This window comes from Streptomyces sp. NPDC053750 (assembly GCF_044544295.1).
Taxonomy (GTDB): Bacteria; Actinomycetota; Actinomycetes; order Streptomycetales; family Streptomycetaceae; genus Streptomyces.
On sequence record NZ_JBITXB010000009.1, the window covers coordinates 115343 to 173013 of the forward strand.

43 protein-coding genes and 1 tRNA gene (2 of these 44 running past the window's edge) are annotated in these 57671 nt (G+C 71.6%); 14 read left to right on the plus strand and 30 right to left on the minus strand.

Annotation, left to right across the window (positions count from 1 at the left end; genetic code table 11):
- The 3 genes from ACIGO6_RS25000 to ACIGO6_RS25010 all read right to left on the minus strand — a co-directional run.
- A protein-coding gene (locus ACIGO6_RS25000) for an amidohydrolase family protein (protein ID WP_399879674.1) crosses the window boundary here: on the minus strand, nt 1–487 show its start. 932 nt of this gene lie to the left of the window's left edge; only the first 487 of its 1419 coding nucleotides appear in the window; it begins with the start codon at nt 485–487; its stop codon lies beyond the left edge, outside the window.
- The gene (locus ACIGO6_RS25005; RefSeq protein WP_399880083.1) at nt 484–1743 is read right to left on the minus strand and encodes a uracil-xanthine permease family protein; all 1260 of its coding nucleotides are present in this window, start codon (nt 1741–1743) and stop codon (nt 484–486) included. Before ACIGO6_RS25005 ends, ACIGO6_RS25000 begins: the two co-directional genes overlap by 4 nt.
- Nucleotides 1744–2217: 474 nt before the next feature.
- Nucleotides 2218–3771, minus strand: coding sequence for a glycoside hydrolase family 32 protein (locus tag ACIGO6_RS25010; RefSeq protein WP_399879676.1), 1554 nt, complete (start codon nt 3769–3771; stop codon nt 2218–2220).
- A 159-nt stretch (nt 3772–3930) separates the two neighbouring features.
- Between ACIGO6_RS25010 and ACIGO6_RS25015 the strand changes: the two genes are divergently transcribed.
- From ACIGO6_RS25015 to ACIGO6_RS25030, 4 genes are read left to right on the plus strand one after another with little or no spacing between them, the layout of a single operon-like run.
- On the plus strand, nt 3931–5334 hold the full coding sequence (locus ACIGO6_RS25015) for an extracellular solute-binding protein (RefSeq protein ID WP_399879678.1): 1404 nt from the start codon (nt 3931–3933) through the stop codon (nt 5332–5334).
- Nucleotides 5331–6281 (plus strand): carbohydrate ABC transporter permease, encoded by a 951-nt coding sequence (locus ACIGO6_RS25020; RefSeq protein WP_399879680.1) that lies wholly within the window; start codon nt 5331–5333, stop codon nt 6279–6281. The genes ACIGO6_RS25015 and ACIGO6_RS25020 overlap by 4 nt, the downstream gene beginning before the upstream one ends.
- 16 nt (nt 6282–6297) lie before the next feature.
- Nucleotides 6298–7152, plus strand: a complete 855-nt coding sequence (locus tag ACIGO6_RS25025; protein WP_399879681.1) for a carbohydrate ABC transporter permease — start codon at nt 6298–6300, stop codon at nt 7150–7152.
- On the plus strand, nt 7149–8558 hold the full coding sequence (locus ACIGO6_RS25030; RefSeq protein ID WP_399879683.1) for a glycoside hydrolase family 32 protein: 1410 nt from the start codon (nt 7149–7151) through the stop codon (nt 8556–8558). Before ACIGO6_RS25025 ends, ACIGO6_RS25030 begins: the two co-directional genes overlap by 4 nt.
- Here the strand turns inward: ACIGO6_RS25030 and ACIGO6_RS25035 are convergent.
- Nucleotides 8518–9582: a LacI family DNA-binding transcriptional regulator gene (locus tag ACIGO6_RS25035; RefSeq protein ID WP_399879684.1), complete on the minus strand. Its 1065-nt coding sequence runs from the start codon at nt 9580–9582 to the stop codon at nt 8518–8520. The genes ACIGO6_RS25030 and ACIGO6_RS25035 overlap by 41 nt on opposite strands.
- A 282-nt stretch (nt 9583–9864) precedes the next feature.
- Here ACIGO6_RS25035 and rhaS point away from each other — a divergent pair, with 282 nt between their 5' ends.
- Nucleotides 9865–10944: a rhamnose ABC transporter substrate-binding protein gene (gene rhaS, locus ACIGO6_RS25040; protein ID WP_399879686.1), complete on the plus strand. Its 1080-nt coding sequence runs from the start codon at nt 9865–9867 to the stop codon at nt 10942–10944.
- A gap of 88 nt (nt 10945–11032) precedes the next feature.
- On the opposite strand, the gene ACIGO6_RS25045 is transcribed toward rhaS, so the two are convergent.
- The 7 genes from ACIGO6_RS25045 to ACIGO6_RS25075 form a co-directional block, all read right to left on the minus strand.
- Entirely contained in the window at nt 11033–12748 is a 1716-nt protein-coding gene (locus ACIGO6_RS25045) for a CocE/NonD family hydrolase (RefSeq protein WP_399879688.1), read from the minus strand.
- A gap of 18 nt (nt 12749–12766) precedes the next feature.
- Nucleotides 12767–13708, minus strand: coding sequence for an MBL fold metallo-hydrolase (locus tag ACIGO6_RS25050; protein WP_399879689.1), 942 nt, complete (start codon nt 13706–13708; stop codon nt 12767–12769).
- A gap of 36 nt (nt 13709–13744) precedes the next feature.
- On the minus strand, nt 13745–14668 hold the full coding sequence (locus ACIGO6_RS25055; protein ID WP_399879691.1) for an alpha/beta hydrolase: 924 nt from the start codon (nt 14666–14668) through the stop codon (nt 13745–13747).
- Nucleotides 14669–14672: 4 nt separating this feature from the next.
- On the minus strand, nt 14673–15788 hold the full coding sequence (locus ACIGO6_RS25060; RefSeq protein WP_399879693.1) for an FAD-dependent oxidoreductase: 1116 nt from the start codon (nt 15786–15788) through the stop codon (nt 14673–14675).
- 12 nt (nt 15789–15800) lie between these two features.
- On the minus strand, nt 15801–16754 hold the full coding sequence (locus ACIGO6_RS25065) for a phosphotriesterase (protein ID WP_399879695.1): 954 nt from the start codon (nt 16752–16754) through the stop codon (nt 15801–15803).
- Between the two features lie 50 nt (nt 16755–16804).
- Nucleotides 16805–17779 (minus strand): phosphotriesterase, encoded by a 975-nt coding sequence (locus ACIGO6_RS25070; RefSeq protein ID WP_399879697.1) that lies wholly within the window; start codon nt 17777–17779, stop codon nt 16805–16807.
- Nucleotides 17780–17937: 158 nt separating this feature from the next.
- Nucleotides 17938–18546 (minus strand): TetR/AcrR family transcriptional regulator, encoded by a 609-nt coding sequence (locus ACIGO6_RS25075; protein ID WP_399879699.1) that lies wholly within the window; start codon nt 18544–18546, stop codon nt 17938–17940.
- Between the two features lie 173 nt (nt 18547–18719).
- Here ACIGO6_RS25075 and ACIGO6_RS25080 point away from each other — a divergent pair, with 173 nt between their 5' ends.
- Complete coding sequence (locus tag ACIGO6_RS25080; protein WP_399879701.1) at nt 18720–19112, plus strand: PGPGW domain-containing protein; 393 nt, start codon at nt 18720–18722, stop codon at nt 19110–19112.
- A 67-nt stretch (nt 19113–19179) separates the two neighbouring features.
- On the opposite strand, the gene ACIGO6_RS25085 is transcribed toward ACIGO6_RS25080, so the two are convergent.
- Both ACIGO6_RS25085 and ACIGO6_RS25090 read right to left on the minus strand, forming a co-directional pair.
- Nucleotides 19180–19257, minus strand: coding sequence for a 50S ribosomal protein bL37 (locus tag ACIGO6_RS25085; RefSeq protein WP_372486533.1), 78 nt, complete (start codon nt 19255–19257; stop codon nt 19180–19182).
- 139 nt (nt 19258–19396) lie between these two features.
- Entirely contained in the window at nt 19397–19618 is a 222-nt protein-coding gene (locus tag ACIGO6_RS25090) for an MbtH family protein (protein WP_399879703.1), read from the minus strand.
- Between the two features lie 102 nt (nt 19619–19720).
- Here ACIGO6_RS25090 and ACIGO6_RS25095 point away from each other — a divergent pair, with 102 nt between their 5' ends.
- Nucleotides 19721–20824, plus strand: a complete 1104-nt coding sequence (locus ACIGO6_RS25095) for an alpha/beta hydrolase-fold protein (RefSeq protein ID WP_399879705.1) — start codon at nt 19721–19723, stop codon at nt 20822–20824.
- Between the two features lie 32 nt (nt 20825–20856).
- Here the strand turns inward: ACIGO6_RS25095 and ACIGO6_RS25100 are convergent, their stop codons facing one another.
- From ACIGO6_RS25100 to ACIGO6_RS25135, 8 genes are all read right to left on the minus strand, one after another.
- A complete protein-coding gene (locus ACIGO6_RS25100) occupies nt 20857–22557 on the minus strand; it encodes an ABC transporter transmembrane domain-containing protein (protein WP_399879706.1) in 1701 nt (566 codons plus the stop codon).
- The gene (locus ACIGO6_RS25105; RefSeq protein ID WP_399879707.1) at nt 22544–33475 is read right to left on the minus strand and encodes an amino acid adenylation domain-containing protein; all 10932 of its coding nucleotides are present in this window, start codon (nt 33473–33475) and stop codon (nt 22544–22546) included. The genes ACIGO6_RS25100 and ACIGO6_RS25105 overlap by 14 nt, the downstream gene beginning before the upstream one ends.
- Nucleotides 33476–33530: 55 nt before the next feature.
- A complete protein-coding gene (locus tag ACIGO6_RS25110) occupies nt 33531–35318 on the minus strand; it encodes an ABC transporter ATP-binding protein (RefSeq protein WP_399879709.1) in 1788 nt (595 codons plus the stop codon).
- Complete coding sequence (locus ACIGO6_RS25115) at nt 35315–36382, minus strand: iron-siderophore ABC transporter substrate-binding protein (protein ID WP_399879711.1); 1068 nt, start codon at nt 36380–36382, stop codon at nt 35315–35317. Before ACIGO6_RS25115 ends, ACIGO6_RS25110 begins: the two co-directional genes overlap by 4 nt.
- 111 nt (nt 36383–36493) lie before the next feature.
- Entirely contained in the window at nt 36494–37333 is an 840-nt protein-coding gene (locus ACIGO6_RS25120) for an ABC transporter ATP-binding protein (protein ID WP_399879713.1), read from the minus strand.
- A 40-nt stretch (nt 37334–37373) separates the two neighbouring features.
- Entirely contained in the window at nt 37374–38498 is a 1125-nt protein-coding gene (locus tag ACIGO6_RS25125; protein ID WP_399879715.1) for a FecCD family ABC transporter permease, read from the minus strand.
- Nucleotides 38495–39553, minus strand: a complete 1059-nt coding sequence (locus ACIGO6_RS25130) for a FecCD family ABC transporter permease (RefSeq protein WP_399879717.1) — start codon at nt 39551–39553, stop codon at nt 38495–38497. The genes ACIGO6_RS25125 and ACIGO6_RS25130 overlap by 4 nt, the downstream gene beginning before the upstream one ends.
- Before the next feature lie 11 nt (nt 39554–39564).
- On the minus strand, nt 39565–40944 hold the full coding sequence (locus tag ACIGO6_RS25135; RefSeq protein WP_399879719.1) for a lysine N(6)-hydroxylase/L-ornithine N(5)-oxygenase family protein: 1380 nt from the start codon (nt 40942–40944) through the stop codon (nt 39565–39567).
- Nucleotides 40945–41093: 149 nt separating this feature from the next.
- On the opposite strand from ACIGO6_RS25135, the gene ACIGO6_RS25140 reads away from it, so the two are divergent.
- On the plus strand, nt 41094–42041 hold the full coding sequence (locus ACIGO6_RS25140) for a methionyl-tRNA formyltransferase (protein ID WP_399879721.1): 948 nt from the start codon (nt 41094–41096) through the stop codon (nt 42039–42041).
- Between the two features lie 16 nt (nt 42042–42057).
- On the opposite strand, the gene ACIGO6_RS25145 is transcribed toward ACIGO6_RS25140, so the two are convergent.
- Both ACIGO6_RS25145 and ACIGO6_RS25150 read right to left on the minus strand, forming a co-directional pair.
- Nucleotides 42058–43086 (minus strand): S66 peptidase family protein, encoded by a 1029-nt coding sequence (locus ACIGO6_RS25145; RefSeq protein WP_399879723.1) that lies wholly within the window; start codon nt 43084–43086, stop codon nt 42058–42060.
- 44 nt (nt 43087–43130) lie between these two features.
- A complete protein-coding gene (locus ACIGO6_RS25150; RefSeq protein ID WP_399879725.1) occupies nt 43131–43619 on the minus strand; it encodes a DUF6083 domain-containing protein in 489 nt (162 codons plus the stop codon).
- Nucleotides 43620–43794: 175 nt separating this feature from the next.
- Between ACIGO6_RS25150 and ACIGO6_RS25155 the strand changes: the two genes are divergently transcribed.
- Entirely contained in the window at nt 43795–44643 is an 849-nt protein-coding gene (locus tag ACIGO6_RS25155) for a class I SAM-dependent methyltransferase (protein WP_399879727.1), read from the plus strand.
- On the opposite strand, the gene ACIGO6_RS25160 is transcribed toward ACIGO6_RS25155, so the two are convergent.
- Nucleotides 44644–45468 carry an SDR family NAD(P)-dependent oxidoreductase gene (locus ACIGO6_RS25160; RefSeq protein ID WP_399879728.1) on the minus strand — a complete coding sequence of 275 codons (825 nt, stop codon included), beginning with the start codon at nt 45466–45468 and terminating at the stop codon, nt 44644–44646. It abuts the gene before it with no gap.
- A gap of 206 nt (nt 45469–45674) precedes the next feature.
- Here ACIGO6_RS25160 and ACIGO6_RS25165 point away from each other — a divergent pair, with 206 nt between their 5' ends.
- Both ACIGO6_RS25165 and ACIGO6_RS25170 read left to right on the plus strand, forming a co-directional pair.
- A complete protein-coding gene (locus ACIGO6_RS25165) occupies nt 45675–47738 on the plus strand; it encodes a SpoIIE family protein phosphatase (protein WP_399879729.1) in 2064 nt (687 codons plus the stop codon).
- A gap of 107 nt (nt 47739–47845) precedes the next feature.
- Complete coding sequence (locus ACIGO6_RS25170; protein WP_399879731.1) at nt 47846–48517, plus strand: CBS domain-containing protein; 672 nt, start codon at nt 47846–47848, stop codon at nt 48515–48517.
- Nucleotides 48518–48596: 79 nt separating this feature from the next.
- Here ACIGO6_RS25170 and ACIGO6_RS25175 read toward each other — a convergent pair whose 3' ends face one another.
- The 3 genes from ACIGO6_RS25175 to ACIGO6_RS25185 form a co-directional block, all read right to left on the minus strand.
- The gene (locus tag ACIGO6_RS25175) at nt 48597–50816 is read right to left on the minus strand and encodes an MMPL family transporter (RefSeq protein ID WP_399879733.1); all 2220 of its coding nucleotides are present in this window, start codon (nt 50814–50816) and stop codon (nt 48597–48599) included.
- 237 nt (nt 50817–51053) lie between these two features.
- Complete coding sequence (locus tag ACIGO6_RS25180) at nt 51054–52154, minus strand: winged helix DNA-binding domain-containing protein (RefSeq protein ID WP_399879735.1); 1101 nt, start codon at nt 52152–52154, stop codon at nt 51054–51056.
- Between the two features lie 99 nt (nt 52155–52253).
- On the minus strand, nt 52254–52679 hold the full coding sequence (locus ACIGO6_RS25185) for a VOC family protein (RefSeq protein WP_399879737.1): 426 nt from the start codon (nt 52677–52679) through the stop codon (nt 52254–52256).
- A gap of 140 nt (nt 52680–52819) precedes the next feature.
- Between ACIGO6_RS25185 and ACIGO6_RS25190 the strand changes: the two genes are divergently transcribed.
- The gene (locus tag ACIGO6_RS25190) at nt 52820–53842 is read left to right on the plus strand and encodes a helix-turn-helix transcriptional regulator (RefSeq protein ID WP_399879739.1); all 1023 of its coding nucleotides are present in this window, start codon (nt 52820–52822) and stop codon (nt 53840–53842) included.
- 13 nt (nt 53843–53855) lie between these two features.
- On the opposite strand, the gene ACIGO6_RS25195 is transcribed toward ACIGO6_RS25190, so the two are convergent.
- A tRNA-Leu gene (locus ACIGO6_RS25195) sits at nt 53856–53930 on the minus strand.
- A gap of 43 nt (nt 53931–53973) precedes the next feature.
- The gene (locus ACIGO6_RS25200; RefSeq protein ID WP_399880087.1) at nt 53974–55182 is read right to left on the minus strand and encodes a Cmx/CmrA family chloramphenicol efflux MFS transporter; all 1209 of its coding nucleotides are present in this window, start codon (nt 55180–55182) and stop codon (nt 53974–53976) included.
- Between the two features lie 250 nt (nt 55183–55432).
- On the opposite strand from ACIGO6_RS25200, the gene ACIGO6_RS25205 reads away from it, so the two are divergent.
- The gene (locus ACIGO6_RS25205) at nt 55433–56770 is read left to right on the plus strand and encodes an enolase C-terminal domain-like protein (RefSeq protein WP_399879741.1); all 1338 of its coding nucleotides are present in this window, start codon (nt 55433–55435) and stop codon (nt 56768–56770) included.
- Entirely contained in the window at nt 56767–57522 is a 756-nt protein-coding gene (locus tag ACIGO6_RS25210) for an SDR family NAD(P)-dependent oxidoreductase (RefSeq protein ID WP_399879743.1), read from the plus strand. The genes ACIGO6_RS25205 and ACIGO6_RS25210 overlap by 4 nt, the downstream gene beginning before the upstream one ends.
- A gap of 42 nt (nt 57523–57564) precedes the next feature.
- Here the strand turns inward: ACIGO6_RS25210 and ACIGO6_RS25215 are convergent, their stop codons facing one another.
- Nucleotides 57565–57671: the final stretch of a GntR family transcriptional regulator gene (locus ACIGO6_RS25215; RefSeq protein WP_399879744.1), read on the minus strand. Its footprint extends 616 nt past the window's final position; the window shows 107 of its 723 coding nt (coding positions 617–723); its start codon lies beyond the right edge, outside the window — the gene reads right to left on this strand; it ends in the stop codon at nt 57565–57567.

The window sequence follows — 57671 nt, forward strand, 5'->3', positions numbered from 1 at the left end:
CGTTGCAGACGAGCCCGAGGACGCAGCGGATGCCCGCGTCGCGCGCCGCCGACGCGATCACGTCCACGTCGACGTCGGCGCGCGTGCCGGCGTCGGCGACGGTGGTGAACCCTCCTCGCAGGGCTTCGAGCGCTGCCAGCTTGGCCGCCGTGTACGCCGACTCCTCGTCCAGTGCCCCCTCCAGCGGCACCCAGACCCGGCGGAAGATCTCCGAGGGCTCCCCGAAGGCGAGGGCCGCGCCGAAGCTCTGGGTGAGATGGTGGTGGGCGTCGACGAAGCCGGGCATCAGCAGGTGCCCGGGCAGCCGCACGGGCCGTAGCTCCGGGTACCTGCCCCTCAGTTCGTCCGCAGGTCCTACGGCCTGGAAGCGGCCGTCTTCGATCATCACGGCCCACCCGTCGGCAGGGCCTTCGGGCAGCAGGACGGCGTCCGGGGCGAGGAGGAGCGGGCCGGGGGCGGCGAGTACGTCGCGGTCGGATGGGTTCATCGGTCGCTTTCTGTGCGGGCGAAGGTCAGACGCGCGGCGATGCCCGGCCTGACGTGGTGGAACAGGACGTTGAGGACGGCGGCGACGAACGCGCCGACGGCGACGCCGCTTTCGAGGAGGATCCGGACGTTCGGTGGGAAGGAGCCGTAGACGCCGGGCACCAGGATGGGCAGCAGCCCCAGGGCGAGGGCGACGGCGCAGACGAACGTGCTGGTGTGCCGGTCGAGGTCGGACCGGCCGAGCATCTGGATGCCGAGCACGGTGATGACGGCGAACACGACCATGGCGGTGCCCCCGACGACCGCGGACGGGATCACGCTGATCGCGCGGGTGACGGGCGCCAGCAGTCCGATGGCGATGAGCACGATGCCGGCCATGGCGGTGACGAACCGGCTGCGGACGCCGGTGACGCGGACGATGCCGATGTTCTCGCCGCTGGTGACCATGAGCGGCAGACCGAAGAAGCCGCCGAAGAGCGAGGTGAGAGCGTCGCCCCGGACGGTCTTCGGGACGTCGGTGCGCTTGTCGATCTTCTTGCCGACGGCCTCCGCGTTGATCACGGTCTGTCCCGTGGCCTCGGCCATCGAGGCCAGGCTGTAGAGCATCAGGGGCAGCGCGGCGACCAGGTTGAACTGGGGCGTGCCGAAGGGCATCAACTGCGGCAGGTTCACCAGTGGTCCGTCGGTGACTCCTCCCGCTTCGATCGCGCCGGTCACTGCGGCGAGCGCGGTGCCGGCGAGCAGGCCCAGCATGACGGCGAGTTGGCGCAGCACACCGGTGAAGAGCAGGTAGAAGACGACGGTGAACCCGATCGTCGCCATGCCGAGACCGAGGTTGCCCGGATCGGCGAAGCCGGGCGAGCCGGGGGTCCCGGTGACGAGGACCGCACCGACCTTCACCAGGTTGACGCCCACGATGACGATCATCGTGCCGATGACGAGGGCGGGGAAGAAGGCGAGCAGCCGGGAGAACACCGGCAGGACGACGAAGCAGAACACCGCCGTCAGGATCACCGCTCCGCCGGCCGTGCGCAGGCCGTGCTGTTCGGCGATCGCGAGGAAGAGGATCAGCGGGGCCCCGCCCGGCAGCATCACGAACGGCAGTCGCGGCCCGAACTTCCAGGGGCCGAGCGACTGGATCAGCGACCCGATGCCGGACAGCACGAAGGCCGCGGAGAGCAGGTCGACGGTGAGGTCGGTGCCGAGCCCGAGGGTGGCGCTCATCAGGAAGATCGCCGAGATCGGCGTGGCGGCCATCACGAGGACGTGCTGCACGCCGAAGAGCGTGATCCGGGCGAGGGGACGCGACTCGTCCACGGGGTGGGTCCGCGGCGGGCTTCCGTCGGCCGAGGCTTCGGCGGACGGAAGCGGGCTGTCGCCCTTCGCCGGGGTTTCGGTCGACGGCAGCGGGCTGTCGTCCTCGGCCTTCGTCCCGGTCGGCGCTGGGCGACCGGGCAGCGGGGATGGTGGGTCGGTGCGGCCGGTCCGGGGCGACCGGCTCTCGCGGGGACTGAACACGTTGGGGCTCCGTTCGGGCATGCAGCATGTTCGGATTCAAGCCGCGATCCGGCCCTGGACGGAGAGCCAAATCGATTTGGCCAAATCGATTTGGCCGTCAGTATGGGAGGCCATCGATCCCAGCGTCAAGAGCGGCGCCGCGACGCCACCGCGGCAGCCGGGGACTCCCGGCCACCGCGCGGCGCCGCGACGCACGCGCTCACCCCGCCCCTGTCACACTGCGAACTCCCGGATCACCACGTCACGGAAGACCGCCGGGCCCCCGATCGTGAACAGGGCGAGACCCGTGTCGATCAGATACGGGAAGGCCTGCGAGGAGTGCACGTACCTTCCGTCGTCGACGAACATCTCCACCGACGTCCGGTCCACCAGGATCCGCAGCCGCACGCGCCGCGCGGCCGGGTCGAAGGGGCTGTGACTCTCCTGCCACTTGCCGGAGGTGTCCGGGTTCGGCGCGCTGCGGCGGTTGAGGAAGGCGTAGTCCTGGTACACGCCCGCGTCGATGTGGCGGCCACCGTCACCCGAGCGTCGCAACTGCAGCCCCGCGCCGGTCAGTTCGTTCCAGGTGATCTCACAGGTCACCTCGTACGCCGTGCCCGCGTAGTCCAGCACCCGGCTCCCGTCGACCTCCAGGTCACCGAGCCGCACCGTGCGGGAGACGTACGAGTCCAGCGCGGGTACCGGTCGTGACGCCAAGTAGTACGCGCCGGTCGAGGTGCGCCTGAGGATGACCTCGCGGACGATCGAGTCGGTGCCGTTGAAGCCGTCGCTGTCGATCGTGGTCGTGTTGTTCGCGTAGTCCCAGTTGTTCAGCCAGCCGATCGCGTGGCGGACGCGCTCGTCGACCCGGCCGGCCGCGTCCCGCTTCTCGAAGGTGACGGCGCCGTACCAGTCCCAGCCGTGGTCCAGCCACTGCGGGTCGGCGGCGTCCGGCGCGAACGTGGTGCCGTCGAAGCCGCCGGTCCAGTAGGCGTACGTGTTGGGCCGCCCGGACGCCTTGCCGTTGGCGCTCACGGCCAGCACCCACTTCGTCGTGCCGTCCTCGGCGGTGATCCGGAAGAGGTCGGGGCACTCCAGCACACCGATGCCCTCGTGGGTGAAGCCGCCGGCGTACGTCCAGGACCTCAGGTTCGGCGAGTGGTAGATGCCGACCTTGGTGTGCTCGGCCAGGACCATCACCCAGCGGCCGCGTTCCTCGTCGCGGATCACCTTGGGGTCCCGGAAGTCGCGCACGCCCGGGTTGGGCAGCACCGGGGTGGTGCCGTGGTGAGTGAACGTGCGGCCGCCGTCGGTGGAGTAGTACAGGTACTGGGCCTGACTGTCGGCGCCCTCGACGGGCTCCATGGTGGCCAGCACCACGACCGCGCCCGCGCCGAACCCGGCCGTGTTCCGGGTGTCCACGACCGCCGAGCCGGACCACACGTCACCGTTGGGAGTGGTGTCCTTGGGCACCGCCACGCCCCGGTCCTCGAACGTGACGAGGTCGGTGCTGGTGGCCAGGCGCCAGGCGGTGCCGGCCGTGGTGCCGCCGGTGAAGTAGTCCGGGTTGTACAGGTAGTAGTAGTGGTACTCGCCGTCGATCCAGACCGGGCGCTGCGGGTCGTTCTTCCACTGGTCGGGGACCGTGAAGTGGTACCGGGCGCGATGGCTCGGGCAGCCACTGCTCCCGGTCCCGGGCTTCGCCGAGGCAGGTTCGGCGGGCAGCAGCGCGGCGGTCGCGCCCACTGCGGTTCCGGTGAGCAGCACTCTCCTGGAGATTCCACGCATCACACATCAATCCCTTCGTCGGGACGGGCGGCTCATGTGGACCAGGACTGTAGACCTAACTCGTTAAAGGTCAAGTCGTGCCGGGCTCTTGACAGTGGCCTGGCGCGGTTCTCATCATCTGGGTCATCAGTTCTCGTCTAACACGAGTTAGGTCCGTCGATGAACCCTCTCACCCGCCGCACGCTGATGCGGTACGGCGCCTACGGAGCCGGGGCCGCCGCGCTGGCCGGCACTGCCGCCGGCTGGGAACGGCTCACCGGAGCCGACATCCCCGGCCGCGACGACGGCTCACTCGTCGTCGCCACCCTCGGCTCCGCCTTCGACCAGGCCGCCGTCCGCTTCCTCGGCGAGGGGTTCCGCGCGCTCCACCCCGACATCGAACTGCGGGTGAACGCGGTGCAGGCGGTCGACTGGTCAGACTTCTTCGCGAAGATCCTCACCCAGATCGCCGCGGGTACCGCCCCCGACCTGGTCTACGTCGCCACCGAGGGCGTGCAGTTGTTCGCCCGGCGCCTCGGCGTGGCACTGGACCACTGGGTCAAGCGGGACGCGGCCGAGCTGCGCGAGTACTTCGCCGACGTCCACCCCTCGCTGGTGGAGTCGATGATGTACGAGGGCAGCCTCTACCAGCTGCCCGTGGAGTTCAACGCCGCCGACATCTACCTCAACCGGCAGGTGCTACGCCGGGCCGACGCGGACTTCCCGCCGCCGGACTGGACCCGCGACGACTTCACCGACCTGCTGCGCCGGATGAAGCGGACCAGCGACTCCCACTTCACCCCGTACTTCTGGACCAACCGCCTGTGGGGCGGCGTGGTGCCGTGGCTGTTCGCGAACGGCACCAACCTCCTCAGCGAGTCCAAGGCGCCCGGCGGCGACTGGCTGTGGAACACCTTCTACCCGGCCGACCGGCGACAGGGCCGCGGGGGCGGCTACCGCTGGACCGACCCACAGGCCACCGACGACCGGGTGGAGGAGACGTACGAGTACCTCGCCTCCCTGATCAGGGACGGCCTGTGCACCCGGCCCGAGGGTGGCAACGGCAGCAACCTGGTCGGCGTGTTCTCCACCGGCCGGGTCGGCGTCACCCCGGCGGGCGGCTTCTGGGCCGGCGGCCTGAGCCTGGCCGGGATGAAGCCGGCCGGCTACGACGTGCAGTACTTCCCGCGATGGCGCACCCAACGCCACCAGTTCGGCGCCGCCGGTTACGCCATGCTGCGCACCTCGAAGCGACAGGACGAGGCATGGGAGTTCATCAAGTACGCCGCCCGCACGGACACCCTGACCCGGCTGTTCCAGGCCAACCAGACCACCCCGGCGCGCCGTTCGATGCTCACCGCCGAGCGCTACCGGGAGACGGGACCACAGGGCTGGAAGGCCTTCTACGGCACCCTCGACCAGTTTCCCGAGACCGGGCCGATCCCTGCGCCGCCGCAGGTCGCCGAGGTCGAACAGGTGCTGCTCAAGCACACCGGGTCCGCACTGGCCTCCCCGCGTTCGGTGCGTCCCGCCCTGCGCCGGCTGCAGGCGGACCTGGAGAAGGCCATGGAGCGTGACGCATGACGAACACCCCGATTCCGGCCGCACGGCCCGAGCGGGCCGCCGCATCTGCGGTCGCCGCCCGGCCCTCGGCGCGCGAGCGCGGTACCCGCCTGCTGGCGGCGCTGTTCCTGGCGCCCACCCTCGTCGGCATCGTGGTCTTCACGGTGGTGCCGATCGCCGGTTCGGTGGTGCTCAGCCTCTTCCACTGGAATGTGATCGACTCCCCGCGCTTCGCCGGCACCGCGAACTACCGGGAGGCGTTCACCGACTCCACCGTGCTGGTCTCCTTCGGCAACACGCTGCTGTTCATGGTGCTGGCGGTGGCGCTGCAACTGCTGATCGCGCTGGCGCTGGCGCTCGCCGTGAACGGGCGGATGCCGGTGTGGCTGCGTTCGGCCTTCCGATCGGCGTTCTTCTTCCCGCTGGTGCTGTCCGCCGCCTCCATCTCGGTGGTGATGAAGTACCTGTTCAACCAGGACTTCGGGGTCGTGAACTGGCTGCTCGGCCTGGTGGGTGTCGCCCCGGTGCCGTGGCTGACGTCGGAGAACGGCGCGATGGCCGCGGTGGTCCTGGTCTATGTCTGGCAGCAGTTCGGCTTCTCGTTCCTGCTCTTCGTCGGCGGCCTGAACAACATCCCCAAGGAGATCCACGAGGCCGCCTCCCTCGACGGCGCGACCGGCCCGCGCAAGCACCTGCACGTCACGCTGCCGCTGCTGTCGCCCACCCTGCTGGTGGCGTCCGTGGTCGGCATCATCAACGCCCTCCAGGTCTTCGAGCAACCGTACGTACTGACCAACGGCGGTCCCGGCGACTCCACCCGCACCGTCGTGATGGTCATCTACGAGACCGCCTTCGAGCAGCTGCGCTTCGGTACGGCGTCCGCGGTGGGTGTGCTGCTGTTCGTGCTGATCATGGCGGTCACCGCCCTCCAGTTCCGGCTCAGCCGGCGCTTCGTCCACTACCAGTGAGCCGGGTGTGAGTCCCATGAGCCAAGCAACCCTGATCGCCGGCCGCGTGCGGCACTCCCTCGCGCCGTGGGCGCGGATCGCCGGACTGACCGTGTGCGCCCTGCTCACCCTGGGCCCGGTCGTCTGGACCGTGTCCACCTCGCTGCGCGCCCCCGCCGAGTCCTTCGACCTGCCCCCGAGGATCATCCCGAGCAGTCCGACGGCAGAGGCCTACGGCGGGGTCTTCGACCAGATCGACGTGTGGCTGCTCGCCCTGAACTCCACACTGGTGACCGCGCTGATCGCGGTGGGCCAGATGATCACCGCGGGACTGGCCGGATACGCCTTCGCGCGCCTGGAGTTCCGTTTCAAGAAGGCACTGTTCGCCCTGGTGCTGGCCACGATGATGGTGCCGCTGCAGGTCACGATCGTGCCGGTGTTCCTGGTGCTGAAGTCGATGAGCCTCACCGACACCCTGCTCGGCCTGATCGTGCCGGCCTTCCCGACGGCGTTCGGCACCTTCCTGATGCGTCAGTACTTCCTCGGTATGCCCAAGGACCTCGGCGAGGCGGCGATGCTGGACGGGGCGGGCCCCTGGAGGGTGTTCCGGTCCGTGTACGCCCCGCTGGCCGCGCCGGGCCTCGCCATCGTCGGCGTCCTCGCCTTCAACTACCACTGGAACGAGTTCTTCCGCCCGCTGATCCTCGAGACCTCCGCCCAGAACTACACGCTGCCGCTGGGCCTCGTCTCGCTCCAGGGCAACCTCGGCACCGGCTCCGTCTCGGTGGTGCTCGCCGGTGTCGTGCTGTCCATGATCCCCGCCGTCGCCGTGTTCGTCGTCGGTCAGCGCCCTCTTCGCGAGGGCATCACCTCCGCAGGAGTCAACCGTTGAGCCCCGCCGCTGCCTCCCCCGACCCCGACGCCCCGCGCTTCCGGGTCCGTCCGCCCGCCAACTGGATCAACGATCCCAACGGCCCGTTCCGTTGGCGAGGGCGCTACCACCTCTTCTACCAGCACAACCCGGACGCGCCGGTGCACACCAACGTCCACTGGGGCCATGTCTCCAGCCCCGACCTCGCCCGCTGGCAGCACCATCCCCTCGCGCTCACACCGAGCCCCGGCGGTCCCGACGAGGCGGGCTGCTGGTCCGGCTGTGTGGTGGACGACGACGGTGTGCCGACGGCCGTCTACACGGGCGTCGACCGTGACCACGCCGGTCTCGGCACCATCTGTCTGGCGCCGGCGGCGGACCCGGACGACGAGGCTCTGGCCGAATGGAAGCCGCTGCCGACCCCGGTGGTGGCGGGCCCGCCGGACGGACTGGACGTGGTCATGTTCCGCGATCCGTTCGTCTTCCGGCACGACGGCCGGCGCTGGGCGCTGGTCGGCGCTGGTCACGCCGACGGCACGCCCTCGGTGCTGCTGTACGACTGCGACGACCTGTCCGACTGGCGTTTCGCCGGAGTCCTGATCGACGGCGGCGACCCCGTCGCGACGGCCGTGTTCGGGGACACGGCGGTCGGCTGGGAGTGTCCGCAGTTGTGCGAGACGCCGGGCGGCGAGTGGGTGCTCGTGGTGTCATTGTGGGACAACGAGCCCCGCAACACGGGATTTCTGACGGGGCGTCTCGAGGCCGGCGCCGACGGCGGGCCGCGCTTCACGGCCCGCGCCGGGGGCCGCCTGGACCACGGCCGCGACTTCTACGCACCCGCCGTGCTCCAGGAGGCCGACCGCGCCCTGATGTGGGGCTGGTCCTGGGAGGCTCGTGCGCAGGCGGAGATCGACCGTGCCGGCTGGGCGGGTGTCCTGACCGTTCCCCGGGTCGTCGACGTCCACCCGGACGGGACCCTGCGGGTCACCCCGGCTCCCGAACTCCGCCTGCTGCGCGCCCGCGAGCCCTTCGCCACGGGCCCGGGTCCGACACCCCTGCCGCGGGCCTACGACCTGACCGTCACCGCCCGCGAGCAGACCACCGTACGTCTGCTGCGCTCCGCGTCGGGCGCGGATCTGACCCTCCACGTCGACCCCGCCCGGGGCACGCTGACCCTCGACCGCAGTGGCCGGCCCCGCACCGCGCGCCAGGACGACGCACCGGTCGTCGTCCCGGTACCGCGCGGGGAGCAGCTCGCGGTACGCGTCCTCGTCGACGGGTCGCTGTACGAGGTGTTCGCCGGCGACCGTGCCACGGTCACCGAGCGGGTGTACCGCCGCCCGGACGACGTACCGGAGCTCCTCGTGACCGGGGATGGGGCGTCGGTCACCGGATGGGAGCAGGTCCCACCGACTCCCGGTCGATGACGGGACAGGCCAGGCGCCGCACGGCGGGGCTCGGGGTGCGGCCCGCACCGATGGCGTCCAGCACCAGCCGGACCGCTGCCTCGCCCATCGCCCGGTGCGGCAGCGCGACCGTGGTGAGGGGCGGGGACAGGAACGCCGCCATGTGCTCCTGGTCGTCGTAGCCGATCACGGACAGGTCGGCGGGCACGGTGAGCCCGAGCCGGGCGGCAGCGTGCAGGACGCCCGCCGCGACCCGGTCGTTGTAGCAGAAGAGACCGGTGGGGTACCGCCCTGCGGCAGCGCCGTCGAGCAGCCGCAGGGCGCCCTCGTATCCGCCGGAGATCTCGCCGCCGGTCCGTACGACCCACTCCCTGGGCACGGTGACCCCCTCGGCGCGCAGGGCGTCGCGGAAACCCCGCAGCCGCTCGACGGACGCGATGTCGGACTCGCCACCGACGACGGCGACCCTGCGGTGGCCCTGTGCGAGCAGCAGCCGTGCCGCCGCCCGGCCACCCGCGCGTTCGGCGGGGATGACGGCGGGCAACGAACCGTCCTCGGGAACGCAGTTGGCGAGGACGGAGTGCGTGCGGTGCAGCCCTTCAGGGACCCGCACCCGGCGCAGCGACATGGCGGCGTAGATGATGCCGTCGACCCGCCGGTCGAGGAGCTCGGCCACCGCCGCGTCCTCCTTCGCCGGATCGCCGCCGGAGTCGACGGTGAGGACCAGGTGCTCGCTGTCCCAGGCGGTCTCCATGGCACCGCGCAGCAACCGCCCCGCGAACGGTGTGGAGGCGATCTCGTCGGTGACCAGGCCGATCACGGCCGTACGACGGCTGCGCAGGCCGCGGGCCACGGGATCGGGCCGGTAGCCGAGCTGGGTGGCGGCGTGCCGGATGCGCTCCTGGGTCTTGAGGGAGAGATTGCCCTCGGCCCTGCCGTTGAACACGAACGAGACGGCCGTGTGCGACACACCGGCGAGCCTGGCCACGTCCCGGGACGTGGGACGCCCCGACCCCGACGTGTGCTTGTCCTCCGCGCCTGCCATGCCGCTCGCCGGCCTCCTCCCGCCCGTCTGCCGACCTGTGCTCACCCTATCCGCCTCCGGGCGGTGCTTCGGTCCGCACCGGGGGCGGTCCCCGATCGTCGCACCCCGGCCGACGGGAGTACTGGGCAACCGGCACCTCCGCCCCGAAATCCCCAACGACTGGATCCTGCAAGGCCATTGACCACAGCACCGTCACATGCCTAACGTCCCGGGCACGTCTCATTGAATCCTTTCAGAGACAGCTGTGCCGGCTCGCGCCGATCCACTCACTGAAAGAAGCACATGCACAGAACCCCCACGCGCCGCGCCTCCGCCCTGGTCGCCGCCGTCTCCTCCCTCAGCCTCCTCACCACCGCGTGCGGTGACACCGGTGACTCCGCGGACGGCGACAGCGTCACGAGCGCCAAGAACGGCGAGGCCTCCCCCAACGCCCCCACCAGGAAGGGACTGACCGTCGGCTTCGTGCCCAAGCAGCTCGACACCCCCTACTTCGCGGTGGCCGACCAGGGCGGTGAGCGGGCCGTCAAGGGGCTCGGCTCGTCCTTCAAGGAAGTGGGCACGGAACAGGGCGCCGACACGGACGGCCAGGTGTCCCACATCAACGACCTCACTCAGGAGAAGGTCGACGCGATCGCCATCTCCGCGCTGGACCCGAGCGCGTTGTGCGACGCCCTCAAGGAGGCCATGGACGCGGGCATCAAGGTCGTCACCTACGACTCCGACACCAAGCCTGAGTGCCGTTACGCCTTCGTCTCCCCGGCGAGTGCCGAGGACATCGCCGTAAGGCAGCTCGAGCTGCTCGGCGAACAGCTGGACTACAAGGGGGACATCGCCGTCCTGTCCGCCGCGCAGACGGCCACGAACCAGAACTCCTGGATCAGCAGCATCAAGGAGGAGCTGGAGGATCCGCGGTACAAGGACATGCGGCTCGTCGACGTCGTCTACGGCGACGACGAGGCGCAGAAGTCGTACGACAAGGCCGAGGAGCTGCTGCAGGAGCACGCGAACCTGAAGGGCATCATCTCCCCCACCACCAACGGGATCAAGGCCGCCGCCAAGTACCTCTCGCAGTCGGAGTACAAGGGCGAGGTGAAACTGACCGGTCTCGGCGCCCCCAACGACATGCGTCCGTACGTCGAGGACGGCACGGTGGAGGCGTTCGTGCTGTGGGACCCGGCCAGGCTCGGCGAGCTCGCCGGGCACGCCGCGGTGGCGCTCGCCTCCGGGCAGATCACCGGCAGGGAGGGGCAGATGTTCCTGGCCGGTGACATGGGCTGGTTCGAGCTCGGCACGGACGGTGTCATCACCCTCGGCGATCCGACGGTCTTCGACGCCGAGAACATCGACGACTACGACTTCTGACGTCCCGGGAAGTCGTCGGCGCCCGAACCGCGGGGCCCGGTGCCCGGCGGTTCAGGTCGCGGCGGGTAAGGCAGCGTTCACGTCGGGACTACTGGACCGTGAACGGCAGCACGAGCCGGGAGGGGTGCTCGGAGTCCCGGTAGATCTTGTGGGTGACCGGGCGGCCCACCGGCAGGTGGAAGGCGTCCGGCGGCAGCAGCGCGTTGTGCGCGTCGGCGAGCGGCTCGTTGTTCGACAGCTCCACCACCATGCGGTGACCGGGCCTGAAGGTGGCCGCGAACGGGTACAGCCGCAGCACGTACTCCTCGATCTTCCCGGGCTCCACCGGCACCGTGCGGGTGTGCGGGTGGTAGGGGTTGCCCTCGGTGGTGCGCTCCTCGTCGAGTTCGCGGTGGGAGGCCTTGAGGTAGCCGGTGGTGATCAGCTGCCGGCCGCCGCCGGGGGCCTCGTCCCACAGGCGCAGGATGAGGTTGGTGTCGTCCTGGTCGATCTGGACGAACAGGTGCGCCGCGCCGGTGCCGATCAGCTCGGTGGGCTCCTCGAACGGCTCGGTGCTCCAGTCCAGCACCTCGACCTTGTCGGTGACGGTGAGCGGTGCCTGGTAGAAGCCGTCGGGCGCGGCGTGTTCGGCGCCCATGCGCTCGGGTTCGAAGGAGAGCCTGCGGCGCGGGCGCAGATGGAGCGCCTTGTACGCGATCTCCTTCGGCGGCCACTGCTCCGCGGTGACGACCTCGCGCGAGCCTTCCACGAAGGTGGTCACGGCCGGTTCGTCCATGATCCCGTTGTCGATGCCCTTGAGCCAGTACTCGTACCAGCGGAACATCTGGTCGTGCTCCTCGATCCAGGGGCGCGACTGCATCGGCGGGTACGAGCCGATGTCCAGCTTCTTGGGGCCCTTCAGGACGTCGAACAGCTCGATGTGGCCGTCCACGGTCCAGCCGCGTCCCTGGTCGATCTGCAGGTAGACGGGGATGTCGATGTTCTCGGCCAGCATGATCGGGTTGCGCTCCTCGTACCAGTCGCCGTCGAGGTGGTTCATCACGATGTCGAACCAGAGTTCGCGGTTCTTCGGGTACTTGAGGACATGCACGAGGTTCGGCCAGGCCGCCACGTCCGGGTCCCGCAGCCGCTCGTCGACGAGTTTCCGCAGTTCCTCGGGCGAGTGGACCTCCTGCATGCGGGACCTGACGTCGGTGTGCGCGATGCCGGAGTCGCCGCCGCGCCCCTCACGGGCGGCGCGCGGCATGAACCACATGATGCCGCCGTGGTAGGTGGTCTCGTAGAAGTCGTAGTGGCCTCCGCTGACGAAGATCGCCTTGAGGTGCGGCGGGCGCTCGGCGGCGGCGAGGACCTGCATCGAGCCGAAGTAGGAGATGCCGATCATGCCGACGTTGCCGTCGCACCACGGCTGGGCGGCGACCCACTCGATCAGGTCGTACAGGTCCTGTCCCTGGGAGACGCCGCCGAAGTTGTAGTTGCCGATCATGACGCCGCCGGAGTCACCGGTCCCGCGCATGTCGCCGATGACGTGGACGTAGCCCTCGTCGACGACGCGCGCGATGTCACCGGCCTCGATGCAGCCGTCCCACATGGGGCTGGGGCGGCGCTGCGGCGGGGTGGTGAGGGCGAGGGCCTGCAGTTCCTTGCCGTAGGCGCTCATCGCGATCAGGGCCGGCCGCGGCTTGTCGTCCTCGCCCTGATAGGCGTCGACGGCGAGTTCGACGCCGTCCCGCATCGGCACCCGGAGGTCCTTGCGGACGGCGATCGTCCGGTCGCCGGTCCGGATCGTCTGGAAGTCAGTCATGCGTGCGAAGCTCCTGTGTCACGAGTTCTGATCGAGGTACGCGCGATAGCCGTGCATCGAGGTGAAGAACGGCGAGGGCTCGAGCGTGGGGTCGCCGGTGTAACCGAGCTCTTCGGCGACGCGGGCGAACGGGGAGTACGGCGACTCGGTCTCCTGCGGGCCGATCTCCAGGCAGCGGCGGGCGGCCGCGGTGACGCGTCCCTCGACGGCGAGGCTCTGGGCGAGGGCCTCCTGGGCCTGCTCGGCGTCGAGTTCGACGCCGTAGGGTGTGCCGTCCGCGCGGCGGTACGGGTGTCCGAGGTACAGGTGCCGCGGACGGATCTCGTCGCGCAGGTACTCCAGGCCGGCGCGGTAGGCGACCGGGTCCGTGTAGCCGGGGAAGCCGTTCGCGGCCCCGTGGGCCTGCACGGCGTCACCGACGAACACCGAGCGTTGGCCGTCGACGACGTAGGCGACCGAGCCGGGCGTGTGGCCCGGGATCGCGTGCACCGAGACGGTGACGTCGCCGCCGAGGGAAAGGGTCTCGCCGCCCCTGACCGTCAGGGTGGGTTCCATCTCGCCGGAGATGACGGCCTGTGCGGCGGCCGTCACCTTCGCCTCGCCCTCGGGATCGCCCAGGTACCGGCCCCGTCCCGCGCGGTACTCCTCGACATGGGCCCGCCGGGAGCGGAGCATCGGTGCGTCGGCCTCGTGGATCACCACCTGGGCGCGCCGGCCGGTGAGCTCCCACAGGGCGTGCGCCCCGCCGACGTGGTCGATGTGGCCGTGGGTCAGCAGGATCCAGCGCACGTCCTCGACGCGGCGCCCGATCGCCGCCAGGGCGGGAGCCATCCCTTCGGCGGGCGAGGAGGCGATCCCGGTGTCGACGATCGCCGGCTCGGGTGCGTCGATGAAGAAGCTGTAGAGACCGAACCGGCCCCACGGCGAGACCAAGGGGTGAATGCTGACTGCGTGCGTCATGGCCTTCTTTCCGAACTCGTACGCGGGTCGGCCCGGTCAGCGCCGGCTGAGGAAGTCGCGCGTCTGCGCGAAGACCCTGTGGTACTCCGGGATCCAGGAGAAGTGCTGGACGAATCCGTGGCCCGCGCCCTCGTACCGGCTCACCGTCACCGCCACGCCGGCCTCCCTCAACCGCCGTCCGTAGAGCTCGCCCTCGTCGCGCATCGGGTCGTACTCCGCGGTGACGACGAGGGCCGGCGGCAGCCCGGTGAGGTCCGCCCGCTTGACCGGCGAGACGAGCGGGTCCGCGGGATCGGCACCGCTGTCGAGGTAGAAGGCGTTGAACGGTTTCAGGCCCGCCGTCTCCAGGCCGTAGCCCACGGCGTTCTCCCGCAGCGAGGGATAGCGGTCGACGTCGAAGTCCAGGTCGAGCGAGGGATAGTAGAGGATCTGGTGGGTGATCCGGCGGAAGCCGTCGTCGTACGCCCTGGCCGCGACGGCGGCCGCGAAGGTGCCGCCGGAGCTGTCACCGGCGACGGCGAGGGTCGTGCCGTCCCAGCCCAGGCTCTCGCCCTCCTCGGCGGCCCACCGCACCACGGCGTAGCAGTCGTCGAGACCGGCGGGGAAGGCGGCCTCGGGTGCCAGACGGTAGCCGACGGAGAGGACCTTGAGCCCGGTCTCCTTCGCCAGGGAGCGTGCGACGTGGTCGTGGGTCTCCAGGCTGCCGAGGAAGAAGGCGCCGCCGTGGAAGTAGACCAGGACGCCGTGGCGGTCGGCCTCGTCCGGGGTGTAGATCCGCACCGGTACGTCGCCCGACGCCGTGTGCGCGGTCACGTCGTCGACCGCGTGCAGGGGCAGACGCTCTTCGGGCGGGGCCACGTGCGCCTCGTCTGCGGCGCGCATGGCGACCGGGTCGAGTGGGCCCTCGGGCGGGGTCGGCAGGCCGGCGAGGAACGTGGCGATCTCGGGATGCAGTGGCATGCTGTCACTCCTGTCCGGCAACGGTGGCGGGCTTCTGACCGGGGAAGACGTCACTGATCTCGTCCTCGGTCCACCCCTGGCGCGAGATGCGCTGCAACTCGTCGGTGACCGGTTTGCGCCTGGCCTGGAACAGGACCAGCGCCTCCTGGAGGGAGTCCGCCTCGCGCAGGGCGTCGGCGAGCGCGCCGCCGTCCTCGATGGCCGAGTTGGCGCCCTGGCCCTGGTGGTGCAGCATCGAGTGGGCCGCGTCGCCCACGAGGACGACGGAGTCCGTGTGCCAGGTGTCGACCGGGTCGATGTCGTAGACCGCGCGGACGTTCACGGTGTCCATGTCGAGGTCGCGGGTGATGCTCACGAGGCGCTCGTCGAAGCCGTCCACCGTGATGAGGAGATCGTCCTTGGTGACCTCGGGCGTCCAGGTGGCGTCCGGGCACAGGGCGGTGATGTCGAACGACACCTGGTCGCGGTGGCGCAGCGGCAGCAGGTACACCTTCGTGCCCCGGCCGATGTACATGCGGAGGTTGTCGTCGGTGACCATGCCGTGGGCGGCGTCGACGGGTATGACGGCGCGGTAGGCGTGCTCACCGGAGAACACCGGGCCCTTGTCGCCGAACAGTTCCCGGCGCACCACCGACTTGATGCCGTCGGCACCGACGACGAGGTCGGCCTCGACGGTCTTGCCGCCCGCGAAGGTGAGGACCGGGCGGTCACCCGTGTCCCGCACGCTCTCCAGCCTGTGTCCGAGGTGCACCATGCCCTCGGGGAGCACGCCCAGCAGCGCCTCGATGAAGTCGCCGCGGTGGATCAGATGGGTGTGGGTCTGGTCGCCGGACGGCGGCCACGTCTCCTGCATGATCGGTTCACCGGTGGCGGTGAGGATCTCGAAGTACTCGCTCGGCGAGCTCACCTTCGCGATCGCGTCGAAGATGCCCCACTGCCGGAACCGGTTCATGGTGGACGGGCGCAGGCCGATACCGGCTCCGACCTCGCGGATCCGGTGGGCCTGCTCGTAGACGGTGACGTCAACACCGAGCAGGCTCAGGGCCTTGGCCGCCGCCGCGCCGCCGTATCCCGCCCCGACGACGGCGATCTTCAGATTCTTCAGGTCTGAGAGGTGCATGGAGGGTTCTCGCTATTTCTGGAGGGTGAGGAACGCGGCCGGGTTGTCGACGAAGATCGTCTTGATCGCGGCCTCGTCGAGACCGGCGGCGCGGAGGTCCGGGATGAGGTCCTCGAAGATGTAGTTGACGGTGTGGCCCTTCACGCCCGGCCAGCCCAGCGGGCTGCAGTTGGCGTCGGCGGAGGCGAGGACCTGCGTCAGCCGGCCTTCGCCGATGAAGCGGAGGAAGTGGTCCAGCCGTTCCTTGCGGGGGCGGGCCCAGAACGGCGGGTCCGGCAGCTCGGTCTCGTAGCCGAAGGTGTCGAAGCCGATGCGGCCGCCCTGCTCCGCGATCCAGATGTCGCGTGTCTTGTCGGCGTTGACGCCGTCGTCGACGTGCCCGAACAGGACGCGGTGCAGGGGCAGTCCCTCCTGCTCGAAGATCGCGATCGCGTTCTCGGCGTCGATGGCGAGGTGGGTCAGGATCGGCACGCCCGTGGTGAGCGCGGCGCGGGCCGCGGCCCGGTAGATGCGCTTGTCCAGCTCCGTCATGCGGCCGCCTCGGCTCACCCCGACCTTGATGACCCCGGCGAGGCCGCCGGTGTCGCCGATGCCGACGGTGATCTCGTGGACGAACTGCCGCATCAGGTAGTCCACATCGGCGTTCGCGAAGTGCGGCAGGGCGGTGTCGCCGCCGACGAAGCCGGTGCAGGCGACGATGTGGACGCCGGTCTTCGCGGACAGCGACTTGTAGTAGTCGACGTCACGGCCGTTGCAGATGCCGGTCGCGTCGACGAACGTGCCGCCGCCGTACTCGTGGAACCTGCGGAGCTTCGGGACGGTCTCCTCGTACCGCTGCTCGGGGGTCTTCCACCACTTCGTGTCCAGCTCGGAGCCGGGCATGCCGTAGCCGATGTGCTCGTGGACGGCCACGAGGCCGAGCTCCTCGGTGGGGACCGGCCCCAGGACGGTATTGACTCGTGACACAGAACTCACCTTTGAGGGAAAGGACTTGACGGTTGTTCGCGTCGGCGCGCTCAGCGCACCGACAGCAGGTCGCGCGGGTTCTCCACGAGAATCCGCCGCGTGTCCTCGTCGCTGGGGCCCTGTGCCTTCAGGAGCGGGACGAAGCTGGTCAGGACGTGGCTGTACGGCAGGTCGTTGCCGGGGTGGCCCTTCGCGACACCGGTGGCGCTGCTCGAGAGCAGGATCCGGTGGCCGAAGCCGGCCCGCACGAGGTCGGCGACGAGGGCGGCGCGCTCGGCGTCGGTGATGTGTGCCTCGTCCGCCCCGCCCACGTGGTCGAGTGCGACGTAGGCACCCCGGCGGGCGATCTCGAGGGGCGCGCCGACGGCCACGGCATCCTTGCGGTCGAGCCCGCCGACGACGACACGGTCGGCCGGGAGCTGCTCGTCCAGGACGACGTCGAGGTCGTGGACGGCGTCGTTGCCGTAGCGCAGGGAGACCGCGACGCCGGTGCGCAGGGCGGTCCGGGCCGCACCGCGGAAGAGGCTCTCGTCGGTCGCGGTCATGCCCGCGCGGGTCGCCGTGGTGGCCACCAGGCCGGCCGCGCCGCGGCGCTCCACGCGGGGGACCACCATGCCCTCGGTGACCTCCTTGGTGAAGAGGTCGGCGAACTTGTCGGCCGGCCAGGGCGTCGGCGGGTTGGTCTGGGGCGTGAGGAAGTAGCCGCCGAGCAGCTCCTCCGGGCCCTGCCCCGTCGAGGCGACGACGTGCACGCCGGTCGTGCGGGAGAGGGCCTCGTACAGCCGGACGTCCCGGCCGTGGAACATGCCGGTGCTGTCGACCACCGTGCCGCCGCCGTGGGTGCGGAAGTCCGTCAGCTTCGCGGCGAGGACCTCGAAGATCTCCGCGCGGTCGATGGTGACGTCGAAGGCGTACTCCGCGCCCGGCACCACCGACAGCAGCGCCTCGTGGACGGAGACGACGCCCAGCTCGTCGGCCGGCACCGGGCCGAGGACGGTGTTCACGGTGTTGCTCTTGAGGCTCATGCCCCGCAGATTAGCCATTCGCTTTACATAGCGTCAACGAAATGAACGGCTTGAAAAAATATTGCTCGCTGCGTCTACCTCTCAAAACACGACTCCCCGGCCGTCACACACGGACGGCCGGGGAGTCGGCGGGATTCTGCGCTGCGCGCCAGGTCAGGTCAGGTCAGCAGACCGACCCAGCTGGCGCTCAGCTCTTCGAGCATCTGGTCCCGGGTGAGCCTCCAGTCGGCGCGGTCCCAGTTCTGGGCGACGTAGTCGAGCTGGGCCATGGCGAGCACACCCCGGAAGTGACGCTGATGGGGCTCGAAGCGGCCGGCCTGTGCCAGCCCGTCCTCGATGTCACTGATGGCCTCCCCCATCCATCGCTCGACCAGGTCGGTGAGCTCCGGATCGATCACCGCGGCATCGCGCCCGAGACGGATGATCGGCCGGATCGCCGGCCAGCTGTCGATGGTCCGCCGCAGCCATGCCGTGATCGCCTCCGGCGTCCCCTCGGCGACGGTGGCTACGAGGTCCTGGGCCGTGGAGCCGTGCTCGGGAGAGCGGACGCGCTGGAGCGCCTCATTGAGCTGCTCGTCGATGAGCGCCTTCATCAGTTCACTGCGGGAGGGGAAGTACGCGTAGAAGGTCACCCGCGTGGTGCCCGCCGCGGTCGCGATGTCGTCGACCTTGGTGGCGGCGTACCCCTTCGCCTTGAAGAGCTCGAGTCCGGCCTCCAGCAGCAGCCGGCGCGTCATCCGCTTCTGTGCCTCACGAAGGTTCGCCATGTCCGGATCGTATCCCGGCACTGCTCGCCGAACGTACACGCCGACTTCAGGGGATACACGCCGAGCACATCATTGACGCACCGTAAAGCGATGTCCAGAAGCAGGCGTGGGTACCCGCGAGGCGTTCCGCGCCGACAGCCGGGGCGGACGGTGAGTGGGCGGAGGGGGCACGAGTGCGCGGGAAGAAGTCGGTCGGCCGGGTGGTCGCGCTGGTGGCCGGTACGGCGCTGCTACTGGTCGGTGCCGCGCTCCTGGTCCTGCCCGGGCCGGGGCTGCTCCTCGTACTGGCCGGCCTGCTGGTCCTCTCCGGACAGTTCCCCGCACTCGCCCGGTACGTCGATCCCGTGCGGGACCGGGCGATGCGCGCGGCCGAGGAGAGCGTGTCGTCGCCGTGGCGCGTCGCGGCGTCTCTTCTCACCGCCGCCGCCCTTCTGGCCGCGGGCGTCGTCTGGGCGGTGGTGCCGGGCCCGCCCTTCGGGGGCTGGGCCACGGCCTCCGGGCTGATCGTCTCCGGCTTCGTCCTCCTCGCCCTGCTCGCGTGGAGCCGGCGGAACCGCGGAAGGTGACCGCGCGGACGGGTGGCGGGTGGGCGGAACGATTCCCGAACCACCCACCCGGCGCGTCGGTGGGCCCTCAGCTCTGCGGACGGCGTCCGTGGTTGGCGCCGTTCTTGCGGCGGGCCTTCTTCTTGCGACGTCGCTTCGAGGACATCGACACCTCCTTGCTTGTCAGGTTCCCTACACTGTGCACCGGATGGTCACCTCCGGTGATCACAGAGCCCCTTTCCCGTCGACGCGACGGCAAACACCCGGCGCAGTCGCAAACGGGTGGTTCACGTCACGGACCGGCGTCACCGCTGCGCGGCGTCCATGGACTCGGCGAGGGAACGGGGGCGCAGGTCGGTCCAGTTGGCCTCGACGTACTCCAGGCAGGCGTCGCGGGTGTTCTCCTCGAAGGCGATCGTCCACCCCCCGGGCACCTCCGCGAAGGACGGCCAGAGCGAGTGCTGGCCCTCGTCGTTGACGAGGACGAGGAAACGGCCGTCGGCGTCGTCGAAGGGGTTGGTGCTCATACGCGGTGCCTCCTGGGGAATTAGGTTAGGCTCGCCTAATCACAACTGAGCTTAGTCTTCTCGCTTTCCGTTCCACAAGGAGACGTCGACAAGGAGACGTTGATGAGGTTGACGGGGGAAGACGCCTTCGCCGCGTTCGGGCTCCCCGGGACGCCCGGCACCGATGCCTTCTGGGCGACGGCGAGGACACCCGCGTCGATACCCGACGGCGACGGTTGGGCGACCCTGTTCCTGCGGCGCGGGTCCGGGGCGGCGAGCATCGGATTCGAGAGCTGGTCGGAGCCGGTACCCCTGCGCCGATGGGGCGACACGGACTGCTGGTACGCCGAGGTGCGGATGCCCGCGCGGCTGCGGGTGACGTACCAGTTCCTGGCGGGCGACGCGGCGTACGCCGACCCGCTCAACCCGGTCGGTGCGGGCGGTGAGCGGTCCGTCGCCGCCACCCCGGACGCCCCGGCGCAGCCGCACTGGCCCGCGGTCGGTGCCGACGGGGTCCTGCCCCTCCCCCGCGCCCGGATCCGCTGGAACAGTGAACGGCTCGGCGGGCGTCGGACCGTGCGGCTGCATCCGTCGGGCGGCGGCGGGCCGCTGGTCCTGCTCCTCGACGGGGACGACTGGCTGTACCTGCACCCGGCCATGACCGCATTCGACTCGGCCGTCGCCGGCGGCGAGATGCCCCCGGTCACCCTCCTCTTCCTTCCGGCCAGGGACAGGGCCGAGGAGAGGGAGGCCGAGTTCGCGTGCAGGCCCGCGCTGTGGCAGGCGGTCCGGGACGAACTGCTGCCGCTGGTGGCGGAGTCCGGCGTACCCGCCGACCGGGAACGGCTGGTGGTCGCCGGCCAGAGCCTCGGCGGGCTGAGCGCGGTGTACGCGGCACTGGAGTTCCCGGGCCTGGTCTCCCGTGTGGCCTGCCAGTCGGCGTCGTTCTGGTGGACGCCGGACGCCGGTGACCGGGCGGATCCGCTAGGCGGACCGGTCGGCGGCGCCGTCGCCGCGCGCCTGCGGGGGCGCCCCGACCTCACCGGCCTGCGGATCGCGTTCGACGTGGGGGAACACGAGACACGGATGCTGCCGCACTGCGCGTCGGTGGAGACGCTGGCCGCGCAGTCGGGTGCGACCGTGCGGGTCTCGCGTTCGGCCTCGGGGCACGACCGCGCGGGCTGGCGGCACGCCCTGCTCCGGGATGTCGCCTGGGCGCTTGCCTGACCGGCCGTCACCCTCCGTACCGGCGCATTCGGTCATCGGGTCACGGCCAGGCAGTAGGCCTCGTCGGTGGCGAGGAGGTTGCGGTGGGTGTCGTCGGCGGTGATGACGCCATCGTCCAGGACCAGGACCCGGTCGGCGGCGTCGAGGAGGGCGGGGCTGCTGGTGATCACGACGGTGGTGCGGCCCCGGCGCAGCTTCGCGACGCCCCGTGCGACGAGTTGTTCGGTGACCGCGTCGACGGCCGTCGTCGGGTCGCGCAGGACGAGGACGTCGGCGTCGGCGGCCAGTGCGCGGGCCAGGGACAGCCGTTGACGCTGGCCTCCGGACAGGTTCGCGCCACGGTCGCGGACGGCGTAGTCGAGTCCCTCCGGGTGGAGGGCGACGACGTCGGTCAGCATGGACGCCTCGACGGCTTCGGGAACCGTCCGACTGGTTCCCGACGGGTCGATGTTCGAACGGAGGGTGCCCGCGAAGATCTCCCCGTCGTACGGGTTCACCAGCATGTGCTCACGGACCGCTTCGACGGACAGGTCCGCGAGGTCCTGACCGCCGACCCGCACCGCCCCCTCGTACGCGTCCGGCGGGACGTGCACGGCCAGGATCGACGCGAGGTCGGCCGCCGCGCGCGGCTGGTAGGCGGCGACCGCCACCAACTCGCCGGCGGACACCCGGAACCGCACCTTGCGCAGGGCTCCGTAGCGGACGCAGTCGAGCTCCAGGTCGGTGCCGGGGGCCGGCCGGCCCTGCCCGGGGGCCGTCACGGGCGGCGCGGCCAGCACCAGCGCCATCCGCTCGGCCGACGCGCGCGCGATCATGACGTACTTGGGCATCTCCGAGAACAGCTTGAGCGGTTCCATGATGAACTGCGCGAGCCCCACGGCCATGACGAGTTCCCCGACGGTGATGCGTCCGTCGAACGCCAGCCGGCCCGCCGTGAGGGTCACGGCGGCGGCGAGCACCGCGTTGAGGGCCAGGGCGGTACCCGCGTACGCGCCGTTCACCCTGGCGACGGTGATCGACTGGTGCTTCGCCTCCGTGCTGACCTTCCGGTAGGACCGGAACGCCGCGTGGTTGCCGCCGAAGCCGTGCAGCGGGCGCAGGCCGATGATCAGATCGGCGACCTTCGCGCCCGCCCGGGCCACCCGGGCCTGCTGTTCGCGGGTACTGGAGCCGATCCGTTTGGACATCACGCTCAGGATCGACAGGATCGCGACGGTCCCCACGATCACCAGCAGGCCGAGCCGGACGTCGGCCAGGCCCAGTGCGAGCGCCGCGATCACCACCGCGACCAGTGAGCTGATCAGCAGGGGCACCACCTCGATGATGTCGGCGGTCTGGTCCGCGTCCTCCGTGGCGATGGTCAGCACCTCGCCGGACCTGAGGTCGACGTCCCTGGCCACCGGCTGGAGGCCGCAGGCCGCGACCCGCACCCGCCAGCGGTGCGCCTCGGTCGTGTTGGCCTTCTGCAGGATCCGCATCCCGAACCGCCACGACAGCGACACCGTCGTGATGATCACGGCCAACGCGCCGACCGACAGGCCGAGCGAGACGGGGCTCCGGTCCTGCATGGTGTGCTCGACGATCAGGCCGAGCGCGATGGGGAACGCGGTCTCACCGGCCTGGTAGAGGCCCATGAGGACGGTGCCCGAGGCCATGGCGCCGACGTTGCGCCGCAGGGCGGTACGGAGGATGTCGGACCCCGGGCGGGGCCGCTGCGTGTCAGGAGTGGTCATCGAGGTGGCGGGCAATCGCTTCCGGGGTGCGCAGGGTGAACAGATCGCGGATCGTGATCACAGGACCGTACTCCCGGCGGAGCAGCCCGGTCAGCCGAACCGCCAGCATGGAGTGTCCGCCGAGGGACACGAAGTCGCTCACCGCGCTCACCTCGTCGTCGTCCAGGTCCAGTGCCTCGGCGAAGAACGCGCACACCACGGTCTCGGTCCCGGATTCCGGGCCCCGCTCCCCCGCCGTGCTCAGGGCACCCAGGGGTTTGGCCTCGGGCAGCGCCTTGGTGTCGGCCTTCCCGTTCACCGTCAGCGGGATGCCGTCGACCTGGGCGTAGTGCGTCGGGCGCAGGAAGTCCGGCAGCCCGGCGCCCACTTCGGCGGCGACCGACGCCAGGTCCGCGCCGTCCAGCACGAGGTAGGCGGCCAGCCGGTGCGCCCCGTCCACCTGCGGGTCGGGCTGGGCGACCGCGGCCACGAACCGCACCGCCGGGTGCGCCGCGAACGCGGCCTCCACCTCACCCGGTTCGACCCGGTGCCCCCGGATCTTGACCTGCTGGTCGGTGCGGCCGAGGTACATCAGGTTCCCGTCGGGCCGTCGGAGCACCATGTCGCCGGTGCGGTACATGCGCTCGCCGGGTGGGCCGAACGGGCAGGCGACGAAGCGGTGAGCGGTCTGGCCGGGCTGTCCGAGATAGCCCCGCGCCATGCCGATGCCCGACACGTACAACTCCCCCGGCACTCCGTCGGGCAGGGGCCGCAGCCACGGATCGAGCACGTACACGTCCGTGTTGTCGATCGGGACGCCCACCACCGGGTCCTGGCACTCGAAGGTGCCGACGCCGAGGGTGTTGATGGTGTACTCGGTGGGTCCGTAGAGGTTGTACCCGGCCGTCCCCTCGGTCGCGGCGAGGCGCTGCCACAGCGTGGGGGTGACGGCCTCGCCGCCGAGCAGCACCAGTGCGGGCCGCCGTGCCGGGTCGTCGAGCAGGCCTTCGGCCACCAGTTGCTGTGCGTAGGTCGGGGTCACGTTGACGACGTCGATGCCGTGTGCGAGGCAGTACGCGACCAGTCGGGGCGCGTCCCGGCGCAGTTCCTCGTCGCAGATGTGCACCTCGTGGCCGTCGGCGAGCCACAGCAGCTCCTCCCACGACATGTCGAACGCGAACGACACGGTGTGCGCGATCCGGAAGACCCGGTGGCCGTGCTCGGCCAGTACCGGTTCGAAGATGCGGCGCCGGTGGTTGAGCAGCATGTTGGTGAGCCCGGCGTACTCGGTCACCACGCCCTTGGGCTTCCCGGTGGAGCCCGAGGTGTGGATCGTGTACGCGGGATGCCTCAGCCGGTGCGGGTCGTCCGGCGCGAACGTGACGAACGGCTCGGCCGGGGGCAGGGGGCGGTCCAGCTCGATCAGGTCCCCGGTCAGTCGGGGCGACACCTCGCTCACGGTGAGGATCACGTCCGGGCGGGCGTCCGCGACGATGGCGGCGATCCGTTCGTCCGGGTGGTCCAGCTCCAGCGGCACGTACGCGGCGCCCACGCGCAGTACGGCGAACAGCGCCACGATCGAGTCGAGGGAGCGCGGGATCGCGAGGCCCACGGTCTTCTCGGGGCCGATGCCGCGCCGGGCGAGCACCCCCGCCACCGCACGGCTGCGGTCCCGGAGCCCGGCGAAGGTCGTGGTCGAGCCGTGGGCGACGAGCGCCACCCGCTGCGGGTCGCGGTCCGCCGCCCGGTCGAACCGGTCGACGACCGTGTCCGTGCCGATGTCCGTCCGTGCGGTGGGTTCGGCGGCACGTCCCGGGCCCGGCAGCGCGCCGAGCGGGCCCTCCCACCGGGCGAGGTCGTCGAGCAGGCCCACGTAGGCGTCGAGAAGACGACGGGCGTGGGCGGTGTCGTCGTCGCGGTACTCCAGCTTGACCGTGAGCCGGTCGCCGGGCGTGACGACCCAGGTGAACGGGTAGTGCGTGGAGTCCTCCGCCTGCACCGAGGTGATGCCGTGCCTGGCGTTCATCTCGGCGAACGCGTCCAGGTCCAGGAAGTTCTGGAGCACGAACAGGGTGTCGAAGAGGGTGCCGTGCCCGCCGGCCCGCTGGATCTCGCCGAGCCCGAGGTGCTCGTGCTCCATCGCCTCGACCCGGGCCGCCTGCACGGCCGTCAGATACGCGCGGACCGTGTCGTACGGCCGTGCCCGCGTCCACATGGGCACCGTGTTGAGCAGCACGCCGACCATGCCGGACAGCCCCTCGCCCTCCCGGCCGGAGACGGTCACGCCGAACACGGCGTCGGCGCGGCCCGTGCGGGCGCCCAGCAGGAGGCCGAACGCGCCGGTCAGCACCGAGTTGAGGGTGACGCCGTGCCTGCCGGCCGCTTCCCTCAGCCGTTGCGACCGTTCGGCGGACAGCGTGTGCACGAGCGCGCGCGGCAGGTCGTCCGAGAGGGCCGGCGCCGGTCCGGCGAGCAGCGTGGGGCCCGGGAGGCCGGCCAGGTGCTCCGCCCAGAAGCGTTCCGACCCGGCGGGGTCCCTGGCGGCGAGCGCCCGGGCGTGGTCCTCGAAGCCCGGCGTGGCCGGGGCCGGGGCCGGTGGTTCGCCCGCGAGGACGGCGCTGTAGGCGTCGAACAGGTCCCTCAGCACGATCTCGCGCGACCAGCCGTCCCACAGCAGCAGGTGGTAGCTCAGCAGCAGGCCGTCGCCCTCGCCCGGCAGACGCACCACGGTCAGCCGGACCAAGGGTGGCCGGGCCGGGTCGAATCCAGTGGCGCGGTCCCCGGCGCGCAGGGCGTCGACCTCGGCGGCCGTCGCCGCTTCCACGGTGCGGACGTCGGCCCGTCGGCCCGCCGCGAGGACCTGGACCGGGTTTCCGTCGTCGTCGGTGGTGAAGCCGGCACCGACGACGGGGTGACGCGCCATCACGTACGCCATCGCCTCGGCCAGCGCGTCGGTGTCCAGGCGCCGGTCGAAGGTGAACCAGCTCTGCGCGACGTAGTGTCCGGCCGAGCCCGCCATCTGGGCCTGGAAGTACAGGCCCCGCTGGAGGGGGGTGACCGGTGCCGTGCGCTCGGCCGTCGCGGCGGCGTCCGCGAGGCGTTCCAGGGCGCGCCGCCAGTGTTCGGTGAGCTCGTCGGGGATGCCCTCGGCGAGGGTGAAGGCCGCGTGCAGGCTGCCGGTGGCCGCGTCGGTCCACGCGTTGACCTCGACGGCGTACGGGCTGCCCTGGTCGCCGCCGGTGAGGCGTGGCGCGTGGGACTCGCCGCCCCGGCCGAGGTAGTTGAACAGCACCTGGGGGCGCGCGTTCAGCAGCGGGGCCGTCTGCGGATCGAGATACCTGAGCCGGCCGTAGGCGACGTGCGCGCGCTCGTCCGGCCGGCGTGCGGCGACCTCGCGCGCCGCCGCGACGGGGTCGGTGTGCGCGGTGAGCCGTACGGGCGCGACGGCGGTGAACCAGCCGACCGTGCGGGTGTAGTCGTGGTGCTCGAGGGCCGGGACCCGGCCGTGCCGCTCCAGGTCGATCGCGAGGTCGGTGGGCGACGGCTGGATGTGTGTCAGCGCGGCCCGCAGTGCACCGCACAGCAGTTCGGTGAGGCCGACGCCGAGGGCGGTGGGGGCGCCGAGGGTCACGCGGTCGCTCACCTCGGGGGCGAGCACGACCGTGGCCTCGCGCGGCGCCTCGACCGCGGGCAGCAGTGCGGGGGCCCGGAGCGTGGTGAGCCAGTGGTCCAGGTCGTCGGTGGCGAGGGGGGAACGGGCCGTGAGTGCTTCGGCGTACTCGGCGTAGGAGGTGGTCGGCGGTGGCAGGGGCGCTCCGCGCATCGCGGTGGCCAGGTCGTCCAGCAGGATCAGCCAGGACACCGCGTCGACGGCGAGGTGGTGCACGGTGACCACCAGGGTCCGGCTGGTCTCCAGCCACGTGAACGCGATGACGTCCCCGGACTCGGGGTCGAGCCGTCCGGCGGCCTCGTCGGCCACCGTCGTGGCGTCGGTGGCGTCCGTCCGGGCGACGGTGACCTCGCGGGCGGGTTCGGTGCGCAGTGACCACACCCCGTGGTCGACGTGCAGCCGCAGGCGGAGGGCCGGGTGCGCGGCCACGACGGCGTGCGCGGCGCGCTCCGCGTCGGCGTGGCCGGTGCCCTCGGGTGCGGCCAGCGTCCTGGCCTGTGCGAAACGGGCGAGTGAGCCGCCCAGTTCCCGCTGGCGCAGGATGATCGGCGTCGGCGGCAACGGGCCGTCCTCGGGGCGGGCGGGCGTGGGGCCCGGGGGCTGCGGTGTGTTCGTCTCCAGGTGTGCGGCGAGCGCGCGCGGTGTCCTGAGCAGGAACACGTCCCGTGGCGTGATCGGCAGGCCGAGCGCCCTGGCGCGGTTGACGACGGTGATGGCGACGATGCTGTCGCCTCCGGCGGTGAAGAAGTCGGTGTCGGGGTCTTTGGGGGAGCCGGGGAGCGTGTCGGCGAAGATGCCGACGAGAACGGCGACAGCGGAGTTGTCGTCCGGGAGTGCGTAGTGGCCGGTCTCGTCCCGCGACGGAGCCGCAGACCGACGCTGCGCCGCGCGCTCGGTCAGGGTGTCGCGGTCCAGTTTGCCGTTGACCGTCAGGGGCAGGGCGTCGATGGGCAGTACCCGGCTGGGCACCATGTGGGCGGGCAGCTTCGCGGACAGGAGGGCGGTGAGGTCGCCGGGCGCGCGGCCGACGACGTGGGCGACCAGGTGGTCGGCGCTGTCCGCGACGGTGACGGCCGCGTCGACCACGCCGTCGAGCTCCCTGAGCGCGGACTCGACCTCGCCGAGCTCGATGCGGAAGCCCTTGAGCTGGACCTGGTCGTCGGCGCGGCCCACGAACTGCAGCTCGCCGTCGAGCGTGCGGCGGGCTAGGTCGCCCGTGTGGTACATGCGGGAGCCGTCGCCCGCGAACGGGTCCGCCACGAACCGGCCCGCGGTGAGCCCCGGCCTGCGCAGATAGCCGAGCGACACCTGGTCGCCGGCGACGTAGACGGCGCCGACGCGGCCCGGCGGCACCGGCCGGAGCCGGTCGTCGAGCAGGTGGGTGACGAGGCCGGGGAGGGGACGGCCGATGGGACTGACGTCGTTGCCGAGGCCGAAGTCCTCGTCGGTCAGCACCCGGTGGGTGACGTGGACGGTGGTCTCGGTGATGCCGTACATGTTGACCAGTTCGGGAGCACCGGTGCCGTACCGCTCGACCCAGTCGCGCAGCCGTCCGAGGTCCAGCGCCTCGCCCCCGAAGATGATCCGGCGCAGGGTGGTGACCGGCTCGGCGGCCTGTCGGTCGGCCTCGATGAACCGGTGGAACGCCGACGGCGTCTGGTTGAGCACGGTCACCCCGTGCTCGCGGACCAGCCGGTGGAAGTCCACCGGGGAGCGGGTCAGTCCGTACTCCGGCACGAGCAGTTCACCGCCGTGCGCCAGCGCGCCCCACAGTTCCCAGACCGCGAAGTCGAAGGAGAAGGAGTGGAACTGGACCCACACGTCGTGGGGTCCGAAGTCCATGTCCGGCCGGGTGTTCGCGAGCAGGGTGACCACACTGGAGTGCGGGACGACCACGCCCTTGGGCCTGCCGGTCGATCCGGAGGTGTAGATCACGTACGCGGGGTCGTGCGGGCCGGCCTCCGGCCCGGGGTCGGTGGTGGCCGGCGGGGGTTGCGCTCCCTGTACGAGCACCCGGGCCGGCACGCCCGTTCGGGCCAGCAGTCGTGCGAAGCGGTCGCGCTGCTCGGGAGCGACGAGGACGACCTGCGGCGCGGCGTCGGTGAGGACGTACGCAAGCCGTTCGTCCGGGTACGCGAGGTCCAGCGGCACATAGGCGCCGCCCGCGCCGATGACGGCGACCAGGGCGACGACCTGTTCGACGGAGCGCGGGACGGCGACGGCGACCCGCCGGCCCGGACCGACGCCGGCGGCGTGCAGGACGGACGCCAACTCGGTCTTCGCCTCCGCCAGTTCTCCGTACGTCAGCGACCTCGTACTGCCGTCCAGGTCGCACTGGGTGACGGCGGTGGCGTCCGGGGCACGGTGCGCGGCGGCGTCGAAGAGGCCGCCCAAGGTCGTCGGAGTGACCGGACCGACCGGTGCCCGGCGCGGGGTGCCCGACGAGAGGGCCAGGTCGTCCACGAGCGTGTCCGGCCGGGTGAGCAGGCCGGTGAGGGTGCGGGTGAAGGTGCGCAGGATCTCCTGGGCGCTCGTCTCCCGCAGCAGGTCGCCGTCGTAGATCAGGTTGAAGCGTGGACGGCCGTCGGTCGTGCGCTCCACCACCAGGGTCAACGGGTAGTGCGGGGCGCCCTCGTTCACGACGCGGGTGATGACCAGCGTGTCGCCGGGCCTGCGCAGGTCGGCCACGTCGGTCGCCACGTCGAACACCACCAGGGTGTCGAACAGCGAGCCGACGCCGGCTTGGCGGCCGATCCTCGCGAGCGACACGTGCTGGTGGGCCAGCACCGCGCTCTGGTGCTCCCGCACCGAGGCGAGCAGGTCGGCCGCGGTGCTGGTGCCGGTCCAACGGGCCCGCACGGGGATCGTGTTGATGAACAGACCGACCATGTCCTCGATGCCGGGCACATCGGCGTCGCGTCCGGACACCGTGGAGCCGAACACCACGTCCTTGCCGTGCAGGATGCCGCCCAGGGTCACCGCCCAGGCGCTGTGCACGGCCACGCTCAGCGGCACGCCGGCCGACCGGGCGGCCGCGTCGATGTCGTCCCCCGGTACCGCGGCGGTGTCGGCGAACCGGTCGGAGGGGGTGTGCCCCTCGGCGACCAGCGAGGGGCCGGGCAGGTCAACGAGCTGGTCGCGCCACACCCGGTCGCTCGCCTCGTCGTCGTGCTCGGCGAGCCGACGCACGTAGTCGCGGAAGCCGCCGAGCGGACGCACCGTCCCCGGCGCGTGGTACTCGGCCAGCAGGGTGCGGAGCATCGACGGCACCGACCAGCCGTCGGCGACGATGTGGTGCACGGTCTGCACCAGGACGTGCCGGCCGGAGCCCGCGCGGATGAGCGTGTAGCGCATCAGCGGGCCGGTGGCCAGGTCGAAGCCGGCGCGGCGGTCCCGTTCGGCGTGGTCGCGTATCTCGTCGTCGGTGATGCCGGGGCGGTCCAGCGTGGTGAAGGGGGCCCGCGCACCGCCGTCGAGGACGGAGACCACGCGGCCGTCGTCGAGGGACACGAACCGGGCGGCCAGGTTCGGGTACAGCGTGAGCAGGCGGGTGGCCGCGGCGGCGAGCCGGTCGGGGTCCACCTCGCCCTCCAACGTGAGCAGTTGCTGCTCGACGTAGCTGCCCGTGGAGTCGTCGTCGTAGACCGAGTGGAAGTACAGGCCCTCCTGCAGCGGGGTCAGCGGCAGGATGTCGCGCAGGCCGGGGCCGTCCAGGCGGTCCACGTCGGCCTGGGTGAGCGGCACCAGGGCGAAGTCGCTGGGAGAGTGGCCGCCCCGGTCGAGCGCGGCCAGCCCGGTCAGGGCTTCCTGGAAGTAGGCGCCGAGCGTGGTGATGTCCTCGTCGGTGAACATTCCGTCGGGCCAGGAGAGGGTGGTCGCCAGCTCGTGGCCGCCACTCGGGCCGGGCTCGGCGATCGCGTTGAACTCCAGGGCGCGGGGCAGGCGCATCCTCGGGTCGCGTCGCTCGCCCAACTGGCCCGTGGGGCCGGCCGGTCGCCAGTCACCGGGGCCGCCCGCCTCGAAGCGGCCCAGGTAGTTGAAGAGCACCTGGGGCGCGGGCGTGTCGAACGCGGTGTGGGTCAGGTGGCGCAGGGCGCCGTAGGAGACGCCGTGGTCCGGCACCCGGGCGAGGTCCTCCTTGACCCGTTTGAGCGCGGCGGTCAGGTAGTCGGGGGCGGTGGGGTCGGCGGCCGTGCCGGGGTCCACGGTCACCGGGAAGAGAGTGGTGAACCAGCCCACCGTCCGGGACAGTTCCGGCTCGAAGCCGGCCGACCCCGCGACGAACTGCCCCTCGCGGCCGTGGCCTTCGAGTTCGATGTGGGCGAACGTCTGGTCCTGGCCGAGGTCGCGGCGCCACCGGGCGAGGGCGACGGCGAGCGCGGTCAGCAGCACGTCGTTGACGCCCGCGTGGAACTTGGCGGGTGTCTCACCCAGCAGTGCGGCCGTGATCCCGGGGCCGACGGAGACGGTCCGTACCCGCTCCCGTGCGACGGTGTCGGCCTCGGTCAGCGCGCGCCTGCCCACCGGCCGGTCCGCTCCCGGCAGGGGGCGCCGGAAGTAGGTGCTGTCCGCGTCGAACGCGGCGCGCTCCAGCAGCTGTGTCCAGCGCCGGAACGAGGTGTCCACCGGGGGCAGTTCGACCGGCTCGCCCGCCGTGATCTGCCGCCACGCCGTCGTCAGGTCCTCCCGCAGGATCCGCCAGGACACGCCGTCGATCACCACGTGGTGGACGACGACGACCAGCTGCCGGGCCGCACGGCGCCAGACGGCGCGCAGCATCACGCCGCCCACCGGGTCGAGCCCGTCGGTGGCGAGGGCGACGCACTCGTCGAGGGGCCGGTCGCTCTGTTGCCATCGCGCGACGGCCCGGTCCGCCTCGGGGATGTCGAAGCTCCACCGGTCGCCGCGCACCAGCCTGGCGCGGAGCATGTCGTGCCGCCGGACGACGGCGGTGAGGATCTCGTCGAGGGCGTCGGCGGTCAGGCCTGCCGGGGTGTTCAGGGTCACCGACTGCACGAAGCCGTCGATGGCGTCCGTGGTCTCGCCGAGCCACTGCACGATCGGCGAGCCGACCACGGGGCCGGTCGCGACGTCGCGGTGGTCCACCGTGGAGACGTCCTCCCGGCTCGCCACCGCGGCCAGCGCTCCCAGGGTGCTGTGGGTGAAGATCTGCCGTGCGGTGACGTGGAGACCCGCGTCGCGCAGCGCGCTCAGCAGCGAGATGGCGAGGATGCTGTCTCCGCCGAGCTGGAAGAAGTCCTGGTCGGCGCCGACCTCGTCCAGGTGCAGCAGCGCCGCGACCGCCGCGCACACCGCGCGCTCGTTCTCGGTGGCCGGCGCCGCGAGCGGGCCCGCCCCGGTCGCGGGCTCCGGCAGCGCGTTCCGGTCGAGCTTGCCGTTGGCGGTGAGCGGGAACTCCGACAGCACGACGATGTGGGCGGGCACCATGTACTCCACCATGTGCGCGCCGGCCCAGGCCTTGACGTCGTCCGCCCTCAGGTCCTCGTGGCCGGCGGCCGGGATCACGTATCCGACCAGGTAGGTGCCGCCGGCGGCGTTCTTCTTGGCGACGACGCAGGTGTGCCGTACCGCGGGGTGTTCGGCGAGGCCGGCCTCGACGTCCTCGATCTCCAGCCGCATGCCGCGGATCTTGATCTGGTTGTCGGCCCGGCCGAGGAAGTCGAGCGAGCCGTCGGGGGCGAACCGCGCGAGGTCTCCGGTCCGGTAGAGCCGGGATCCGTCCGGGGCGAACGGGTTGGCCACGAACCGGGACGCCGTCAGGCCGGGCGCGCCCACGTACCCGCGGCCCAGGAGGAAGCCGCCCACGTACAGTTCTCCGCCGACGCCGACGGGGACCGGGCGCAGTTCGGCGTCCAGGACGTACAACTGGGTGTTGGGGTTGGCCTTGCCGATCGACGTCGACAGGCGTTCCGCCGCGCCCCGGTAGATGACGTGGGAGACCCCGATCGTCGTCTCGGCGGGGCCGTAGCCGTGGTACAGGGGGATGTCGAGCCGGGTGCGGAAGCGGTCGTACAGCTCCGGGGTGAGCAACTCGCCGCCGCACCACACGTGGCGCAGGCTGTCCAGCCGCCCCGACCCGCCCGCGATCTCCAGCAGCACGTCCAGCATGGACGACACGAGGTAGGTGAAGGTGACGCGCTGCTCGGCGATCACGCTCAGCAGGTGGTGCGGGTCGCGTTCGCCGCCGGGCCGCAGGACCACGAGCCGTCCGCCGGACACCAGGGGCAGGAAGATCTCGTTGACGGAGATGTCGAAGGAGAGCGGCGCCTTGAACAGGGAGGCGTCGTCGTGGCCGAAGCCCAGGATCTCGTGGACCTGCCACAGCAGGCGTTCGCTGATCGCCTCGTGCCGGATCATCGCGCCCTTGGGCCGCCCGGTCGAACCGGACGTGAAGATCACGTAGGCCAGGGCGTTGCCGGGGACGGCGACGTCCGGCGCTTCCACGGGGTGGGAACCGAACGCCCAGTCACCGAGGTCGACGGGCACGGCTTCGGGTTCGTCCGCGGGGGGTTCGCCCGAGGCGTTGAGCTGGACCACGACGCGGGCGTCCTCGATGACGACGGCCCTGCGCTCGGCGGGCCAGTGCGGGTCGAGCGGCACGAACGCGCATCCTGCCCGGAGGACGCCGAGCAGTCCGATCACCATGTCGGCGGAGCGTTCCAGGGAGATGCCGACGACGTGTTCGGCGGTGAGCCCGCGTTCGCGTAAGTGGTGCGCCAGCTGGGCGGACCTCTCGGCCGCCTGGCGGTAGGTCAGGGACCGGTGCTCGTCGACGACGGCGACGGCGTCCGGCCTGGCCCGTGCCTGCTCGCGGAACATCTCCACGACGGTGGGGCGGACCCGTTCGGCCCCGGTGTCGTTCCACGCGGCCAGCTCCTCCCGCCGCGCCGCCGGGCTGGACGGCCCGATGGTGCCGATGGGCCGGTCCGGGAAGTCGGCGAGGTCGTCCAGTGCGAGCTGCGCGTCGTCCGGCACGACGCCGTCCGGCAGGGAGATGCTCCGGCCGTCCGCGCCGATCCGCCAACCGCCGCTGTCACGCCCGCCGTTGTGGACCCAGCCGAGGATGTCGGCGAACAGGGTGCCGGGGGTGAGATCGATGCCGTCGGGGCTGCGGCCCGTCGCCCAGTACGACAGCGAGAGGGCGCAGGCTTCGGCGATGGTCCGGTCGGAGAAGTCGCCGGTGCGCCGGCGGATGTCGGTCAGGTGCCTGGGAGAAAGCATGACGTGACGAGCGCTCGGTTGCATCATCGAAGACTCAACGCCCTTCCAAGGATGAAGGCAGGCTAACCTAACTTAGGCATACCTAACTACCCTCTCGCCAGGCTCGCCACAGTCGCGCGTACCGCCCGCCCAGCGCCACCAGCTCCGCGTGCGTTCCCTGTTCCACCACGCGCCCCGCGTCCAGCACGGCGATCCGGTCCGCCGCCATCGCCTGGGTGAGGCGGTGCGCCACGAACAACGTGGTCCGGCCCGCGCACGCGGCCAGCACGGCCCGCTCCAGCTCGGCGGCGCCCTCGCTGCCCGCCTCGGCGGTCGACTCGTCGAGCACCACCACGGGAGCGCGGCCCAGCACCAGCCGCGTCAGGGCGATCTGGGCGACCTTGGTGACGTCGAGGCGTTCACCGCCCTCACCCACCATGGTGTCGAGCCCTTCCGGCAGTCCGTCGACCCAGCCGCCGGCGCCGACCGTGCGCAGCGCGTCCAGGAGCTCGGCGTCGGTCGCTTCCGGCGCGGCCAGCCGCAGGTCGTCGGCGAGCGGACCGGAGAACACGTGCGTCTCCTGCGTCAGGATGCTCACCAGGGCCCGCGCGCCGGCCTCGTCCACCGTGGCGAGATCGGTCGGCCCGATGCGCACCGAACCGGACTGCGGGGTCCCGATGCCCGCGACCAGCGCGGCCAGGGTCGTCTTGCCGGCACCCGTCGCCCCCACCAGGGCGAGCGAACCGCCGGCCGGGATCGTCAGGTCGACGTCCCTGAGGACCGGCTCCTCGGTGCCGGGATAGCGGAACGTCAGCCTCTCCACCGTCACCGGGTACGCCACCGCGTCCGCCGGCGCGACGGACGTGTCGCCCACCAGCCGGTCCGCCGCGTCCTCCCCCAGCACCCCGACCAGCCGGGTCAGGCTGGCGCCCGACTTCTGCGCCTCGTCGAAGGTGAACATGATGGCGCCCAGCGGGGTGAACAGCCGGTGGAACAGCAGCGGCGCCGCCGACACCTCGCCCAGGCTGGCGGCGTCGGCCTCCAGCAGGGCGTACCCCACCACGATGATCAGGGTCAGTCCGATGAACTCGGCGCGGTTCTCCCGGCCGACGAACCGGCCGAAGAACCGGAACACCTCGATGCCGAGGTCGCGCACCCGCCACGACTCCCGGGTGACCTTCTCGCGGAAGGCGTCCTCGAGGCGGTACGCCCGGACCGTGTCGATGCCGTTCAGACCGCTGATCAGCGCCTGTGCGCGGTCGGCCTGGGCCACCCGCTGCCGCTGGTAGAGCGGGGCGGAGCGGGGCAGGTACCAGCGCAGGGCCAGCGCGTACGCGGGCAGCGCGCCGGCGCCCGCCAGACCGAGCCGCCAGTCCAGCCCGAACATGCCGACCGTGGCGATGGCGACCAGCACGCCCGCCGAGAACACGGTGGGCACGGCGTTCCGGATGCCCTTGGACAGCACCGCCACGTCGTCACCGACCCGGGACAGCACGTCCCCCCGGCCGACCTGCTCGACGCGCGCGCTCGGCATCCCGAGCACCGCCCGGACGGCGTCTTCCCGCAGTCGCGCGAGCAGATCCGCGCCGAGCCGTCCGATCAGATAGGCCGACGCCGCGGTGGCCGCCGCGCCGAGCAGCGCGGCGGCCACCATCAGGGCACCGATGGTGACCAGGACCGAGCGCGACTCGCCCCCGACCACCGCGTCGACCACCCGGCCGAGCAGGAGCACCGGCACCACCTGGAGCGCCGCCCCGGCCACCGTGGTGAGCGCGGTGGCGGCCGTCAGCCAGGGCACCTCACGGCAGTGCGCCGCGACCCATCGGGTGGCCTCGCCCCCGCTCGCCGTACGCAGGGTCGCCGGGGCGACGCGTGTGGCGGTGCCGCTCACCCCTGCCCGACCGACTTGACGAGCTCGTCGACCGCGTACGGCATGGAGAGCAGGGTGCCCTGGGAGATGGCCGCGCCGACCGCCGGGCCCTCGCTGTCCAGCAGGTACGACACTTTGCCGTTCTTCACGGCGTCCAGGTTGGTGAACAGCTTGAACTTCTTCAGCGCGTCCTGGTCCGCCTTGTCGTTGATGACGAAGATGCGGTCGACGTCGACCAGGTCGACGCGCTCCGGCGAGAGCGTGGTGTAGAAGTTGCCGTCCGCGATCTTGTCGATCTCCGTCTGGTACGTGAACCCGATGCCGGTCACCAGCCGTCCGCGTACGTCGGTGGAGGTGAACGGCGCGACCGAGTCCTTGTACCAGGACAACGCGACGGCCCTCTGGCCGCCGAACTCGGGGTGCGCCTTCTTGGCGGCGTCGAGCTTGCCCTGGACGTCCGCCACCATCTTCTCGCCCTCCTCGGCCTTGCCGAGCGCCTTGGCGATGTGGAGCGCGTTGTCCTGCCAGGGGGCGCTGAAGGGCTCCTTCTCGGCCTTGGTCCGGCCCACCGTCGGCGCGATCTTGGAGAGCTTGTCGTAGGCGGCCTGGTCGATCTCGGAGTAGACCGCGATGATCAGGTCGGGGCGCAGGGCGGCGATCTTCTCGTAGTTGGGACCGGAGTCACCGTTCTTCATGACGACCTCGGGCCGGGCGTCGCCCCACTTGTCCTTCACCCAGGGCCACTGGGTGTTGATGTCGGGGGTCTTGCCCGCCGGGTTCGGGTACTGGTCGACCATGCCGACCGGCTTGATGCCGAACGCCAGGACGGTCTGGTCGTCGGTGTAGCCCACGGAGACGACCCGCTGGGGAGCCTCGGCGACCTTCGTGGTGCCGAACGCGTGCTCCACGGTGACGGGGAACGCGCCGGCGTCCGCGGCCGGGCTGCCGTCGCCCGCCTTGTCCGCCGAGTCGGAGTCGGAGTCGGAACCGCATCCTGCGAGGAGGCCGACGCCGAGTGCCGCGGCGGACAGTGCCGCCGCCAGTCGCCGCCGGGTCTTCGTACGCGTGGTGCTGAGGAGGAGCATCCGGGCATCCCTTGCTTTCGCACTGTCCACTGCGCCCCCTTGTCAGGGCAGCAAACCCTACCGCGGACGAATGAGGTTAGCCTAGCCTAATCATCTCAACGCCCGGCGGGATCAGTCGAGTTGAACGTGAGTGCGACCGATCGGCACGATGAGCGGTCGTCGGCCCACCGGATCCTCGATCACCTCGGCACGCAGTCCGAACGCCTCGTCCAGCAACTCGGCGGTGATCACGTCACGCGGGTGGCCCTGGGCCAGGACCCTCCCGTCCCTCATCACCACGAGGTTGTCGCTGTAGCGCGTGGCCAGGTTGAGGTCGTGCAGCACCATGACCACGGTGCACCCCGACTCGTGCAGGTCGTCCACCAGGTCGAGCACGTCGATCGCGTGCGCCAGGTCCAGGTACGTGGTCGGTTCGTCCAGCAGCAGCAGGTCGGTGCCCTGGGCGAGGGTCATCGAGATCCAGACGCGCTGCCGCTGGCCGCCGGACAGCGCGTCGACCGGGCGGTCGGCGAGGTCGGACACCCCGGTCATGGCCAGCGCGCGCTCCACGACGGCGGCGTCGTCCGACGACCACTGCCGCAGCCAGCTCTGGTGCGGATGGCGGCCCCTGGCGACCAGGTCGGACACCGTCAGTCCTTCCGGCGCGACCGGCGCCTGGGGCAGCAGACCGAGCTTCTTGGCCACGTCCCGGGTCCTGAGCCGGCCGATGTCCTCGCCGTCCAGCACGACCGTCCCCTTGGCCGGCTTGAGCAGCCGCGACAGCGTCCGCAGCAGGGTCGACTTCCCGCAGCCGTTGGGGCCGATGATCGTGGTGATCAACCCGGGCGGGATCGCCACGTCGAGATCGTCGATGACGGTCCGGGCGCCGTACCCGACCGTGACACCCCGGGCCGCCAGCCGTGAGGCGCCGTCAACTCCGGTCTCCATGCCGGTGATGGACTGAACGACCACAAGGCCCCCCTCGTTTAGGCATGCCTTACTTTTGTACCAGCTATCTGCGGTTCGCCCGCACCAGCAGATAGACGAGGAAGGGACCGCCGATCGCGGCGGTGACCACGCCGACCGGGAGCGAGACCGGCAGTGCCGTGCGCGCGACCAGGTCCGCGCCGATCAGCAGCAACGCCCCCACCAGGCCGGAGGCCGGCAGCGGAGGCGTCGGGCACCGGGCCAGACGCATCGCCACCTGCGGCGCCACCAGCGCGACGAACGGGACCGGACCCGCCGCGCTCACCGCCACGCCCGCCAACAGGACCGCGCACAGGAGCAGGACCGCCCGCACCCTCGCGTACCGGACGCCCAGACCCGCGGCGATCTCGTCGCCGAAGTGCATCGGCTTGAACTGGAACGCGACGCACGCCACGACGACCAGGAGGACGAGTGTGCACCAGAGCGCCAGTCCGACCTCGTCCCACGAGCGGTTGTCCAGGGAGCCGACCAACCAGGCCTGTGCCCGGGCCACGTCCCTGATGTCCGCCCTGACCAGGAGCCAGGTCGTGATCGCCTGCATCACCGCGCTCACCGAGATGCCGATGAGGATGAGCCGGAAGCCGTCGATGCCGCGCTGCCAGGCCAGGAAGTACACCAGCAGTCCGGTGCCGAGACCGCCCAGGAGTGCGGCCGCGGACAGACCCACGGTGTTCACGACGGCCGCGGCGGCCCCGCCGGACACCGTCACCAGGAACACGGCGACCGCACCGGCGCCGCCGGTGATCCCCAGAATGTCCGGACTGGCCAGCGGATTGCGTGCGACGGACTGCGTGATCGCCCCGGACACCCCGAGCGCGATGCCCACCACGAGCCCCGCGAGCGCACGCGGCATCCGCAGGTCCATGATCACGAACTCGTCGACGCGTTCGCCCCGGCCGAGGATCGTGGCGACCACGCGGGGCAGGCCGATCGGGAAGTCCCCGACGCCGATCGAGAGGCAGAACAGCAGGAAGGCCGCCGCCGCGAGCAGCAGCGTGACACACACGAGCCAGGGCCGCCAGACGAACGACACGCGTCCCAGCCGCACACCCGGCGCCACCGACGGCTTCGCCGCTGCCCTGCCCGGCTTCGTGCCGGCTCCGTCCCGCGTCAGGTCGGCTCTGCCCGGCTTCATGTCGGCCCCGTTCATGCGTTCTTGAACTTTCCGAGCCACACCAGAGCCGCGAAGAACGGGGCGCCGAGGAGTGCGACCACGACACCGGCGTCCAACTCGCCCGGCCGCACCACCACACGCCCCACGATGTCGCAGACCAGCAGCACGACCGCTCCGAGCAGACCCGCGTACGGCACCAGCCAGCGGTAGTCCGGGCCGGCGAGGTACCGGGCCACATGGGCCACCATGAGCCCGAGGAACGCGATGGGACCGCACGCCGCCGTCGCCGCGCCCGCCAGCAGGGTGATGGCGACGACGCCGACGGTCCGGCTGAGCGCGATGTTCACGCCCAGCCCCCGCGCCACGTCGTCACCCAGGTTGAGCAGGTTGACGGAGGGCAGCGTGGTGAGGGCCAGCACCAGCCCGACGGCTACGAACACGGTCACCGGCCCGGTGACGTCGAAGCCGACCCCGGCCACGGAGCCCGCGTTCCAGAACCGCAGCGCGTCCATCGACGCCTGGTCCGTCAGCGAGACCGCCGTGGTCATCGCCGCGAGGAACACGGTGACCCCTTGCCCCGCCAGTGCGAGCGTCAACGGATTGCCGGCCCCGCGGCCGATACTCGCCAGCCCGAACACCACGACACCCGCGAGGGCCGCCCCCAGGAAGGCGAACCAGACGTACTGGATCGGGTCGGCGAACCCGAACAGGGCGATCCCCGACACCATGGCGAAGGAGGCGCCGGAGTTCACCCCGAGCAGGCCCGTGTCGGCGATCGGGTTGCGCGTGTACCCCTGGATCAGTGCCCCGCCGACCCCGAGGGCGACGCCCCCCACGATCGCGAGGACCGTCCGGGGCACCCGCACGGTCCGCACGATGAGCCTGATCTCGGTCAGCCGCTGGTCGGGGTCCGGCGCCGCGAACAGCCCGTGCCACACCTCGCCCGGGCTCAGGGCGCGCGCACCGACGGCCAGCGACGCCGCTGCCGCGGTCACGAGAACGGCCACCAGCACGCACAGCCCCACAACCCGACGACGTCGGGCCTGAGTGGTGCTGCTCGGCGCTGGGCGCTCAACTGCGGTCGTGGCCATGGCGACTTACACTAGCGGGCGGTACTGCCGGTTCCGTCGGAAACCGTGCGGGCCTCGTCGGACGCGGACTTGAGGCCCCGGTCGAGGAGCGAGTCCAGGATCTCGCCGACCCTCACGGCGGTGTTGGACAACAGGGACGACGTGATGCCGTGCGTGTGCTCCGTGCCGCCCTGCAGATAGATGCCGCAGCGCAGGTCGGGGTCGGTCTCGATGCGGTAGTCGCGCTCGACGCGGACCCGGCCCTCGTCGTCACGAAGGCAGCGGTCGGCGACCTCACCGAGCAGGCCGAGGGGGTCGGCCGGGCGGTAGCCGGTGGCGAAGACCACGACGTCCGCGTCCAGGACCGTCTCCTCACCGGTGACGAGGGACGTGACCGTGGTGCGGACCCGGTCCGGCGTCGCCTTGACGTCGGTGAGCCGGGAGACGTTGAGGAAGCGCAGCCGCTCGGTGCCGAGGACCTTCTCCCGGTACATCTGCCGGTACAGGTCGTCGATCAGGTCGATGTCCACCACGGAGTAGTTGGTGTTGCCGTGGTAGTCCATCAGCCGGCGCTTGACGTGGCCGGGCGCGGCGAAGTACTCGTCGACCGCCGCGGGATCGAAGATCCGGTTGGCGAAGGCGCTGTCGTCGGCGGGACTGTATCCGTAGCGCGCGAAGACCGCGCACACCTCTGCCTCGGGAAAGCGGCGGTGCAGGTAGGCGACGTTCTCGGCGGCGCTCTGCCCGGCGCCGACGACGACGAACCGGGACGGCGCGGGGCCCTCCAACGCGTCGACCCTCGCCAGCAGTTCGGAGTTGTGCCAGACGCGTTCGCCTCGCTCGACACCCTCCGGCACGAGCGGCCGCAGCCCGGTGCCGATGACGAGGTTGCGGGCCCGGTGGACCTCCAGCCCCTCCCCCGAACGGACCGTCACTTCCAGGTGCTCGACGGTTCCCTCGCGCAGGACGGGCGCGACGCCGACGACCTCATGACCGTAGGAGACCATGCCGTCGACCTGGGCCGCGGCCCACTCGAAGTAGTCGTGGAACTCCACCCGCAGCGGGAAGAGGTTCTTGTGGTTGATGAAGTCGATCAGCCGTCCCCTGCTCTTCAGGTAGCACAGGAAGCTGAACTCGCTGGCCGGGTTCCGGAGCGTGACCAGGTCCTTGAGGAAGGAGACCTGCATGGTCGCGTCGTCGATCAGCATGCCGCGGTGCCAGCCGAAGCGCGGCTGCTGCTCGAAGAAGTGGGCGGTGACCGTCTCCTGCCCGCCGGCGCGTGTGTTCTCCGGCCCGCCGACGCGGGCGTTGTGCTCGCTGAGCGCGATCGCCATGGCCACATTGGACGGTCCGAAACCGATACCGATGAGGTCGTGGACCAGCGTTGCGTCATCAGGAAGAACCTGTGACATGTCACTCCCATCGTGTGGGACAGCTTGCTGGAACTTAGGTGAGGCTAAGCTAAGGAGATGAGGTCGTCGATAGGGCGAACGGGGCATTGCGTACTAAGGTAAGCCTTGCTTTACTGACTCGGTCTGCCCCCTGCCCGAGGAGGAACCCCATGCGGGTCGTCATGTTCGGCTACCAGACCTGGGGGCACCGCACCCTTCAGGCCCTCCTGGACTCCGAGCACGACGTGGTCCTGGTCGTGACGCATCCCAAGAGCGAGCACGCGTACGAGAAGATCTGGAGCGACTCCGTCGCCGACCTCGCCGAGGAGCACGGCGTCCCGGTGCTGATCCGCAACCGCCCCGACGACGACGAGCTGTTCCAGCGCCTCAAGGACGCCGATCCGGACATCATCGTGGCCAACAACTGGCGTACGTGGATCCCCCCGCGCATCTTCGGCCTTCCCCGCCACGGCACGCTCAACGTGCACGACTCACTGCTGCCGAAGTACGCCGGTTTCTCCCCGCTGATCTGGGCCCTGATCAACGGCGAGTCCGAAGTGGGCGTCACCGCGCACATGATGAACGACGAGCTCGACGCCGGCGACATCGTCCGTCAGGAGGCCGTGCCGGTCGGTCCGACGGACACCGCCACGGACCTCTTCCACAAGACCGTCGACCTCATCGCCCCGGTCACCGTCGGCGCGCTCGGCCTCATCGCCGCCGGGCAGACGGAGTTCACCCCGCAGGACCGGTCCCGGGCGAGCTTCTTCCACAAGCGGTCCGCCGAGGACATCCGCATCGACTGGAGCTGGCCGGCCGAGGACCTGGAGCGCCTGGTCCGCGCCCAGTCCGAGCCGTACCCCAGCGCCTTCACCTTCCACAGGGGCCGACGACTGGAGGTCCTGGCCGCCGTGGTGTCCCGGGGCCGGTACGGCGGTACGCCCGGACGCGTCTTCTACCGTGAGGGCGACGGTGTGGTGATCGTCGCAGGGGCCGACGCGCGCACGGGCCGCAACCACGGGCTGGCCCTCACCCGCCTACGGACCGAGGACGGCCGGGAGTTGCCCGCGGCGGAGTACTTCACCTCCATGGGCGGCTACCTGACCAGCCACCCCTGAACCGGCCGCCCGGCCCTCAGGACAGGGTCTGCGTCAGCGCGCTCCGCCCCGACGCGTGGACGACGCGGCCGTGCGCTCCGTTCACGATCGGCATGTAGGGCGGGACATGGCCGCACTCCACGTCGGCGATGATCGGCACGTTCAGGACACCGAGTGCGTCCAGGACCGCCTCGTGCTGGCTGAGGGAGCTGTTGTCCGGTGCGCCGGTCCGGCCGACGAGGACCGCGTTCGCCCGGTCGAAGAAGCCGGCGAGCCGCATGCCGTGCAGGTTCCGGCAGATGGTGTAGGCGTCGTCGCCGCACGCCTCGACGTAGACGAGGAGCCCGTCCGGGGCCAGCTCGCGTGCGAAGGCCGGCACGTCGAGGTAGCCGGTTCCCGTGAGGTTGCACAGCGTCTCGATGCAGCCGCCGATCAGTCTGCCCTCGGCCTCCACGTCACCGCTGCCGTCGAGGCGGGTCCAGCCGCCGGTCGCGTCCAGCGTGTAGTCCCGTATTCCGGGGAAGGCGGCGAAGTCGTCGAAGCCCGTGGTCCGGTGGCGACCGGGTGGTGTCTGGGTGAAGCGGTGGCCCGGGGGCGCGGCGACGATGTCGAACCAGGACAGCAGTCCTTCGGCCGTCCGGTAGGGCGTGTCCATGAGGTTGTTGCCGTGGAGGGTGGCCGTGCCGGTGAGCAGGGTCAGCGGGGTCATCAGGGTCGACATGTCCGAGTAGCCGACGACCCAGGTCGGTTCCGCCTGCCGCAGCCGCTCCCAGTCGAGCAGGGGTATCAGGTCGATCGCGGTCTCGCCTCCCCAGGGCGGCACGACGGCTCTGACGGTGGGGTCGGTCAGCAGGGACATCAGCTCGGTCGCACGGTCCGCGGCCGACGCGCTCACATGCCCGGAGCCGTCCATGCACCGTCCGGCCACGACGTCGTAGCCACGGGCGCGCACGTCACGGACGGCGACGTCGAGCCGGGCCCGCAGCTCCTTGGGCACTCCGCTCGACGGTGAGGTGACACCGACACGGTCACCGGGACGCAGGGGGCGCGGGAAGCGAACTGGCATGCGCCGGATTGTGACACGGCGGCATGCCCGCGCCCCACCGAATATCATCCCGCGTCGGGCAGCACCCCCGGGCAGCCGTCCGCATCGGCCTGGCGCCGCGCCCGGCGAGCGTTGTCCACGCGCACCTCGTCCAGCCATCGCCACGGCTTGATCTCGTCCAAGGTGAGGCCCGGGCAGGCGAGTTGGTGGGGGACGCGGCAGGTGGTGCCGGGCGTGGGTTCGTCCAGCCCTCCGTTCCAGGCCTGCCCGCCGGGGTCGATGTGCCAGCGGTGTCCGCCGGGGACGAGGTGGGCGGGGACGGTGAGCCGGGGCTCGAGCAGGACGTGCTGACCGGTGTAGGTGAGGCGGCGTTCGCCGGCCAGTCCGCAGTGCGGGCAGATCGGCGGGGCCGGCGGTTCGGGCCCGGTCGCGCCGTCCCGGGCGGCTTGTCCCCGGTCGGCACTCTCCCAGGGGCGCGGGGTGTCGACGGGAGGCTGCCGGTGGCTGTCGGGGCCGGGCACCGGGAGGAGGTTCGGCTCATGTGTGTCCCCCATGGTTGCGAGCGTGCGGCGCAGCGTGGTCGCGGGGTAGGGCGCAAGGCGGGCGCAACGGCAGCACGCGGGCCGGGTCGGAGGCATCGAGGAGCCGTGCAGCCGACGAGCCGTGCGGGCGTGCGGCCGTGGGATCATCGGCGGTCAAGAAGGTGCTTCGTGGAGGTGGTGGGTGGACATGGGGGCCGACTGGGAGTGGGACGACCTGTTGTTCGCGGGTACCGCCACCCACTACCGGCGCGGGAGGCTTCCGTACGCCCCCGGGCTGGCGGACCTGCTCGCCGGTGTTCTGCGCCTCGACGGGCGAGGGCGTCTGATCGACGTGGGCTGCGGGCCGGGCACCCTCGCCCTGAGCCTGGCCCCGTTGTTCGGCGAGGTCGTCGGGGTGGACCCGGACGGCGGGATGATCGCCGAAGCCGCTCGCGAGGCCGCCGGGTGCGGGGTGGCCGACAAGGCGCGGTGGGTGCGGGCGCGGGCCGAGGAACTGCCCGCCGGGCTGGGCACGTTCACCGTCGCGACCTTCGGCCAGTCCTTCCACTGGATGGACCGCGACCGGGTGGCGGCGACCATCAGGGACATGCTGCGGCCGGACGGGGCCCTGGTGCACGTCTCGGACGTGAAGACGGAGCCCCGGACCGTCGAGGGCCTGCCGTATCCGGCCGTGCCCTACGCGGCGATCGAGGACCTGGTCAGGCAGTGGCTGGGGCCCGTCAGGCGGGCCGGCCGAGGGGTGCTGCCGAACGGGACACCCGGCGGCGAGGCCGCGATCTTCGCCCGGGCGGGGTTCCACGGGCCGCATCGCCATGTCGTTCCCGGAGGGCAGGCACTGGAGCGCACGTACGACGACGTCGTCGCCTGGGTGTTCTCCCTGTCGTACGCGGCTCCACACCTGTTCGGCGCGCGCCGCGACGCCTTCGAGGCGGACCTGCGCCGGCTGCTCGCGCGGGCCTCGCCGTCCGGGCGGTTCTCCGAACGCCTGCCCGGCACCGAGGTGTTCGTCTGGTGGAGGAGTCCCCCCGGGCCCTGATCAGCGCACGGACCGGCCGAGCAGGTCGTGCGTCAGCGTCATCAGACGTTCACGGGCCTCGGTGTCGTACGCCTGCTCATGGGCACGCACGTCCGTGAACCGGTCGAAGTAGCGCCCCGTGGTGGTGGCCAGTTCCGGGTCGAGGAGCAGGCGCACGGTCGGCCGGACGCCCTCGTCCGTGCCGGTGACCGGGGTGAGTCCGTAGGCACGGACGCCTTCGGTGTCCATCAGGTGGGCCGGGTGAAGGGTGTTCACCGTGACGCCGGCACCTCGGATTTCGGCAGCCAGTTCGAACGTTGCCATGATCATCGCCAGCTTGCTTCTGCAGTAGGCGCGCAGGCCTTCGTAGTCCCGCTCCAGCATGACGTCGTCGAAGTCGACGGCCTCCTGGCCGATCGAGGCGACGTTGATCACTCGGGCGGGGGCCGAGGCGGTGAGCAGCGGCAGCAGGTCGCGGGTGAGGGCATAGGGGGCGAGGTGGTTCACGGCGAAGCGGAGTTCATGGCCCTGGCGGCTCAGTTCACGGGTGAGGGGTTCGGCGCCGCCGCCCGCCACCGCGTTGTTGATCAGACCGTCAAGGTGCGGTTCCGTCGCGCGGATCCGGTCGGCCATCGCGTGCACCTGGTCCAGGTCCGACAGGTCGGCGAGGTAGGTCCGGATCGTGGTGCCGGGGGCCGCGGCCCGGGCTTCGGCGGCGACGGCGTCGAGCCGTGCGCGGTTCCTGCCGTGCAGCAGGACGGTGCCGCCGCGTGGGGCCAGGTCGAGGGCCAGGGCGCGGCCCATGCCCTGGGTGGCGCCGGTGATCAGTGTGGTGCGCTGCGTCATGGCCGCCATCCTGGCGGTGACCGGGGAGGGGCGGGAGTGTGTGCCGCACCTGGTGTCGACACCACCAGGCACCACCCCGCACCGCCAGGCGCCACCCCGCACCACCGGCCGCCTTCGCATGCCGTCCCGACAGGACGGGCGTAGTGTCCTCGTATGGGTGATGTTCGGTATGGCTGGAGTCGCGCAGCCCTGCCGGAATCCGCGTGATGGACACCGCGATGGCCGCCGTGGTGCGGGAGAGCGGTGCCTACGGAGGGCTGCTCTACGTGCGGCCGCCCAGCGAGGACGCCCTGTGGCTGGTGATGGTGGCCGGGGTCCCCCAGGAGATCGCCGCTCCCTGGCGACGTGTCGCGCTGACCGACCCGATGCCGGTGGCGGACGCCGTGCGCGAGCGGCGCCTGGTGTGGATCGGTGGCCAGGAGGACTTGGCGCGCCACTACCCCCGGGCGGCGCTCGTACTGCCGTACGACTTCTCGCTGTCGGCCGCCCCGGTCGCGGCGGGCTCCGCCGTCGTGGGTGGGCTGGTGCTGCTGTGGGCCGGGGCCGCCACCGCGCCACTCGACCCCGATCGGCGCCATGTCGTCGAGGCGGGGTGCCGCCGCCTGGGCCGCCTGTTGCGGCAGGCGGAGGACCGTGGTGCCCCGCTGCTGCCCGTGGAGCGACCCCGCAGCCTGCGGCCACCGCCCGCGCGGACCCCCTCCCCCACCGAGGCGGCGGCGCTCTCGGCCTTCATCGACCGCCTCCCCGGCGGGTCCTGCGCGCTCGACATGAGCGGCCGCATCACCTTCATCACCCCGGCGGCGGCCGACCTCGTCGGTGCCGATCCCTCCGACCTGGTGGGCGCCCTGCCCTGGGAGGCGCTGCCGTGGATGGACGTCCCCCAGGTCGAGGACCGCTACCGGGCCGCGCTGGTCAGCCGTCGGCCGGAGGCCTTCACCGTCCTGCGCCCGCCGCAGACGTGGCTGGCCTTCGAGCTGTACCCGGACCCCTCCGGCATCAGCGTCCGCATCACGCGCGCCGACCCCGCCGAGGGTGCATCCGCCGCGCGGTCCGCACCGCCCGCCGGTCCCAGCCGTGCCACCGTCCTCTACCACCTGATGCATCTGGCATCCACCCTGACCGAGGCCGTCGGTGTGCAGGACGTGGTGGAGCAGACCGCCGACCAGCTGCTCCCCGCTCTGGGCGCGCAGGCCATGGTGCTGATGACCGCCGAGGACGGCCGGCTGAGGATCCTCGGGTACCGCGGATACCGCACCGAAGTGATGAAACGCTTCGACGGCGTCCCCCTGAGCTCGGACATCCCCGGCGTCCACGTGCTGACCACGGGCGATCCGGGGTTCTTCGCGAGCTTCGCCGAACTCGAACGCGACTACCCGGCCACCGTGCACGAGGACGGGATGGCCGCGTGGGCGATCCTGCCGCTCATCGCGTCCCGGCGCCCCATCGGTTCCCTCCTCCTCGCCTACGCAAAGCCCCACACCTTCCCCCCCGGTGAACGCGCCGCGCTCACCTCACTGGCCGGCCTGGTCGGCCAGGCCCTGGACCGCGCCCGTCTCTACGACGCCAAGTACCACCTCGCCCACCGTCTGCAGTCCGCCCTGCTGCCGCACACCCTCCCCGACATCCCCGGCCTGAAGGTCGCCGCACGGTACCTTCCGGCGGCCCGCGGGCTGGGCGTGGGCGGTGATTTCTACGACCTCATCCGCTTCGACGCGCACACGGCCGGCGCCACCATCGGAGACGTCCAGGGCCACAACGTGGACGCGGCGGCCCTCATGGGGCAGGTCCGCACCGCCGTCCACGCCCACGCCACCGTGGGCGCTCCGCCCGGCGACGTCCTGGCCCGCACCAACCGCCTGCTCACCGACCTCGACCCCGGCCTGTTCACCAGCTGTGTCTACGTCCACCTGGACCTCGCCACGCACCGCGCGTGCGTGGCAGCCGCCGGTCACCCGCCGCCCCTGCTGCGCCATCCCGACGGCACCACGGAACACCTCGAGGTACCGCCCGGCCTGCTGCTCGGCATCGAGCCGGACACGCCCTACCCCGCGCTGGAGTTCGGCCTGCCGCCCGGCAGCGTGCTCGCCCTCTACACCGACGGACTGGTCGAGGCCCCCGGGGTCGACCTGGACGACGCCATCGCGGCCCTCGCCGGGCTCCTGGGACACGGCGATCCCGCCGACCTCGACGCCATGGCCGACACGCTCATCCGGCACGCGCCCACTCCCGGTGACGACATCGCCCTGCTCCTGATCAGTCCGGGTGCGTGACGGGCCCGGGCCGGCGTGCGGCACTCCTGCGGCCGACGGATCGTTTCACATGGCAAGAACGACGGACGCCGGTGGGCACAGGCCGGCAGCTGAGGAGAAGAGCGTCGATGAAGCACCAGAAGGTGTGCGACCTGATGAGCGACGCCGTGGTCCGCGTCCAGCGCGGCACACCGTTCAAGGAGATCGCCCACCTGCTGCAGGAGTACGACATCACCGCGGTGCCCGTCGTGGACGAGGAGGACCGGCCCGTGGGGGTGGTGTCGGAGGCGGACCTCCTGCACAAGATGTGGGGCCAGGACACCGACGAGTCCCCGACACCCGGGGAGGCGTCCCGCCCGACCGGAGCCAAGGCGTCCGCGACGGACGCGGCGGGGCTGATGACCTCACCGGCGGTCTGCGCGCGCGAGAGCTGGAGCGTCGTCGACGCCGCCCGTGTGATGGCCCGGCACGGGATCAAACGGCTCCTGGTCGTCGACGAGGGAGGACGGCTGATCGGGGTCGTCAGCCGAGGTGACCTGCTGCGGGTCTTCCTGCGCACGGACCGGGCGATCCGGACCGAGATCATCGAGGAGGCCCTGGTCCAGTCCCTCGGTCTGGCTCCCTCGTCCGTTCAGGTGGACGTGAACCACGGGCATGTCGTGCTCAGCGGACACCTCCCGCCCGATGTGTCCGTGCCGGTGCTGGAGGAACACTGCCGGCAGGTAGACGGCGTCGTCGCCGTGGAGTTCCGACCGGCGGGCGAGGCCGGCGCCGAGGACTCGGCGCCCGTCGACCACTGACCGGGCACGCCCCACGGTAGGCGAAGGCCCCGGTGGCCTGGAGGGTCCAGGCCACCGGGGCACGGGGAGCGGCGTGCGGTCAGACTCCGGCCGTCTCCGGCTCGCGCGTGGGCTCCGGGGGCGCGGTGGTGTCACCGAGCTGCTTGTGGAGCTTCTCGCCCTCGACGTCGACGTTCGGCAGGACCCGGTCCAGCCACTTGGGCAGCCACCACGCCTTGGTGCCGAGCAGGGCGAGCACGGCGGGCACGATGGCCATGCGGACCACGAAGGCGTCGAAGAGCACCGCGATCGCGAGGCCGAAGCCCATCATCTTGATCATGTCGTCGTTCTCCATGATGAAGCCGGAGAAGACGCTGATCATGATGATCGCGGCCGCCGCGACCACCCGGCCGCCGTGGGTGAAGCCCGTGATGACGGAGTCGGCGGCGGACGAACCGTGGACGTAGGCCTCGCGCATCCGCGTCACGAGGAAGACCTCGTAGTCCATGGCCAGGCCGAAGACCACGCCGATCATGAAGATGGGCATCATCGACATGATCGGGCCCGGCTGGTCCACGCCGAAGACGTCCGCGAGCCAGCCCCACTGGAAGACCGCGACCACCGCGCCGAGCGCCGCGGCCACCGAGAGCAGGAAGCCGAGGGCCGCCTTCAGCGGGACGAGGATCGAGCGGAAGACCAGCATCAGGAGCAGGAAGGCGAGGCCGACGACCAGGGCCAGGTACGGGATGAGCGCGTCGTCCAGGGTCTGCGAGAAGTCGATGGTCATCGCGGTCGCGCCGGTGACCAGCATGGTCGCGCCCGTGTCCGACTTGATGTCGCCGGACAGCGAGCGGATGTCCCGCACCAGCGACTCGGTGGCGGCGTCGCTCGGACCGGTCTTGGGCACCACCGTGAGGACGGCGGTGTCGCCCTCCTGGTTGAAGTTCGCCGGGGTGACGGCCGCGGCCTCGCCCAGGCCGGTGATCTTCTCGCCGACGGCCTCGGCGGCGGCCTTCGCGTCGTCCGCGCCCCGCGTGTCGACGGTGACCATCAGCGGGCCGTTGAATCCGGCGCCGAAGGACTCGGACAGCATGTCGTAGGCCTTGCGCTGGGTGGTGTCGGGCGCCGAGCTGCCCTCGTCCGGCAGGCCGAGTTCCAGGCTGGTGGCCGGCACGGCGACCACACCGAGGCCGAGCACCGCGGTGAGCAGCACGGTCACCGGGCGGCGCAGCACGAAGCGGGCCCAGCGGGTGCCGAGCTTGGGCTTGGTGGACACCGGCCGCTGCCCGGCGGCCGCCTTGCGGTCCTTGCGGCTGAGCGCCTTCTTACCGGCGAAGCCGAGCAGGGCGGGCGTCATGGTGAGCGCGATCAGTACGGCGATGCCGACCGTGGCGGCGGCGGCCAGACCCATCTTGGTGAGGATCGGGATGTTGACGACCGCGAGGCCGGCCAGGGCCACGATGACGGTGAGGCCGGCGAAGACGACGGCGGAGCCGGCGGTGCCGACCGCGCGTCCCGCGGCCTCCTCGGGGGCGCGGCCCTCGGCGATCTCCGCGCGGTAGCGGGAGACGATGAACAGGGCGTAGTCGATGGCGACCGCGAGGCCGATCATCATCGCGAGCGTGGAGGTCGTGGCGGAGAGCTCGAGGGTGCTGCCGAGCGCCCCGATGGCGGAGATGCCGATGCCGACACCGATGATCGCCGACAGCAGCGGCATGCCCGCCGCGACGAGTGAGCCGAAGGTCAGCAGGAGGACGACCGCGGCGACGCCGATGCCGATCAGCTCGGCGGTGCCGCCCATCTCCTGCTCGGCCATGACCGCGTCGCCGCCGGTCTCGACGGTGAAGCCGTCGCTGCGCGCCTCGTCGGTGGCCGCGGTGAGCGACTCACGGGCCTGGTCGGTCAGCTCCATGGCGTTGACCTTGTACGTGACCGAGGCGTACGCGGTCGTGCCGTCCTCGCTGACGGCGTTCGCCTTGAACGGGTCGTCCACCGAGGCGACCTGTGGGCCGTTGCCGAGCGCGGTGACGAGCTCTTCGACCTTTGCCTTGCCGGCCGGGTCGGAGATCTTCCCGCCCTCGGGGGCGCGGATCACGACGCGGGCCGTGGCGCCCTCGGCACTGGCGGCCGGGAAGCGCTCGTCGAGCAGGTCGAACGCCTTCTGCGACTCGGTGCCGGGCATGGAGAAGGAGTCTTCGGGCGGGGCGGGCGCCGTGGACGCGGCTACGCCGGCGCCCACGAGTATGGCCACCCACAGCAGGGCGACGAGGCCACGGCGCCGGAACGCGCGTCGGCCGAGTCGATAGAGGAACGTAGCCACCTGGGACCAATCCGTCGGGTTGGGACAGGACGAAGACCCGGCACGTGGGGGGAGGCAGAGGTGCTGACCGGGATACTCATCCATGCTCACCCGGGCGTTTCGGCATTTGATCCGTCCCCAGGTCTGGACTCGTGTACTGCATCGGGTGTAGTGCGCCCCTGTGCTCCTCTCCCCCGGGTGTAGATCGCGGCGATGGATGTACGCCGCATTCCGTTCCCGCGGGCAACCGCCTCCCCCTCAGTGGGGAGACGCGGTGACCCGGACACGGTCACTGTCGTGGTCGGAGAGGAAGGACGACAGGGCCCGTCCCTCCTCGACGACGGCGTCGCGGTCGGCGCGCGAGAGGCGGCGCAGCGGGGTGACGGTGACGGTGTCGGCCTCCACGCTCCAGGTGGCGGACACCCGCCCGTCGACCAGGACGACACGGGCACCGGCGACCGACAGGCCGCGGTGGGTGTCGTCGATGATCCGGGAGCGGTCCTGGTAGCCGAGGATCGCGTTGTCGAACGCCGGCAGGAACCGCACCGGGGCCGGGGTGTCCGGGTCGGGGCGCGGCGCGTCGGGGAGGTCCAGCAGTTGTCGGCCCCGCTCGTCGCGGAAGGCCACCAGTTCCTCGCGTACCGCCGCGACCGCGGCGGGGAGACCGGCGAGACCGCACCAGGCGCGCAGGTCGGCCGAGGCGGCGGGACCGTACGCGGCCAGATAGCGCCGTACCAGCGCCTCACCGACCGGATCGGAGCCGTCGGGGGCCGGCGGATCGATCTCGCGGCCCAGCCAGGAGGCGAGCGGGGCGTTGCGCACGCCCGCCCTGGTACGCCACAGTCCGCGGGGTGGCAGCTGCACCATCGGGATCAGCGCGGCGACCAGCATCTCGCCCAGTGCCCGCGGTCCGGGCGCCGGCCAGCGGTCGGCGAGGGCCCGCGCCAGCTCGCTCATCGAGCGGGGCTCGCCGTCGGCCATGACCGCCCGGCCCGCCGCGGCGAGCTCGTCCAGGTCCACGCCCTCGAGTTCGCGGCGGTAGGTGCCGAGGACCCGCCCGCGCAGCATGGCGTCGTGGCGGGAGCGCCAGGCCAGGACGTCCTCGGCCGTGACGAGGTGGATGGTGCGGCGCATCAGGGCGGTCCGCACCACGCGCCGTCCGGTCAGCAGTTCCGAGAGCTCCGACGGCTCGAAGGCGCGCAGCCGCGAGAAGAGTCCGACGAACGGCTCCTGCGGTTCCTGCGCCTGCATGCCGCCGAGGTGCGCGACGGCGTCGTGGACGGGAAGGTCGGCGCGGTCGAGCAGCAGCTGCCGGGCCAGCGTGGCGCGGCCGAGCGCCCGGGCGTCGAGAACGGTCATGCGTCCTGCCTTCGTTCACGGGGTGGTCGGGGGGGCGATGTCCGTCGCCGGGGTCCGGACGGCGACGGACGCCGTCGTCCGGACCCCGGCCTTCGGCGGTCAGGACGCGTGGTACTCGCTCACGACGTCCAGGACCCAGGTGACACCGAACCGGTCCCGCACCATCCCGTACAGCGGCGCCCACGGGGCGGCCGTCAGCGGCTGCAGGACGGTCGCGTCGGCGGACAGCTTCTCCCAGTACGCGGTGATCTCCTCGGCCGAGTCACCGCGGACCGAGACGAAGAACGCGTTCTCGCCCTGGTGCCAGGGCATGTCCGAGGGCACGTCGTAGGCCATCACGCACAGACCGCTGTCGGCGGACACCTGACCCCACATCACCTGGTCCGCCTCGGCGGCGTCCTGGACGTTTCCGGCGTCCTCGTACGTCACCACGGCCACGTCCCCGCCGAACACGGACCGGTAGAACGCGAGGGCCTCGCGGGCGTCGCCACGGAAGTTCAGGTGGGTCACGGTCTTGACGGACATGAGGGGCTCCTCGCCTCGGGACACGGTCGGACGGCCCGCACGAGAGGGGGCCGGCGGCGAGGCCCGATCGGCCCCGCGGTTCCCACAGTGCCGCGGGTAGCGGTCAGGTTGTGGCCGCTACCCGCGGGAGCATGGGAATCATGCAGAAGACCTCAGCGCGACTGCTGTCGCTGCTCTCCCTGCTCCAGGCGCGCCGGGACTGGCCCGGAGCGCTGCTGGCCGAGCGGCTGGACATCAGCCCGCGCACCCTGCGCCGCGATGTCGACCGGCTCCGCGAACTCGGTTACCCCGTCGTGGCCTTCAAAGGGCCCGACGGCGGATACCGGCTCGACGCAGGCACCCGGCTGCCCCCGTTGCTCTTCGACGACGAACAGGCCGTCACCCTGGCCGTCGCGCTCCGCACCGCCGCCACCACCGGCGCCGACGTCGAGGACGGCGCGGCACGCGCCCTGACCACCCTTCGCCAGGTCATGCCCGCCCGGCTGCGCCACCGGATCGACGGCCTGCACGTCACCGCCGTCGAACGGTCCGCGCCCCGGCCGCAGCCCCGGGCCGACCGGGGTGTCCTCATGGCCCTCGGCGCCGCCGTCCACGCCCGCGAGGTCCTGCGCTTCGACTACGCCTCGCCGCGTCCGGCGGACGCCGGCGAGGACGCCGGGGCGCCACCGCGCCGGGTGCAGCCCCACCACCTCGTCACCCACGGCGGGCGCTGGTATCTCGTCGCCTGGGACCTCGACCGCGACGACTGGCGCGTCTTCCGTGCCGACCGGATCACCCCGCGCACGCCCACGGGGCCCCGCTTCACGCCCCGGGAGGTGCCCGGCAACGATGTGGCCGCTTTCGTGACGGGCAGATTCCGCGGCTCCGCACACTCCGCCGACTGGCCCTGCCGCGGCGAGGTCGTCCTCCACCTGCCCGCCTCCGCGGTCTCGCCGCACGCCCCCGACGGGACGGTCGAGCAGCTGGGCCCGGACCGTTGCCGGCTCACTCTCGGCTCCTGGTCATGGACCGCCCTCGCCGCCGCGATCGGCGCTTTCGACGCCGACATCGACGTCGTGGGCCCGCCCGCGTTGAAGGACGCCTTCGCCCGCCTCGCCCACCGCTACGCGGAGGCCGCGCGGGGGCACGTGGTGGCGGACGCCGGGGGCGCCGGAGCGGAGTGAGGGTGGAGAAGGGGGCGGGGCGGCCGGATTCGAACCGGCGTCCTCCGAGATGCTGTCGCGGCGCACTACCTCTGTGCTACGACCCCGCCTTGCCGATGATCATATGTGATGTCTCCGTGCCGTCGTAAGGGTCACACCCGCTGAACGTGGTCCGAGCCCGCGGGCTCGGCGGCCAGGGCCCCCGTCACGATGCGCGAGCGGCTGTGCAACCGCAGCGAGACGGCGACGAAGGCGATCGCCACCAGGGTCATCGCGGCGCCCGCCCAGGCCGTGGCGGCATAGCCGAGGCCCGCGTCGATCACGGTGCCGCCGAGCCAGGGGCCACCGGTGTTGCCCAGGTTGAACGCGGCGGTCGTCGTCGCGCCAGCGAGGGTCGGCGCGGCGCCGGCGACGTTGAACATGCGCGCGTTGAGCGCCGGGGCCGTGTAGAACGCGGAGACGCCGAGCAGCAAGGACAGGGCGATCACGACGACCGGGCTCGACGCGAACAGCGCCAGGGCCGCCAGCAGCACGGTCGAGGCGATGACGCCGGAGAGCAGCACGCCGAACAGGTGCGCGTCGGCGACCCGGCCGCCGATGGTCGTGCCGATCAGCGCGCCGACGCCGAACAGCGCCAGCACGGCCGGCACCCAGCCGTCCGCCAGCCCGGCGACGTCGGTGAGCAGCGGCGCGAGGTAGGAGAAGGCACAGAACACACCGCCGGCCGCGAGTGCGGTCACCACGATGGACAGCCAGACCTGGCGGTCGCGGTAGATGGCCAGTTCGCCCTTGAGCCGGGGCCTTTGCCCGGGCAGCGGGATGCGCGGGATCAGGGTCACCACGCCGACGAGCGCGACGGCGGACGCCGCGCCCACCGCCCAGAACGCGGACCGCCAGCCCAGGTGTTCGCCGAGGAACGCGCCCGCCGGGACGCCGAGGACGTTGGCGATCGAGAGTCCGCCGATCATCACCGCCATGGCGCGGGCCCGTGCGGTCCGGGGCACCATGGCGATGGCGACGGCCGCGCCCACCGCCCAGAAGCCGGCACAGGCCAGGGCGCTCACGACCCGCGAGACGAACAGGACCTCGTACGACGTGGCCAGCGCACCGGCGACCTGGCCGAGCCCGAACACCGAGATCAGCGCGACCAGGGTGGTCTTGCGCGGCAGCCGCAGGGTCGCGACCGCGAGCAGGGGCGCGCCGACCACCATGCCGATCGCGAAGGCGGATATCAGCAGCCCGGCTTGCGGAATCGACACGTCCATGTCGTCGGCGATGGGGGGCAGCAGTCCGGAGAGCATGAACTCGCTCGTGCCGAGCGCGAAGACGGAGAGGCCGAGGATGTAGACGGCGAGCGGCATGCGGGATGCAGCGGGCCGTGCGGAGGTTGCGGGCATGACACCTGTCAACGAGTACGGCCTTCCGGCCATTCCCATCGGGCCGGTCGTCTCACGATGCGGATCCTATGGGATCTTCCGCTCACTCGACGGGACAATCCCCCGTGCGCTCTCCCGCCAAAGCACGACAGTGCACGAGTATTGACGCCGCGATCACCCCTGCCACACCATCAGAAGCGCCAGAATCCTATTTGATTCGGATGAGGACACGACCATGGCCCCGGCACGCATCACCGACCTCGACGTGGTCGACATCCGCTTCCCCACCTCGCGCGAGCTCGACGGCTCCGACGCGATGAATCCCGACCCCGACTACTCGGCCGCGTACGTGATCCTGCGCAGCGACGCGGCCGACGGCCTGGAGGGCCATGCCTTCGCCTTCACCATCGGACGCGGCAACGACGTGCAGACCACGGCGATCGCCGCCCTGCGCGACCACGTCGTCGGTCGGTCCGTCGAGGCGGTGTGCACCGATCCCGGGTCGGTCGGCCGGGCCCTGACCGGCGACAGCCAACTGCGCTGGCTCGGCCCGGAGAAGGGCGTGATGCACATGGCGATCGGGGCCGTCGTCAACGCGGTGTGGGACCTGGCGGCCAAACGTGCGGGCAGACCGGTGTGGAAGCTCCTCACCGACGCTCCCCCGGAATGGCTCGCGGACCAGGTGGACTTCCGCTACATCGAGGACGCCCTCACCCGCGAGGAGGCCGTGGCCCTGCTCCGCAAGGGCAAGGACGGCGCCGCCGAGCGCGAGGCCCGCCTGCTGGCGGTCGGATACCCGGCGTACACCACCTCGCCCGGCTGGCTCGGTTACTCCGACGAGAAGATGGTCCGGCTCGCCGAGCAGGCGGTCGCGGACGGCTTCACCCAGATCAAGCTGAAGGTCGGTGCCGATCTCGCCGACGACGTCCGCAGGCTCCGCGCGGCGCGTGCGGCCGTCGGCCCCGGCGTCCGGATCGCGGTCGACGCCAACCAGCGCTGGAACGTCGCCGAGGCCGTCGAGTGGACCAACGCGCTGGCCGGCCATGCCCCGTACTGGATCGAGGAGCCCACCAGCCCCGACGACATCCTCGGGCACGCGGCCATACGCAAGCAGGTCGCACCGGTCAAGGTCGCCACCGGCGAGCACGTCCACAACCGCATCGTCTTCAAGCAGTTGCTGCAGGCCGACGCGATCGACGTACTGCAGATCGACGCGGCGCGGGTGGGGGGCGTCAACGAGAACCTGGCGATCCTGCTGCTCGCCGCCAAGTACGGCGTCCCGGTCTGCCCGCACGCCGGCGGCGTCGGCCTGTGCGAACTGGTGTGCCATCTGTCGATGTTCGACTTCGTGGCGCTGACCGGGACGACCGAGGACCGCGTGATCGAGTACGTGGACCATCTGCACGAGCACTTCAAGGACCCCGTCATCCTCAGGGACGGGCACTATGCGGCACCGACGGCGCCCGGCTTCTCCTCGCAGATGCACGCCACGTCGATCGCCGCCTACCGGTATCCGGACGGCACCTTCTGGGCGGCCGACCTCGCCGCACAGCAGAAGGGGACGAAGCGTTGAGCGAACTGTCCGGGCTCAGGGCCCTGGTGACCGGCGGCGCGTCCGGCATCGGCAGGGCCACCGCCGGTCTGCTGGCCGCGCGCGGCGCCGACGTCGCCGTCCTTGACCTGGACCCGTCGTCCGTGACCGCACCCCTGCGCGGATACGCCGCGGACGTCTCCGACGACGACGCCGTACGGTCCGCCGTCACCGCCGCGGCCCGCGACCTCGGCGGCCTCGACATCCTGGTCAACAACGCCGGCATCGGCGCGACCGGCACGGTCGAGGACAACGACGACGCCGAGTGGCACCGGGTCCTCGACGTCAACGTGCTCGGCATGGTCCGTACCACCCGCGCGGCCCTGCCCCATCTGCGCGCCTCCGCGCACGCCGCGGTCGTCAACACCTGCTCGATCGCGGCCACGGCCGGGCTGCCGCAGCGGGCCCTGTACAGCGCCGGCAAGGGCGCTGTCCTGTCCCTGACCCTGGCGATGGCCGCGGACCACGTCGGCGAGGGCATCCGCGTCAACTGCGTCAACCCCGGTACGGCGGACACCCCCTGGATCGGACGCCTCCTCGACCGGGCGGCCGATCCGGTCGCCGAGCGGGCGGCGCTCGACGCCCGGCAGCCGATGGGCCGGCTGGTCACCGCCGAGGAGGTCGCCGCGGCCATCGTGTACCTGGCGAGTCCGTCCGCCGCCTCGGTCACGGGCACCGCCCTCGCGGTGGACGGCGGGATGCAGGGCCTGCGGATACGACCACCGGGACGATGACGCGGCGGGACGGGCGCGCTGCCGGCCCGGCGGCGGCGTGGGTCACTCCCCGTCGAACCGGCTGAGCTGGCGCTCCAGGCTGCGGGTGAGGTGGTCCGCCATCGCCTCGGCGGCGCGCTCGGCCCTGCGGCGCAGGATCGCGCGGACCA

Coding starts and splice junctions, on each gene's coding strand:
- ACIGO6_RS25005 (WP_399880083.1), bottom strand. CDS start 1,743: ATGGCCGCCACGCCGATCTCGGCGATCTTCCTGATGAGCGCCACCCTC.
- ACIGO6_RS25010 (WP_399879676.1), bottom strand. CDS start 3,771: ATGCGTGGAATCTCCAGGAGAGTGCTGCTCACCGGAACCGCAGTGGGC.
- ACIGO6_RS25015 (WP_399879678.1), top strand. CDS start 3,931: ATGAACCCTCTCACCCGCCGCACGCTGATGCGGTACGGCGCCTACGGA.
- ACIGO6_RS25020 (WP_399879680.1), top strand. CDS start 5,331: ATGACGAACACCCCGATTCCGGCCGCACGGCCCGAGCGGGCCGCCGCA.
- ACIGO6_RS25025 (WP_399879681.1), top strand. CDS start 6,298: ATGAGCCAAGCAACCCTGATCGCCGGCCGCGTGCGGCACTCCCTCGCG.
- ACIGO6_RS25035 (WP_399879684.1), bottom strand. CDS start 9,582: ATGGCAGGCGCGGAGGACAAGCACACGTCGGGGTCGGGGCGTCCCACG.
- rhaS (WP_399879686.1), top strand. CDS start 9,865: ATGCACAGAACCCCCACGCGCCGCGCCTCCGCCCTGGTCGCCGCCGTC.
- ACIGO6_RS25045 (WP_399879688.1), bottom strand. CDS start 12,748: ATGACTGACTTCCAGACGATCCGGACCGGCGACCGGACGATCGCCGTC.
- ACIGO6_RS25050 (WP_399879689.1), bottom strand. CDS start 13,708: ATGACGCACGCAGTCAGCATTCACCCCTTGGTCTCGCCGTGGGGCCGG.
- ACIGO6_RS25055 (WP_399879691.1), bottom strand. CDS start 14,668: ATGCCACTGCATCCCGAGATCGCCACGTTCCTCGCCGGCCTGCCGACC.
- ACIGO6_RS25060 (WP_399879693.1), bottom strand. CDS start 15,788: ATGCACCTCTCAGACCTGAAGAATCTGAAGATCGCCGTCGTCGGGGCG.
- ACIGO6_RS25070 (WP_399879697.1), bottom strand. CDS start 17,779: ATGAGCCTCAAGAGCAACACCGTGAACACCGTCCTCGGCCCGGTGCCG.
- ACIGO6_RS25075 (WP_399879699.1), bottom strand. CDS start 18,546: ATGGCGAACCTTCGTGAGGCACAGAAGCGGATGACGCGCCGGCTGCTG.
- ACIGO6_RS25085 (WP_372486533.1), bottom strand. CDS start 19,257: ATGTCCTCGAAGCGACGTCGCAAGAAGAAGGCCCGCCGCAAGAACGGC.
- ACIGO6_RS25090 (WP_399879703.1), bottom strand. CDS start 19,618: ATGAGCACCAACCCCTTCGACGACGCCGACGGCCGTTTCCTCGTCCTC.
- ACIGO6_RS25095 (WP_399879705.1), top strand. CDS start 19,721: ATGAGGTTGACGGGGGAAGACGCCTTCGCCGCGTTCGGGCTCCCCGGG.
- ACIGO6_RS25100 (WP_399879706.1), bottom strand. CDS start 22,557: ATGACCACTCCTGACACGCAGCGGCCCCGCCCGGGGTCCGACATCCTC.
- ACIGO6_RS25105 (WP_399879707.1), bottom strand. CDS start 33,475: ATGATGCAACCGAGCGCTCGTCACGTCATGCTTTCTCCCAGGCACCTG.
- ACIGO6_RS25115 (WP_399879711.1), bottom strand. CDS start 36,382: ATGCTCCTCCTCAGCACCACGCGTACGAAGACCCGGCGGCGACTGGCG.
- ACIGO6_RS25125 (WP_399879715.1), bottom strand. CDS start 38,498: ATGAACGGGGCCGACATGAAGCCGGGCAGAGCCGACCTGACGCGGGAC.
- ACIGO6_RS25130 (WP_399879717.1), bottom strand. CDS start 39,553: ATGGCCACGACCGCAGTTGAGCGCCCAGCGCCGAGCAGCACCACTCAG.
- ACIGO6_RS25135 (WP_399879719.1), bottom strand. CDS start 40,944: ATGTCACAGGTTCTTCCTGATGACGCAACGCTGGTCCACGACCTCATC.
- ACIGO6_RS25140 (WP_399879721.1), top strand. CDS start 41,094: ATGCGGGTCGTCATGTTCGGCTACCAGACCTGGGGGCACCGCACCCTT.
- ACIGO6_RS25145 (WP_399879723.1), bottom strand. CDS start 43,086: ATGCCAGTTCGCTTCCCGCGCCCCCTGCGTCCCGGTGACCGTGTCGGT.
- ACIGO6_RS25150 (WP_399879725.1), bottom strand. CDS start 43,619: ATGGGGGACACACATGAGCCGAACCTCCTCCCGGTGCCCGGCCCCGAC.
- ACIGO6_RS25155 (WP_399879727.1), top strand. CDS start 43,795: ATGGGGGCCGACTGGGAGTGGGACGACCTGTTGTTCGCGGGTACCGCC.
- ACIGO6_RS25160 (WP_399879728.1), bottom strand. CDS start 45,468: ATGACGCAGCGCACCACACTGATCACCGGCGCCACCCAGGGCATGGGC.
- ACIGO6_RS25165 (WP_399879729.1), top strand. CDS start 45,675: ATGGACACCGCGATGGCCGCCGTGGTGCGGGAGAGCGGTGCCTACGGA.
- ACIGO6_RS25170 (WP_399879731.1), top strand. CDS start 47,846: ATGAAGCACCAGAAGGTGTGCGACCTGATGAGCGACGCCGTGGTCCGC.
- ACIGO6_RS25180 (WP_399879735.1), bottom strand. CDS start 52,154: ATGACCGTTCTCGACGCCCGGGCGCTCGGCCGCGCCACGCTGGCCCGG.
- ACIGO6_RS25185 (WP_399879737.1), bottom strand. CDS start 52,679: ATGTCCGTCAAGACCGTGACCCACCTGAACTTCCGTGGCGACGCCCGC.
- ACIGO6_RS25190 (WP_399879739.1), top strand. CDS start 52,820: ATGCAGAAGACCTCAGCGCGACTGCTGTCGCTGCTCTCCCTGCTCCAG.
- ACIGO6_RS25200 (WP_399880087.1), bottom strand. CDS start 55,182: ATGCCGCTCGCCGTCTACATCCTCGGCCTCTCCGTCTTCGCGCTCGGC.
- ACIGO6_RS25205 (WP_399879741.1), top strand. CDS start 55,433: ATGGCCCCGGCACGCATCACCGACCTCGACGTGGTCGACATCCGCTTC.